The organism is Martinezella miluonensis, assembly GCF_900094545.1.
GTDB classification, from domain to species: domain Bacteria; phylum Pseudomonadota; class Alphaproteobacteria; order Rhizobiales; family Rhizobiaceae; genus Rhizobium; species Rhizobium miluonense.
The window spans coordinates 1-57671 of the sequence record NZ_FMAH01000028.1; the positions used below are offsets into that span (position 1 = coordinate 1).

Consider the following 57671-nt stretch of genomic DNA (forward strand, 5'->3'; position numbering starts at 1 on the left):
AAGTTTCTGACGACGACGGCGGTATTGGCGCTGGCGGTTGGTGGTTTGGGCGTATCGGCTCGGGCTGCGGATGTGAAGGAAGTGCAGATGCTGCACTGGTGGACATCGGGCGGCGAGGCAGCGGCGCTGAATGTCCTGAAGCAGGATCTGTCGAAGGAGGGCTATGCCTGGAAGGACGTTCCGGTGGCCGGCGGCGGCGGCGATGCGGCGATGACGGCGCTGAAGGCGATGGTGGCGGCCGGCAACTATCCGACCGCGTCGCAGATGCTCGGCTATACCGTGCTCGACTACGCCCAGGCCGGCGTCATGGGCGACCTGACGGAGACGGCGAAGAAGGAAGGCTGGGACAAGGCGGTGCCGCAGGCGCTGCAGAAGTTCTCGGTCTATAACGGCAAGTGGGTCGCCGTTCCGGTCAACGTCCACTCGGTCAACTGGCTGTGGATCAACAAGGCGGTCATGGACAAGATCGGCGGCAAGCAGCCGAAGACCTTTGACGATCTGATCGCGCTGCTCGACAAGGCCAAGGCGGCCGGCGTCGTGCCGCTGGCGCTTGGCGGCCAGAACTGGCAGGAAGCGACGATGTTCGATTCCATCGTCATGTCGACCGGCGGCCCGGAGTTCTACAAGAAGGCCTTCAACGATCTCGACGAAGCCTCTTTGAAGTCCGACACCATGAAGAAGTCCTTCGACAACCTGGCCAAGATCGTCAAGTATGTCGACCCGAACTTCTCCGGCCGCGACTGGAACCTGGCAACGGCGATGGTCATCAAGGGCGATGCGCTCGTCCAGGTCATGGGTGACTGGGCCAAGGGCGAGTTCGTCGCCGCCAAGAAGACCCCGGACAAGGACTATCTGTGCTACCGCTTCCCCGGCACCGAAGGCAGCGTGATCTACAACTCCGACATGTTCGGCATGTTCAACGTTCCGGCGGACCGCAAGGCGGCCCAGGGTGCGCTGGCGGCAGCGACGCTGTCGAAGAGCTTCCAGTCGGCCTTCAACGTCGTCAAGGGCTCGGTCCCGGCCCGCACCGACGTGCCGGATACCGCCTTCGACGCCTGCGGCAAGAAGGGCATGGCCGACCTCAAGGCCGCCAATGCCGACGGCAAGCTCGTCGGCTCGCTCGCCCAGGGCTATGGCGCCGCGCCGGCGATCGCCAATGCCTATAAGGACGTCGTGTCCAAGTTCGTCCACGGCCAGATCAAGACCTCCGACGAAGCCGTCAAGCAGCTCGTCCAGGCGATCGACGACGCGCGCTAAGCGCGGGCCTGTCCTCGGCCGTTCCTCCTCCCCGCCGATAAGCGGGGAGGATCATGACCAGCACCATGCCCCTTGAAGGCCCTTGAAGGGATGACCATCATGAGCACCGTCGTCACCACGGATCCCATTCTCACGCGTCCCGCCCGGCGCACCGCGATGCGCACGCGCCTGCAAAACGCGCTGCCGCAGATCGTCCTTGCCCCCAGCTTCCTGCTGACGATCATCTTCGTCTACGGCTTCATCATCTGGACCGGCTATCTGTCCTTTACCAATTCCAAAACCTTTCCCTCCTATGGGCTGACCGGCGCCCGTGCCTATCAGCGGCTTTGGAACTGGACGTTCGAGAGCGATCCGCCGTCGTCGTGGTACACCTCGATCACCAATATGGGCATCTTCGGCGTTCTCTATGTCGGCATCTGCCTGGCGCTCGGCCTGCTGCTGGCGATCCTGCTCGACCAGAAGATCCGCGGCGAGGGCGTGCTGCGGCCAATCTTCCTCTATCCGATGGCGCTGTCCTTCATCGTCACCGGCGTTGCCTGGAAGTGGTTCCTCGATCCGGGTCTCGGTCTGGAGCAGACATTGCATCAGCTTGGCTGGACCAGCTTCCACTTCGACTGGATCAAGAACAAGGATTTCGTCATCTACACCGTCGTCATCGCCGGCGTCTGGCAGGCCTCCGGCTTCGTCATGGCGATGTTCCTGGCCGGACTGCGCGGCATAGACAGCGAGATCATGAAGGCCGCCCAGATCGACGGCGCCTCGGCCGTCCAGCTCTATCGGCGGATCATCATCCCGCTTCTGCGGCCGATCTTCCTGTCGGCCTTCATCGTGCTTGCCCATATGGCCATCAAATCCTACGACCTCGTCGTGGCGCTGACCTCCGGCGGGCCCGGCGGCTCGGCATGGCTGCCGTCGAATTTCATGTACGAATACACCTTCAAGCGCAACGAGATGGCCGTCGGTTCGGCCAGCGCCATCATCATGCTGATGACCATCTCCGCCATCATCGTCCCCTACCTCTATTCCGAACTGAAGGAGAAGGCTCGATGAGCACCGCGGCCTACTCGACACCGACACGCACCCCAGGCAGCAAGACAAGCAGCCATACAAGCAGCAACAGAGGCCGCCTTATCAACCGGGCCGTCATCTACGGCCTGCTGGCGATCTTTGCGGTCATCTACCTGATGCCACTGTTCGTCATGATCGTCACCTCGCTGAAGACGATGGACGAGATCCAGAACGGCAACATGCTGGCGCTGCCGCAGGCGCCGACGCTCGAACCCTGGGCCAAGGCCTGGGGCGAAACCTGCGTCGGGCTCACCTGCAACGGCATCAAGGGATACTTCTGGAACTCGATCAAGATGGTCGTGCCGGCGGTCGTCATCTCGACCATCCTCGGCGCCCTCAACGGCTATGTGCTGACCAAGTGGCGCTTCCCCGGCCATACGCTCGTCTTCGGCATGATGCTGTTTGCCTGCTTCATTCCGTTCCAGTCGGTGCTGCTGCCGATGGCCACCATCCTTGGCAGCCTCGGCCGCTTCGGCACGCTGCTGCAGGACACGATCGGCGTCTCGCTCGGCTTCGGCAACTCGACCGTCAACCTGGTCATCGTCCACGTCATCTACGGTCTCGGCTTCACCACCCTGTTCTTCCGCAATTTCTACGAGGCGTTTCCGAACGAGCTGGTCAAGGCCGCGCAGATCGATGGCGCCAGCTTCTTCCAGATCTTCCGCCGCATCATGCTGCCGAACTCGCTGCCGATCATCGTCGTCACGGTGATCTACCAGTTCACCAACATCTGGAACGACTTCCTGTTTGCCTCCGCCTATGCCGGCACCGGCGATTCCATGCCGATGACGGTGGCGCTCAACAACGTCGTCAACACCTCGACCGGCGTGGTCGAATACAATGTCAACATGGCCGCCGCCATGATCGCCGCGCTGCCGACCCTCCTCGTCTACATCGTCGCCGGCCGCTATTTCGTCCGCGGTCTGATGGCTGGCGCAGTCAAAGGATAATCCCATGGCCTTCCTTCAAATATCCGGTCTGAGAAAGCGTTACGGCTCGCTGGAAATCCTCAAGGGCATCGACCTCGACCTCGAACAGGGCGGCTTCCTCGTGCTCGTCGGCCCATCCGGCTGCGGCAAGTCGACGCTGCTCAACACCATCGCCGGGCTGGAATCCATCACCGAGGGCGACATCCGGGTCGATGATCACTCCATCGCCGACCTGCACCCGTCGAAACGCGATATCGCCATGGTGTTCCAGAGCTATGCGCTCTATCCGAACATGACGGTTGCCGGCAACATCGCCTTCGGCATGGAAATGCGCGGCGTTCCGGCCGAGGAGCGCAAGGCGGCGATCGAGAAGGTCGCCAAGGTGCTGCAGATCGGCCATCTGCTCGACCGCAAGCCGAGCCAGCTCTCCGGCGGCCAGCGCCAGCGCGTCGCCATGGGCCGGGCCCTGGTGCGCGATCCCAAGCTGTTCCTGTTCGACGAGCCGCTGTCCAATCTCGACGCCAAGCTCAGGGTCGACATGCGCATCGAGATCAAGCGCCTGCACCAGTCGACCGGCAAGACCATCGTCTACGTCACCCACGACCAGATCGAGGCCATGACGCTGGCGACGAAGATTGCCGTCATGAAGGACGGCGTCGTGCAGCAGTTCGGCACGCCGGCCGAGATCTACAACAATCCCGCCAACATGTTCGTCGCCGACTTCATGGGCTCGCCGGCCATGAACCTGCTGTCGGGAACCATCGAGAGGGGCAGCAACGGCCTTCTCGTCTCTCTCGACCGGGCCGGCGGCGAGGCGATCAAGCTTCCCGTCGCCACGGACAAGCAGGCGCTCGAAGCCCATGCCGGCCGCCAGATCGTCTTCGGCATCCGCCCCGAGGCGCTCACCGATCCCGAAGGCGCCGACCGCAACGCCCGCACCCTGGCCGAGAACGACTGCCTGATCGAGGTCGTCGAACCGGCCGGCTCCGACACCTTCGCCGTCACCAAGCTCGGCGGCAAGGAGGTCGTCGCCCGCCTGCGCGCCGATGCCCGCATCAGCGCCGGACAGCACGCCCGCCTCGCCTTCAACCTCGACAAGGCCGTCTTCTTCGATCCACAAACACAAGCAAGGATCGCTTGAGTTCCGGAGTTGAGATGAACGACGCACCCGACATTGTCATCGTTGGTTCAGGAGTGGGCGGAGCGACGGTCGCAGCCGGCCTGGCTGCGACGGGCGCCCGGATCCTGATCTTCGAAGCCGGCGATCACATCGCCGATGATCCCGTGAACAGAGACCAGCGCGCCATCTTTCAACGCGGCCATTTTCGCCCGAAGGAGATTTGGTACGAGGCCAACGGCAAGGGCTTCAATCCCGGCAACTACTACAATGTCGGCGGAAATTCGAAATTCTATGGTGCGGTGCTCTCACGCTATCGCCGCGAGGATTTCGAAACCATCCATCACCAGGAGGGTATTTCTCCAGCCTGGCCATTTCCCTACGAAGTTCTCGAGCCGTGGTACGGCCGCGCTGAGCGCCTATACAACGTGCGCGGCACGCTGGGAGAGGATCCGACGGAGCCGCACCATTCGCTCCCGTACGAATATCCGCCCGTGCCGGATGAGCCGGCTATTGCCGAGGTGCGAGCCCGGTTGAAGAGGAGGGGACTGCATCCGTCTTCCTTGCCGCTGGGCATCGACCTCGACAAATGGCTGGCAAAAGCCCGGACGCCTTGGGATGCGCATCCAAATTCCCAGGACGGAAAGATGGATGCCGAGACAGCGGCCTTAGCTGTTGCTCTGCGGCACAGAAACGTAAGGCTCGAGACGAACGCGCGGGTGGTCAGGCTGGAAACCGGTCAAAGCGGCCGGATAGAGAAGGTCGTTTACCTGAAAGATGGGCAGACCCTCTCCGTCGCGCCCGGGATCGTCATACTTTCGGCCGGCGCAGTCCAGTCGTCGGCTCTTCTGCTGCGGTCGGCGAACGATCGCTACAAGAAGGGTCTTGCGAACTCGTCCGATCAGGTCGGCCGCAACTTCATGAACCACAATGCGTCGGCCGTCATCGGCATCTCGCCGACATTCCGCAACGACTCCGCCTACCAGAAGACGTTCGCGTTCAACGATTTCTATCTCTCGGACGGACAGGGCGGCCCGCCGCTTGGAAACGTCCAGCTTCTCGGCCGCGTCTCCGGCAAGATCCTCAAGGGTTCCTTGCCCCGCGTTCCGGAATGGCTTCTCAATCTCGTCACGGCGCACGCCATCGATTTTTACGCGATGAGCGAGGACATTCCCAACCCCGAGAGCCGCGTGACGGTCGATGGCGATCGCGTGATCCTGCAATGGCAGCGCACGAACTGGGCGGCACATCAGGCGCTGGTCGCAAAGCTGAAGGACATTCTGAAATCCATCGGCTTTCCGATTGTGCTCGCGAGAGCATTCGACAAGCGCACTCCTTCGCATCAGTGCGGAACCGTCCGCATTGGCAACGACCCCGCAGCCGCGCCGCTCGATGGCTTCTGCCGCACATATGATCATGAAAATCTGTTCGTCGTGGACGCAAGCTTCCTGCCGACATCGGCAGCGGTCAATCCAGCCCTGACGATTGCCAGCCAGGCATTGCGGGTCGCGGACCACATCGCGTCGAAGGACTTAATGCAGACGGGCCTCAATACCGCGGCCGATCCGTCAACGCATGGAATTCAATAGGATAACGACATGGTTTTCGATTACATCATAACGGGCGCCGGACCAGCGGGATGCGTACTTGCCAACCGCCTCAGCGAAGATCCGAACGTGAAGGTGCTTTTGCTCGAGGCGGGCGGCGGAGACTGGAACCCTTTGTTCCACATGCCCGCCGGCTTCGCAAAGATGACCAAGGGCGTCGCGAGTTGGGGTTGGCAGACTGTGCCGCAGAAGCACATGAAGGGAAGGGTGCTGCGTTACACGCAGGCCAAGGTCATCGGCGGCGGCTCTTCGATCAACGCCCAACTCTACACGCGTGGAAACTCTGCCGACTACGATATGTGGGCAAGCGAGGACGGATGCGAGGGCTGGGACTATCGCTCCATTCTGCCCTATTTCAAGCGGGCTGAGGACAATCAGCGCTTCGCGGACGACTATCATTCTTATGGCGGTCCGCTTGGCGTCTCAATGCCGGCCGCGCCGCTGCCAATCTGCGACGCCTATATCCGCGCCGGACAAGAGCTCGGCATTCCGTACAACCATGACTTCAACGGCCGTCAACAGGCGGGCGTCGGCTTCTACCAACTGACCCAGCGCGACCGTCGCCGCTCGTCGGCCTCGCTGGCATATCTCTCGCCCATCAAGGACCGAAAAAACCTGACGGTGCGCACCGGCGCTCGCGTCTCGCGCATCGTTCTTGAAGGCAAGCGCGCCGTCGGCGTCGAGATCGTTGGCAAGAACGGCGTCGAGATCGCTCGGGCAGAACGCGAAGTCCTGGTGACTTCTGGTGCGATCGGCTCGCCAAAGCTGCTGCTGCAATCCGGGATCGGGTCTGGCGACCATCTTCGTTCGGTGGGTGTAAACGTGCAGCATGATCTCCCCGGCGTTGGGGGAAACATGCAGGATCACCTCGACCTCTTCGTCATCGCTGAATGCACTGGTGATCATACCTATGACGGCGTTGCGAAACTCCATCGGACGCTCTGGGCCGGTATTCAATACATCCTGTTCAAGACCGGCCCGGTCGCATCATCGCTCTTCGAGACGGGGGGCTTCTGGTATGCCGATCCAAACGCGCGGTCTCCGGACATCCAATTCCATCTGGGCCTCGGATCAGGCATCGAGGCGGGTGTCGAACGGCTGAAGAACGCCGGAGTGACATTGAATTCGGCCTACTTGCATCCGCGGTCTCGTGGAACCGTGCGCCTGTCTTCGGCGGATCCCGCCACTGCTCCGCTGATCGATCCCAATTACTGGTCCGACCCCCACGATAGGGAGATGTCGCTGGAAGGGCTGAAGGTCGCGCGCGAGATCATGCAGCAGGCAGCTTTGAAGCCGTTCGTGCTTGCCGAGCGCTTGCCGGGTCCGAAGGTCATGACCGATGAGCAGCTTTTCGAATATGGGTGTGCGAACGCGAAGACGGACCATCATCCCGTCGGCACTTGCAAGATGGGTACCGGTCCCGAGGCCGTCGTCGGCCTCGATCTGAAGGTTCACGGTTTGGAGGGTCTGCGCGTCTGCGATTCCTCGGTGATGCCCCGGGTTCCGTCATGCAATACGAACGCGCCGACAATCATGGTCGGCGAGAAGGGTGCGGATCTGATCCGTGGCCTGCCGGCATTGCCGGCTGCTGTCTTCACACATGAGCGAAACGACGCCCGCCCGCGAGCGCGGGCAGAGATCCGCTGATAATATTATTTACCGGTCACACAAGGATCGGCTTGCATGGGAGTTATGGAAATGGCCGAAGTGAGGGTAGCAGTGCTGGGCGGCTCCGGCTGGATGGGCAAGGTTCACACCATGGCCTACCAGACCTTTCCGCACTTTCTTGGAGTGTCCGGCGGCACCGCGCGTGTTGTCGCGATCGTCGAGGCAAATCCGAAGGCGGCCGCGGATCTTGCCCGCAGGGCTCCGGGCGCAAAGATTCTCCAGAACTGGGAGCAAGCGGTCAACGACCCCGACATCGATCTGATCGACATCTGCCTGCCCGACAGCCTGCACTACGAGGTGGCAAAGGCCGCGCTGATCGCCGGCAAGCACGTCTATTGTGAAAAACCGCTTGCAAATACCGCGGTTGAAGCGCGCGAACTTGCTGATATCGCCCGGGAGAAGGGCGTCATCACCAGGGTCGGGCACGCATTCCCGCGCAATCCGGTTCACGACCTCGCAAAGGAGATCATCGAGGCGGGGGAGATCGGTGAAATCAAGATGTTCCGTGGCTGCCAGCATGTCGACATGTACGGCGATCCCATGGCTCCCTTCATGTGGCGGGCCGACGGCAAGCTTGCTCCGACGGGTATCGTCGGCGACACGGGCTCGCACCTCTTCAGCTTCATGGAGTTCCTGGTCGGCCGCGTCAGCTCATTGATCGCCGACAACCTGATCGTCACGACAAAACGGCCGATCGTGGAAGGGCTTGCCTATGGCGAGCAGGTCAAGCTGAAGGGAGACGAGACATGGGCGGAAATTACCAACCCCGACGCCACAAATCTTCTTTGCCGCTTCGAAAACGGTGCTGCTGGTATCGTCGATTTCAGCCGTGTCGCTACCGGTCGCAAATTCTTGCAGACCTATGAGGTTTACGGAACCAAGGGCAGCATCGCCTATACCTATGACGAGGTGAACCGGCTTCGTTTCTATACGAATGACGACCGCGCCGGGCGCGCCGGCTTTCGCGAGATCGATGTCGGCCCTGAAAACCCAACATTTCGGGCCTTCCTTCCGCTTCCAAATTTCGCGCTTGGCTACAATGAGAGCAAAATTATCGAGGCTGCGGAAGTTGTGAAATCGATCACCACGAACACCCCGATGTGGCCGACATTCGAAAACGGCCATCACATCTGCCAGATCGTCGACGCCTGCATGGAATCTTCGCGGTTGAGACGCTGGGTTGATATCCCGCTCGCCTGATCGACCCTTCCCAAGGACAAACGCCAATGACCATCGATGTTCCGCAACACATTCTTGACGCACTGACGGACGTCGACATGCCGAAACTTTCTCCGGAAGCGGCTCCCTCGGAGACGGTTCGGCTCGCGGGCCTCGACGTGCCGGTCTATCGGGCTGGCTGTGTCGTCGTCGGTTCCGGCGCAGCAGGATTGCGGGCCGCCGTCGAGATGAAGCGACGCCGCGATGACGTGGTCATCATGAGCCAGAGCGCGTGGGGAGGGACATCCGCCTGTTCGGGTTCGGACAAGCAGACGCTTCATACGGCAAACACAGCCGACCAGGGTGACAACTTCAAGGCAATGGCACGGGCGATCCGCGCCGGCGGGGCCATGGATGAGGATACGGCCTATGTTGAAGCGGTCGGTTCCGCCCGCATGATGGCGTCCCTGCAATTCCTTGGCCTGCCGCTGCCGCAGGATCCTCTGGGCGGAACGCTCCGATATCAGACCGACCATGATGAAGTCGGTCGCGCTACGAGCTGCGGGCCGCGCACGTCCCGTTTGATGGTCAAGGTCCTGGCGGAAGAGGCCATTCGCCTCGGCGTCCCCTTCTTCAATCACACCACTGCCGTGAAGATCCTGACGCAGGGTGAGGGCGAGCATCGCCGCGTCGTCGGTGTGCTCGTTATCCGCGCGAGCGATCGCAGCGATACCAACCAGTTCGGCTTGGCACTTTTCGCATGCGAAGTGCTGGTGCTTGCAGCCGGCGGACCGGGCGAGCTCTACCGTGACAGCGTCTATCCGAATGGTTGCTTCGGATCGCTTGGCCTGGCTTTGGAGGCTGGCGTCGAGCTCGTCAACCTTACGGAAAGCCAGTTCGGCATCGGCACACGCAGGGAAGGGTTTCCGTGGAACTTGTCCGGGACCTATGTGCAGGCGATCCCGCATATCTACTCGGTCGATGCCGATGGCACCGAGCATCACTTCCTGGCGCAGTACTATCGGACGACGCAGGAGATGGCCTCGAACGTCTTCCGCAAAGGCTATCAGTGGCCCTTCCACTCGACGCGGATGCTGGATTTCGGCTCGAGCCTGGTCGATCTCGCCATCTTCCGGGAGAGCGCGGCCGGCCGCCGCGTCTTCATGGACTTCAACCGCAATCCGCTGCCGGTGCCGGGCGACCTGCCGTTCGACCTTAACCGGCTTGACGATGACGTGAAGCGCTACCTCGGCAATGCCGGTGCAGGGCAGGAGATGCCGATCCAGCGATTGCGGCATATGAACCCGCTCGCGATCGAGCTCTACCGTCGCTACAAGGTCGATATTGCTGCGGAGCCGCTCGAATTTGCGGTCAACAACCAACACATGAACGGTGGCGTCATGGTCGACACATGGGGCCGCAGCAACCTCAAAGGCTGCTATGCGATCGGCGAGGCGGCAGGCACGCACGGGGTGACCCGTCCAGGCGGCGCGGCCCTCAATGCCGGCCAGGTCTTCGGCACGCGCGTCGCGGAACATATCGGCGCGAGTGGAAGGGCGAGTACCGCTCCAACTGCCGATATACTGGCTATCGCAGAGAAAGACGCCTTCGAGATCCTCGCTGTCTTGAGACCGGATAGCTCCCTGACGGTCAAGGCGATCCGGTCGCAAGTGCAGTCGCGCATGAGTGACAAGGCAGGCCTGATCTGCAACGCCGGCGGCGTCGGCGAAGCGCTTGCCGAGGCGAAGAAGCTCAACGTAGAAATACGGGAAAAGGGTATCGCTTTCGAACGTGCGGCGGAGGCGGGCAGGGCGTTGCAGTGGCAACAGATGGCGCTCGCGTCCGAGGCCGTCCTCGGTGCGCTGGACTACTTCATTCGCAACGGCGGCGGCAGCCGCGGCGCACGAGCGATTTGCGACCCCAGCGGCGAACTCCTTCCGGTCGCAAGTTCAGGCCCGCTTGAAGACTACCGTTTCCGCAAGGAGCGCGATGCGCATCGTGAGGAGCAGATCGTCGTCAGGTTGGATAACGGCGCCATGGCGATATCGACAAGGCCCAACCGGAAATTCGACGAGAGCGCCAAGTCATTTTTCGAACGCGACTGGCCTGCTTGGCTGACAGGCGGGATCTATCAGCTTGATGAGGGCTGAGGAGCTAGATGTGCATATCGATAAGATAACTTGCGGTTGAGAATTTGTACAAGTCGCCCGCGAGTTTTGCCGCGACACGAGCCAAAGCGTGACCTGCCAGCTCCTCCGCTTGCCATGTCTTAGGTCAGACCGGGGACACAAGTCATCAACCATGACGAGATCGTCGGCTAAAGCCGGCACTTTTACGCGCACCGCTGGCGCGCACAGCGCTTCAGCCTTAACTCGCTAACGATGTCGCAAGCGGCCGACACAATCGGCGATGGCGCTGCTGTCGTCCAACATGGCGTCGGTTTTGAAGCCGCTGACCGGCATTCCCCGTTGCATTCGCGCTCGACTACGCAGCCGCGACCGCAGGTAGCACGAACCCTGACGGGTGGGCGCGCTCGGAAGCCGAAAGAATCGCTATCACGTTGGAATCGCTTGGCAATTCTCTCAGCGACGTCAAGCTCGACAAGCGCGACAGGAATGTCACTTGCGCTCATGGAAACACCGCCACGAGACATGGCCGCCTCGGAAACACAAGAATGCTGCAATGCCGAAAAAGCGATCACTTTGGATCGCTGCAGCTTTTTTTGGCGGCGCGCCTTGACAAGCCACCGCGCTTACCGCTTCCTGTATGAATCCAATAAAACAGACGTATGTCCGGAATATTGGACAAAGCAAATGTTTCACAAGGGGAACGCCATGACGTCTTCTTTTCGCGTCGGCCTGATCGCTTTGGCCGCAGCTACAGTTCTTTCCAGCCCAGTTTTCGCCGCAGGAAGTAAGCTCGATGAGGTGCTTGCTCGCGGTCACCTCGTTATGGGGACGGGCAGCACAAATGCGCCTTGGCACTTCAAGAGCGCCGACGACAAACTTCAGGGTTTCGATGTCGATATGGGCCACATCATCGCCAAGGCCCTTTTTGGCGATCCTGACAAGATCGAGTATGTCAACCAATCGTCTGACGCACGTATTCCGAATATTACGACGGACAAGGTCGATATCACCTGCCAGTTCATGACCGTCACCGGTGAGCGCGCGCAACAGATTGCCTTTACAATCCCATATTATCGAGAAGGCGTTGGGCTCATGCTCAAGGCGGACGGCAAATATGCCGACTACGCGGCGCTGAAGGCCGCCGGGTCATCTGTCACGATCTCCGTCCTGCAGAACGTCTACGCTGAATCGATGGTCCATGCGGCCCTCCCGGGCGCTACCGTCGACCAGTATGACTCCGTCGATCTCATCTACCAGGCGCTGGAATCCGGTCGCGCGGATGCGGTTGCTACCGACCAGTCGTCGCTGGCTTGGTACATGACCCAGAATCCCGGGAAATATAAGGACGCCGGTTACGGCTGGAACCCGCAGACTTACGCCTGCGGCGTAAAGCGCGGTGACCAGGATTGGTTGAATTTCGTCAACACTGCTCTTCACGAGGCCATGACCGGCGTTGAATTCGATGCCTACGCCAAGTCGTTCAAGACCTGGTTTGGCAAGGATCTGACGCCTCCGCAAATCGGCTTCCCGGTCGAATATAAGTAACTGGCCCGAGGGAGCGGGGTCTTTCCCGCTCCCTCCTTTAAAGGGGCGGCCTGCCATGGGTTATACGCTGAATTTTGCTGCCGTCTGGCGCAACTTCGATTTCCTTCTTAGCGGCTTGATGTTGAGCCTCGGCCTCGCGGTGATCTCGATCTTGATCGGGACAATCCTCGGTCTGTTCGTCGCTTTTGCGCTGCTCTCCAAGAACCGTGCGGTGGTCGCGCCGGCACGAATCTACGTTACCGTAATTCGAAATCTTCCCATCCTCGTGCTCGTCTTGTTCGCGTTCTTCGCATTGCCGCAGATGGGCTTGCGGCTGGACAAGATTAAGAGCTTTGTCCTGGTGCTCTCGCTCTATTCGGGAGCCTACCTCGCCGAAGTCTTCCGCGCCGGACTTCTCTCGATACCAAAGGGGCTGACGGAAGCCGGACTGGCGATCGGCTTGACGTCGATGCAGATACGCACGTCGATCATCGCCCCCCTGATGATCCGCAACGTTCTCCCGTCGCTATCGTCGACAATCATTTCCCTGTTCAAGGATACATCCCTCGCTGCGACGATTGCCGTGCCCGAACTCACCTTTGCGGCGCGCAAGATCAACGTCGAAAGCTTCCGCGTCATCGAGACCTGGATGGTTACATCCGCCCTCTATGTCGTGACCTGTTTCCTCATTGCCGCCGTGATGCGCTTGGTCGAGCGGCGTCTGGCATTGCCGAGGTAAGCCGATGTCTCACACTTTTCTCGATCAACTTTGGATCGCCCGCTATGTCGTCCTGAATGGGATTGCGATGACGGTATCGATCTCGCTCCTCGCCATTCTTGCCGGCTCCGTCCTCGGCGTTTTCGTGGGACTTGCTCTGGTTTACGGGAACGGCGTGCTGCGTCTGATCGTCCGAGCCTACACAGACGTCATCCGTGGAACGCCGGTCTTGGTCCTCGTTCTTGCCAGCTACTATGTCTCGAGCGCGGTCGGCATCGAACTCGGTCCCTTTTCGGCAGGTGTTCTGGCGTTGGCAATCTTCTGCTCGTCGCATGTGGGCGAGATCGTGCGCGGCGCTCTACAGGCTATCCCGAAGGGGCAAACAGAGGCAGCAAAAGCCATCGGGCTGACATTCTCCCAGACGTTTACCTCCGTCCTCTGGCCCCAAGCGCTGCGCCAGTGCCTGCCAGCTTGGGTCAATACGGCGGCGGAAATGGTGAAGGCATCGACGCTGCTGTCGGTTATCGGGGTTGCCGAGCTGTTGCTTCGAACGCAGGAGATCATCTCCCGCAACTTCATGAGCCTGCAGTTCTATTTCCTGGCTGGCGCTCTCTATTTCATCGTTAACTTCGGTATCGAGCGCTTCGGCAAATTCGTCGAGCGCAAGACCACCCTACCATCTTGAGGAGGCCGCGCGATGGCCAAGACAATGCTTGAAATCAAGGGCCTGCGTAAAACCTACGGGCAGCACGAGGTTCTCAAAGGCGTGGACTGCTCAGTGGGGGAAGGCGAGGTCATTTCCATCATTGGCTCATCCGGTTCGGGCAAGACGACGATGCTTCGCTGCGTGAACATGCTGGAGGAATTCCAGGGGGGCACGATCAGCCTCGATGGCGAAGAGATTGGCTACCACGTCGAGGGATCGACGCGCAGGCGAAAGAGCGAGAAGGAGATTGCCCGTCAGCGCGCGCTGACAGGGATGGCCTTTCAGCAGTTCAATCTCTTTCCGCACATGACCGCAGCCCAGAACGTCATGCTTGGGCTGATCAAGGTCAAGAGGATGCCGAAAGCCGAAGCGCGTGGGATCGCCGAGCGATGGCTGGATCGCGTCGGTCTGTCGGCGCGCACCAATCATTATCCCGGCCAGCTTTCCGGTGGTCAGCAGCAACGTGTGGCAATTGCCCGCGCGATCGCGATGTCGCCGCGGCTCATGCTGTTCGATGAAGTGACCTCAGCTCTTGATCCCGAACTGGTTGGCGAAGTGCTGCAGGTCATCAAGGGTCTCGCGGCAGACGGCATGACCATGCTGCTGGTCACGCATGAAATGCGGTTTGCCTACGAAGTGTCTTCGCGAGTCATCTTCATGAACCAGGGCGTCATTTGCGAGCAGGGCGATCCAAAGGAGATGTTCCTGAAGCCGAAGACGGAACGGCTTGCGGAGTTCCTCAAAACATCCAGCTTCAACTAGAAGGAAAGACAACAGGATGACGATCAAGCGTTATGGGACCGGCGAAAAGGGTGCCGGCGGACAACCACTTCCTTTCGCACGGGCTGCCGAAGCCGGCGGCTGGCTGTATGTTTCCGGTCAGGTACCGATGGAAAAGGGCGAGATTGTCGGTGGTGGGATCGTTGGCCAGAGCCGCAAGGCTATCGAAAACCTGATTGCCATTCTCAAGGAGGCGGGCTACAGCCTTCAAGATGTTGTGCGCGTCGGCGTATGGCTTGACGATCCGCGCGACTTCTGGAGCTTCAACGGCGTGTATGCCGAGTATTTCGGCGCGAATCCTCCGGCACGCGCTTGTGTCCAATCACGCATGATGGTCGACTGCAAGGTCGAAGTCGACTGCGTGGCTTACCGCGCGGATCGCGCCTAATTTTGGAGAAGAGCATGGCTGAGGCTGGTGTCGACACGGTATCGCGGCGCACCCGAGGATTGGATCGTGCCTTTGAGATACTTGAATTTCTTCGGGTAAAACGTCAGCCCATGCGGCCGAACGAGATCGCTGCGGAAATCGGTGCGCCGCGATCCTCGGTCTACGAACTGGTCAATCTGCTTCTCAGCCACGGTATGCTCGACTACTACGGGGGCGATGGCAGGGTCTTTCTCGGCCGTCGGCTCTATTTCCTCGGAACAGCTTATGCCGAGCAGTTCGACTTGATGCGCGAATGCGAACGCATGCTGGGCCACCTGGCCGAGGAGACTCGGGAGACAGCCCAGATGTGCCTTCTGGAAGGCAACAAGTATACGGTCGCAATGATGCGCGAGGGCATCCGACCTTTTCGCATCTCTTCCAATGTCGGTGAACTCGTATCCATTCCGTGGACCGCTTCGGGACGGCTCCTCGTCTCGCACCTTTCCGATCAGGAAATTCTCGATTTCATCCCACCGGACGACTTCGTGCTCCCGGACGGCAGGCGTCTCGATCCATCAAATTTCATCAGCCAGGTTCGTGACGCCGCGCACGACGGATATTTCACCTTCAATAGTGAAGTGGAGAACTTTACACACTGTTTCGCCGTGCCAATCTACCAGGCCGACGGCGTGTGCATCGCAACGCTTTGCCTCGTCGCACCGCGGGAGGATGGTCTTCGCAACCGCAAAGCATATTTGGAGAGCCTTCTTTCCGCGGCAAAGGAGGTTTCCGAGAAGCTTGGATACCATCCGCTCGACAGAAAAGTCGCCTCCCACATCTAAGCCTGATTACCGCCAACCCATTCTTATCCTTCGCAAGTTGCGCCTTGCGGTAGCAAAGTTGGGAAGTCCGCTTTGCCGAGCTCTCGCGGGTAGGGGGCTCGATAGCCTATCAGTTGACCCATGATCAGCTTCGACCGTATCCTGGCGTCCGTCATCCATTGCCGCAACGTCACCGGGCTGACGGACTTCTATGAAACTTGTTTCCCCACGGCGCTCGTGGTGTCCCAGTGGGATCACCGCCGAACAGTGAAACCGCAATGGGCTGGGATATATGGCCCTAGTTGTGGTATCCTCCAAAATCGAGGGGCCACTGGTGACCGCAACCGGTCTGGTGCCTATCAACAACCTTGGAAACATTTTTGACGCATTAGGGCAAGCTGGGAGGAAACCGGGATGACCCATGATGCGCGCCTTACGCGCGAGCGCGACTTTCACAATGAACGCTTTGGTGCCTTAGAAGAACGCAAGCAGGACTCGTTCTATTTCGCCGTCAAGCCCGCTGTAGACGCCTATTGGCGGCTGGTGAAGGCGGCCTGTCCCGAAAAGGAAGTGCTCGAATATGGGTGCTCAAACGGCATGAGCAGCATTGGTCTTGCGCACTCTGCCAAGCGGATCACCGGTATTGATATTTCGGACGTCGCTATTCAACAGGCCGCGGATGCGGCCGTTCGCCACGGAATCAGCAACGTGACGTTCCAAGTCGACAATGCGGAGGAGATGAAGCTGCCGTCGGCGGGCTTTGACGTCGTCTTCGGCAGCGGCATCCTGCACCACCTCGTGCTGGAGAAATCGCTTCGCGAGATCCGGCGCGTGCTGCGACCGGGCGGCAAGGCTTTCTTTTTCGAGCCGCTCGGCCACAACCCTGTGATCAATCTCTATCGCAACTGGACGCCCGCGGCCCGCACGGTTGATGAGCACCCGCTCTTGAAATCCGACTTCGAGATCGTGCGCAAATATTTCTCGAAGTGCGATCTGGAATTTTTCGGGCTAACGACGCTCTTGTCCATCCCGTTTCGCGGGAGCCCGCTGGGCACCGCGGTCCGGGCCGCCGGCGCGCAGATCGACAATTTGCTGCTGAAGATACCAGGTGCCAGATGGCAGGCCTGGATCGTCGTCTTGGCTCTGGAGGCATGAGGGGCCTGCCGCGCTGCTGGAGCCCAACCTGCCGTCTATTGGGGCGCGGACGACCGGCGAGGGTCAATAGAACCCACCCAGCTACAAATAAACATCAGATAATAACAATTATGGAACTATCCCAAGCACCGTCACCCCACCAACCCTCATGACTTTCCGCTGTCATTCCAGATAGTTGGCGAGATTGTCCTATGGTGATGGCGGCGACCCGCTGGCTTTGGGCAACGCCAGCCGACGCGTCGGCGTAAAACGCGAACGCGGCAACTGGCGACCTGTTGGACTAATTGCCCGCGACTTGCAGCGATGGCAGCCTCTGAGACATGCCGGCCAAACCATCCGAACGGTCACAGAGAAAATCAGCGCTTGCGTACGAACTCCGTGCGCAGAACAAGACCCTTGATCGTGTCGTGACGGCAATCGATCTCTTCCGGATTGTCGGTCAACCGGACCGATCGGATCACGGTTCCCTGCTTAAGCGTCTGGCCGGCGCCCTTGACCTTGAGGTCCTTGATCAGAACGACAGAGTCGCCGTCTGCGAGGACATTGCCAGATGCATCGCGGGCCTCCGCAGCCTTGGCTTTCTCTGCCGCGATTTCGGATGCGGGCCGCCACTCGCCGGTTGCCTCGTCATAGATGTACTCGTCGTCTTGGTCGTTCATGTCAGTCATTTCTCGTTTCAAATCTCTTAGGCAGAATTCTTATTTTGAAGTGTTTCTGCCAAACACCTAAAGCGACATTTTCACGCCCAAATCAATTATTTTGTCGGCATTTTGGATTGAAGTGACGCGTGGAGATATTCGAAGCTGAATTTTCGGCCTCTATCTGAGGTCCGTTAAACCGCGAACGGCGTGACAATGCTTCTTGCTCATCCTAACATAAATTTTATCCCTGTCGGTCATAATCCGGGGCGACTTAAACCTGTCTGAGGGCATGATGGCCTTGGGTGATGCAGAATATATATTGCGCTTGGCGCAGTTGATTGAAGGTTCGGGGGCGCTCGTCGCCGTGTACGATCAGGATGATCGCCTGCGCTTTGCCAACCGTGCGTTTCGTATGGCATGGTTCATCGACGATAACGAGCATCCGCTGTGGTCTGAGCTCATGCGCCGCAACTATCATGCCATGCGCGGAACAATCATTAAAACCACGGATTTCGAGAGCTGGTTGCTGACAACGCAGGCAAGACGAGGGAAAAGTGGGTTTCGCGCGTTCGAGACCGATCTTCACGATGGCCGCTGGCTCTGGATGACGGAGACCACCGAGCACAGTGGCTGGATGCTCTGCGTCGCAAGCGACATTACCACGATCCGGTCCGATGAACGCACCCTGCGGCAAGATCGCGATTTTGCACTAAAGGCCTCGCAGACTGACGAATTGACAGGCGTTCCGAGCCGGAGGTTCGTCATGTCAAAGCTTGGTGAACTCGTTGGCGGTCAGGGCGATGCAGCAGAGCAGGTCGGATGTTTTGCGATACTCGACATCGATAATTTCAAGGCGATCAATGATCGCTTCGGCCATATCGTCGGCGATGCCGTCCTTAGAGATTTTGCAGCAACCCTACAGAAAATGGCCCGCAAGACCGATATTTTCGGGCGTGTGGGAGGAGAAGAATTCGTTCTCATTCTGCCGAAAACCACACCGGACCGGGCCGAGGCGATTGTTTATCGTATGCTGCTCGCCGTAAGACAATCGCGGCCCCTGCCCGACCAGGCCGACTTCTTTTACACATTTTCGGCCGGCATTGCCTCCGTACTGCGTGGCGACGACTGCAATGATCTCTATCGAAGAGCCGACCTCGCCCTCTATGCCGCGAAGTTGAAGGGACGCGATCAGGTCTGCCTCGATCCGACCGCACATTCGTTCGGCGCGGCAAGATTATCCTAGTCCAGACCGAGGCGAAGACATTTCCCTGGGGTGCGAGCTCTGGTCGAGCATTCGGCCGCTGGAGAGCGGCGAATACCGGATGTGAAACCATGGCGAGTAGATTTGAAAAATGCTTCCTCATCAACATGTTTCGGACATCCGATAGTCTGTCACATCCATGTCATGAAATGCGTTGACACCTCGTGCCTAATCGAAAGCGGGTACCACGATGGATTATTTCAGACGTTTCAATTTTCTGTTCGCAACGCCAACCTTTGACAGCGAGGATTTGGAGGGCGCCCGCTACAACCAGATCATCGAGGAGATCGAGCGCTCCGGCTTCGAGGTGGTGCGCGCGCGCAACATCGAAGATGCTGAGATCGCCGTGCAGACGGACGCGGCCATCGGCTGTATGCTGGTCGACTGGGGCAAGAAGGGCCTTGAGGGCAAGACGGCCTCGCTCATCAATTTGATGCGTCGGCGCGGTCTCGAATTCCCGATTATCCTGCTGATCCGCCGCAAGCGCTTCGAGGATGTGCCGGTCGAGGTGCTCGACTTCATCGACGGTTATGTCTTCCTTTCGGAAGAGACGCCCGCCTTCATCGCCAAGAGCCTTATCAGCCGGCTCAAGCAATATGCAGAGACGCTGAAGACGCCGTTTTTCGGCGCATTGGTCGATTATGCCGAAGAAGGCAACCAGCTCTGGACCTGCCCGGGGCACAATGGCGGCATTTTCTACAGCCGCAGCCCGATCGGCAGGGTATTCATGGAGCATCTGGGCGAAGCGGTGTTTCGCGACGATCTCGACAATTCCGTGCTCGATCTTGGCGACCTTTTGACCCACGAGGGGCCTGCGCTTGCTGCGCAGAAAGAGGCGGCCAAGATTTTCGGCGCCGAGAAGACCTATTTCGTCCTGAATGGCACCTCCACCTCCAACAAGGTCGCGCTCTCCGCGCTCGTCACCGACGGCGATCTCGTGCTGTTCGACCGCAACAACCACAAGGCCGCCCATCATGGCGCCTTGATGATCTCAGGCGGCATACCGGTTTATTTGCCGACCATCCGCAATCCTTATGGGCTGATCGGCCCCGTCGACTATGCCGCCTTTGACGAGGAGGCGCTACGGGAGCGCATCCGTACGCATCCGCTGGTGAAGGATCCGGAGGCCCATAAGAAGCCGCGTCCGTTCCGCGTCGCGGTTGTGGAGCAGTGCACCTATGACGGCACCATTCACAATGCTGAGATGATCCTCAAGCGCATTGGGCATCTGTGCGACTACATCCTCTTCGATGAGGCCTGGGCTGGCTTCATGAAATTTCATCCACTCTATGCCGGGCGCTTCGCCATGGGTCTTGCCGATCTTGGCCCGGATGCGCCGGGCATCATCGCCACGCAGTCCACCCATAAGCAGCTCGCCAGCTTCTCTCAGGCTTCCCAGATCCACATGAAGGATCGGCACATCACCGGCCAGAAGCGCCGCGTGGAGCACCGGCGCTTCAACGAGAGCTTCATGCAGCACGCATCGACCTCGCCCTTTTACCCGCTGTTTGCCTCGCTTGATGTGGGCGCGCAGATGATGAAGGGCCGCTCGGGCGAAGTGCTGTGGGACGACACGATCCGCCTCGGCATCGAGCTGCGCAAGAAGATTCGTGCTGTGCGCCGCGAGTTCGAAGAGAAGGAAAATCGTCCCGAACGCCGGTGGTTCTTCGAGCCTTTCGTGCCCGACCGGGTGGCGATTCCGGATGTGTCGAGCCCCGGCGCAGTGCATGACGTGCCATGGGAGAGCATCGCCACCGACCAACTTGCCACCAATCCCGCCTTCTGGCACCTGACGCCCGGGGCGGCATGGCACGGCTTTTCCGCGATGGAGCCGGGATTCGCGATGACGGATCCGAACAAGCTCACCCTGCTCACCCCCGGCTTCGACCGGGCGAGTGGAAAATACACAGAGCATGGCATTCCGGCGCCCGTGGTTGCGCAATACTTGCGTGAAAACCGCATCGTCGCGGAGAAGAACGACCTCAATTCGCTGCTGTTTCTCCTCACCCCCGGCGTCGAGGCCAGCAAGGCTGGTACCTTGATCAGCGGTCTCGTCGCCTTCAAGAAGCTCTATGACGACAATGCGCTGCTAGAGGAGGCAATACCGGAATTCTACCGTCGCCGGCCTAGCCGCTATGCCGGGGTCCGCCTGCGCGATCTGTGCACGGACATGCACAGTTTCTTCCGCCAGGCTGATGTCAGCGCGCTTCAGACAAAGCAGTTCTCCGCTGACCACCTGCCTCCGATCGCGCTCTCGCCCCATGACGCCGCGCGCTGCCTGGTGCGCAATGATGTCGAGTATCTGCCGATTGATCAGATCGCGGGCCGCATCGCGACAACACCCTTCGTGGTCTATCCTCCGGGCATCGCAACTATCGTGCCGGGCGAGCGTTTGACGGACCGGGCCAAGCCCATGATTGACTATCTCAAGATGTTTGAAACCTGCTTCAACACTTTCCCGGGCTTTGAAGTGGAGATTCAGGGACTCTATCGCGAGATCGATGAAACCGGCCGCATCCGGCTCTATACTTATGTCGTTGCGGAACAGGCCTAAGAATTCGGAATCGATCATGGAGCAAAACAAAACGATCGTCATTCGTCCGTCTCGCGAGACGGACGTCGATGCCATGCTGGCCATCTATCGCCGCCACATTCGCCGCGGCGTCGAGGACGGGGTGGACGATAACGACACGCCGCAACCGGACGATCTGCGGGAGCGGCGCAAGAATCTGAAGAACCGCAGGTTCCCTCATGTCGTCGCGCTCGAAGGCGAAAAGGTTGTGGGCTATGCCTATGTGGTATTGTTCCGCAAACGCCCGGCCTATCGCTACACCGTCAAGCACTCGATCTATGTGCATCACGACCATGTCGGCCAGGGTGTCGGGAGCCTGCTCATGCGCGGGTTGATCGATGCCTGTGCGGCAGCCGGCTTCCGGCAGATGATCGGCTATATCGACGCGGACAACGTTGCCTCCCTTGCCCTGCACGAGCGCTTCGGCTTTGTTCGCGTCGGTCTGTTGCCGGGGGTCGCCTATCGCTATGGTCATTGGGCCGACAGCGTCATGGTCCAGCGCTCGCTGGGTTCTGGTTCTACCGCTCCGCCCCCACCCCCGCCGCTCTCCACCCGCTGATGCGAACAAGCAACCCCCTCCCCGCCGCCCGTATCGCGGCGCGGCGCCTGTTCGAGGTTATGGATTTCAGCCAGGAAGCGCCGCGAGAGCCTCAAAAATGCGTGCGATCGCCTCCGCACCCGGATCGGCAATTCCTTCCAGCGACCGGGCGTCCAGATAGGACGAGCGGCCTGCATTGGCACGCGTCATGCTCGCAGTCGCATCCGCTCCAAGCAGTGCGGCCGCAGCAGCCGAGGCCATCCCCTCTCTCCACTTCCGAGGGCCGCGAGCGCCGGCGAAAGCGCGTCTATCATCGTCCGGTCCCCAAGCTTCGCTCCGCCATATTGCTGCATCGCTTCCAGGCCCTCGGAAAGGGCTGCAACCCAATCCCTGGACTTGACGATAAGCGTCTGCGCTCCGCGCCATCATGATGGCGAACAGCACCCCGCTTGAGCCGCCCATGGCTTTGCGCTTGAGGTCGCTGAGCGCGGAGAGCAAGGCGGAGCCATCGGCGAAGGGCAAGGTGTCGATGGCCGCCTGGACCGTTCTTGCCGCTCCGGCAAAGGTGCTGCCGGTGTCCCCGTCGCCGACCTTTGCATCGAGCGCATTGATTGCGCCTTCCATGCCGATGCAGGTTGCAATGATCATCTCGGCAATGGCTCGGACCCGATCATCCCTCGAAGCGTGAAAGGTTTCGTCTGCCTCGACCATAGGGGCAGCGATCGGCAGCACATCGTGAAGCCTTTCGAATTGCGGAAAATGGGAAGATGCCGTCGGCGATGTGAGAAAGATCTCGCGCTCCGGTGTCAATTCGAGAAGTGAAATGGAGAAGCCGGGCATTTCAAGCGCCGTCATCACGGCGGCCGGCCTCATTGCCCTCTCCCTGGCAGAGTCCGGCTACATGGCGGAGATCATCCGCGCGGGCCTCATGTCGGTGCCGGTGGGCCAGACAGACGCGGCCATGAGCATGGGACTGACGCGTGGTCAGGCATTGCGACGGATCGTGTTGCCGCAGAGCATCCGAGTGATCATCCCACCCACGGGCAATCAGTTCATCGGCATGCTGAAGGCGAGCTCACTCGTCTCGGTCATCGGCGGCAGCGATCTGCTCACCAGAGTTCAGCTTATCTACGGTCAGAATTTCAAAATCCTGCCGCTGCTGATCGTTGCGGTGCTCTGGTACCTGGTCTTGGTCACCGTGGCCAGCATCGGACAGCACTTCCTGGAGAAGCGCTTCAACGCCTCCCAGGTCAGACCGCAACAAACGCGAAAGACGGCGCAGCGTCTGCAAAGCGAGCAGACGACCGTTGCAGCCAATGGAGGCACGGCATGATGGGCGCGGCTACGACTGATACGATGCTCAAAATCGAAGGCGTCAACAAATGGCTCGGCGACAACCACGTTCTGCGCGGCGTCGACTTCATCGTCCGCACCGGCGAAATCGTGTGCGTCCTCGGACCGTCTGGATCGGGCAAGAGTACGCTGCTGCGCTGTATCAATCACCTCGACCCGGTCGATGGCGGCATTATCGAGGTGGCGGGCAAGCGCATCGGCTATGAGCTTCGCGGCGGCGTCCTCTATGAGCGGGACGAGCGGGCTGTCGCCAAGGCGCGCCAGCACATCGGGATGGTGTTCCAGCATTTCAACCTGTTCGGTCACATGACCGCGCTGGAAAATGTCATCTATGGTCCGGTGAAGATCCTGAAGCGACCGCGCAGAGAGAGTATCGACAAGGCGCGGGATCTGCTTGCGCTCGTCGGGATGACGGAGCGCGCCGAGGCTTACCCCAGCCAGCTTTCCGGCGGTCAACAGCAACGTGCCGCCATCGCCCGCGCACTGGCGATGGAGCCGCGGCTGATGATGTTCGATGAGCCCACCAGTGCACTGGATCCCGAGCTCGTCGGCGAGGTTCTCGCCACGATGCGAAAAGTTGCCGATGAGGGCATGACCATGCTCGTCGTGACGCACGAGATCGGCTTTGCCCGCGAGGTGGCCGACCGGGTTGTGTTCATGGACCAGGGACGAGTGGTCGAGGACGGTCCGGCGCGCGATGTGCTCGACAATCCCGCGCATGAACGCACCGCGACCTTCCTGCGCCGCGTCCGCTGAACCTGCAAACAAAACAACTTCATTCCAAACGCCGATCGTTCCAACGATCGATAGACAGGGAGTCTCTTGATGACTGATCAGCACTATAGGTTAACCAACGTGCGGCCTTGGGGTGCCGACCCTGTAGACATTGCCATTGAGGACGGGCGAATTACGGAGATCCGCCCCGCTGCCGCCTCGCCTGCCGCAGGCGATGTCGACGGCGGCGGTCTTCTCGCCTTGCCCGGCTTCATCAATACCCACTCTCACGTCGACAAGAGCTGGTGGGGGCAGCCCTGGGTCTCGTACACCTACTCCGACCATCCGACCGTGGAGGGCTGGATCGCCAACGAGCGTGCTCAGCGTAGCAAGTATGACATACCGAATGCGTTATCCACGGCCGCTGTGTTGCGCGAGTTCCTTCGACACGGAACGACGGCGACGCGCACGCATATCGACGTCGATCTCGACATCGGGCTGCGAGGCCTGGAGTGTGTAAAAGCTGCGCTGAATGAGGTTGGCGACGCCATTCAAGTGAAGACGGTCGCCTTCCCGCAGGATGGCGTTTTGCGTCGGCCGGGCGTGTTGAAGCTTCTCGATGAGGCCGCCCAGGCGGGCGTGGACTATATTGGCGGGCTCGATCCGGGCACGATCGACCGCGATGTCGAGGGGCAATTGGACGCACTCTTCGATATCGCCGTGACGCGTGGTGTCGGGCTCGATCTGCACCTGCACGACTTTGGCTCGCTGGGCGTCTACGAATTCCGGCAGGTCATGCGACGCACGATCGACGCTAAGCTGCAAGGGCGGGTGAACATCTCGCACGGCTTCGTGCTCGGCACGCTGCCACAGAACGTCCAGGCGGAGATTGTGGAGGGGCTCGCCGAGGCGGGCGTCTCCTGGACGACCGTTGCGATGGGCGGAACGGCGCCGCTTCCGTAGCAAGGGATGCGACAGCGTTCGGTGCCATTGGGGCTCGGCACCGATGGTATCCGCGATCTGTGGTCGCCGTTCGGTGACGGCGATCTGCTGCGCATCGCATTCCAGTTCGCCAGGCTGCACGGACTCCGGCACGACGACAAGCTGACTGCCGCGGTAGAACTGGCGACGCGCGGCGGTGCGCATTTCGTCGGGCGCAACGTGCACGACCTGGCGGCGGGCGCGCGCGCCGATATCGTTCTGCTGGATGCCGAGAACGTCCCCGACGCGCTCGTGCGCTGCCCGCCGCGGCGGCTCGTGATCTCCGGCGGCTGCGTGGTTGCACGCAATGGCGAAGTGCTGGTCTAAACGAAGACCAGGGCGACAGGCAGGCTGTACAGATGGGGCGGGCGTCAGAGCGATCATTCTGCTCCGGCGCTTTCAGGTGCCTTTCAGCTGCCTGCTGTATTGCACGCCTCGTGCGAATACTGACGCCCCCAACCAAGCGTTCGCACGCGGTGCCCCAATAGGGCTCCAGCTCTGCCTCAATTCAACGAGGCAGAGCCCCTCGCCCACAAACTTCCCGATCGATGAATTTTGGCTTTGGAACTAACGACACTCAGCCATCCCCATTCGTCAGGAACCTATGGCGAGTTCGCCGCCCTCTAAGAATGTGGCGCTCTCGGCATTTCGCTTCTGTGCCACAGGCGCTTCGCAGATGCTTAGGCCCTGCCCTGCAACAGCAAGCTCACACGACGGACGGATATGTTAGAGATTAGGTGCCCAAGATCCTGGTAGGGCACTTCATGCGCTCAGGCGTCTCTGCCTGTGCGTATGGCCCTTCGGCGCGAAGCCAGTCGCAGGCGCGCTCCCATCAATGGGTCACGATTTTGGAGCCCGACGCTTTGCCGGTTAGCCTTTAAGGCCGCTGGCCCGCCCCGATGCCGGGGCTGGTGGTGGCGAAAGACAATAAGCCGGGCTCTTCCCAGTATAATTCGCGCAAGCAGCAACTGTCGCCAGGAAGAAGTATTACCGAACGAGTTCTCGGATCTTATAGGCAACTTCGGTTCGGTTCGTCGCGTTCAGCTTCTTCATGATGTTGCGAATGTGCACTTTGACGGTGCTCTCGCAAAGATCCATCTCATAGGCGATGATCTTGTTTGCCTTGCCTCGCCGCAGCGCTTCAGCGACCACGACTTCGCGTGGTGTAAACAGGCTGTCGAGGCAGCAATTTCGACTGGCCACGGGAGCGATCGCTTCCTTGGCAGCCAACAGGCTGCTTGCCGGCACAAAGACGCCGCCTGCGCGCGCGAGCGCTACAGCTTCGGCGGCAACCTTTATTCCGACGCTCGTCGGGATGTAGCCGCGCGCGCCGCATTCCAACGCGTGCAGGAGTTGTGCGAGTTCATCACCATCGGCACCAACGATTACAGGGCTCGTCTGGAAGCGTTCGACCAAGGCGCAGATCTTGGCACTGACATCGGCGTCAGAAACCTTGCGTCCCCCGATCATGATGAGAACGGCAGATGGCAATACTTCCATATTGCGCATTTGCCATTCGTCCAGCGAGCCAACCGTCACGATATGCAGGGCGCTGTCGCACTCGGTCAAACTCTTCGATAGGCACTCGCGATCCAGTGCGCGGGAATCGATGAGCAGAACGTAGTCTTCCCATTCATCGATGCCGGGCGCGCCGGCCGCGATGAACGGCTTCAAGGCGTCGGATGTCCGAACTGAAATGATACGTGCGCCCGATTCTGCTGTGAATTTTTCACCTGTGAGTGATTGTCCAATCATGGCCGCTATCCCCAACTCTAAATTTCGCTTTTGTATTTTTTGCAACTTTTTCAGTATTTAGTCGATTTAGAGAGCATATCATCCGTTTGAGTCGAGTCTTTTCTTGGTTTTTCATCTCGGTCCCCTCTATTTTAGATTTATATGAACGTATTAATTGCTTATTTTTCTCTTCAGTGCATTAACATATGTTAACATTGAATTGAAATATTAAATATAAGCACAGTTTTAGTCTCTATTTATAATAGAGACTAAGTGCTACTCAAATGATGGTTGTGTCAAAATCGGACTCGTCGAAGTCGACGAGATCCGCCAGACGCGCGCGGTCGAGAAAGGCAACGATACCGTTGCGGAAGGACAGCAGACCGGCTTCACGCATGTCCCTGAGCACACGATTTATGTGCACTGTCGACAGACCGACGGCATCGCCAATATCTGCCTGCGTCAAAGGGCAATCGAAGTACTCGGAGTTAGCATAGTCTCTTGACATGCCAACACGCGTTCCGAGCTCAAGCAGCATGTAGCCTGTTCTTTCGAGCGCATCGCGCCGCCCGATGTTGGCAAGCCTCTCCGACATGCGCGCCTGATGCCGTACCAATTCGGCAATGACGATGCGATAGAAGTATGTCGGCGCGTCGACTTTCGGAAGCGCGGTGAAATCTGGGAAAGCCGTCACCGTTACATTGGTGATTGCCCGCACGGTCTCGCGTGAAAGCGCTGCCAGCGATGTCGAGATCATATCGCCGCGCAGCACGAATTCTGTGACGAAGCGTGTGCCGTTCGGCAGCGTCTTACTGCTCGCAGCCCAACCATTCAGAACGAAAAGAAGACGCGGCGTATCATGTCCGTAGCCGCAGATCTCACTCCCCGCAACGAAGGTTCTCGCTACGCCACCGAGACTTCGAACATACTCAATCGGAATCTGTGCCGCCATGCCGTCATCCCATCGACCGAAGACCATATCTCGAATGTTCCGTGGACCATCTGAAATATAGTCTTCGCGAGTTCAAACCTCTTAGTACCATAGAAAATCCGCAGTGTCTCCGATGTAAATCAATACCAGCTATTTCCAGAAGCTCCATCGCTCCCGTGCTGGCGCCTTGTATGCTTCATATGGGACAGTAATATTTCGAGGTGTTTACTTTATGCGTAATTCAAAATAGCGAAATATTTCGCGAGAAACATGTTATACCTGCAATGCAGGATATCGATCACTTTCGGTTAAGTGCCGACGCATATTGGAAACTCCGGCTCGGGCCTCCGCAATGGTAAGATGATGTCGAAGGACTTCAATCTCCTCCTTTTGGGCTGCCTTCAGCAGCAGCGCGATATGCTCGGGCGTTGGCGATGCCTCTTTTATGAAATAGGCCTCGCGCCCGACAGAATTGAAGAATCCTTCGACCTTCCGGTCCCAACCCAAACCGATATGCGGGATTCTCAGCGCATAGGCCGCGATGCAGGCGTGCAGCCGGTGAGCCAAAATCACATCCATTGACTGGATTGTCTCTATCAAATCAACCGGAAGTCGCGGCCGCCTGGAAACAGTCAGAGTGCCGGCACCAATAGCACGATGCTTGGCAACCGAACTGCGGATGCGCTCCGCAAAAGCCTGATCTTCGCGAGCTCCATTGCAGAACAAGACGACGCGTTGGCCGTCATCCAAAAGCAATGCGATCAAATCTCTATAGGGGGCAATACTCGAAAATGGGATGCCGGAGGCATTGGCACTGCCATGTCTCTGCAGGATCAATGGGTCGGTGACGCAGAGTCCTACGGTCAATCGGCCCTTGGATGGGGAGACTGGGTCCCTAGCGGTCGGCGAAGCCCGAAGCAACAGTCCGGGATCGCGCACGATTTTGGCGCTCGGCCCTTCGGGGAAGTGCTCAAACCAGGCGTCTTGCGCAAAGCCATCGCGCACGGAAAGATGGACAAGACGCGTCTGCTTCAATCGTGCAAAGAGATGGTATGCCGGCTCCGACCAATGGTTGCTGACGCCGACAGCGTAGATCGCAAGCGGGCGATCGTGCCGGGAGACGCAATCAAGCACTGTGCCGATCTTGAGCGGGAAATTCAGATCGTCGTCCTGAAACAAATTGCCGCCGCCGATCACGACAGCGTCCGCGGATGCAACCTTGTCTTCCCACTGCCCGCGAAGTTTGTTCAGGCGACGCTCGAGCCCGGCGCGGACAAGCCGTCGACGGATGCCTGCGGGGAGCCGATGGAGCAGCCCGAGCACGAGGCGCCTGCGCCCGCCGTGGCCTGCGCCAAAGGCCTGCCGCCCCGCGAGATCGATCGTCTCGACTTCGATCTCGCCCCTGCCATTCGTCAATGCAAGTTCGACGCATTCTGCGAGCAGTCCGTCGCCTAGGTTTTCACTATACTTCACATTGAAAACAAGGATCTTCATCGAAGTTCTCCAGCAGTACGCAAACTACCTCCGGATTTGGACAGTATATGCTGGGCCTCGGCGCCGAATGCGGAAATGCTCCCTGCGAGAATGTAAAATATCAGTCCAAGATCATACACCGTGCCGGAGGCGAAAGCAGAAATGAGAACGGTGATGATCCCGGCCTTGGCGGAGCGCACGACCGCGGCGGTCTCCCGCGACGGATACGGGAAGCGCCCGTCTGCCGTAAGCAGCCGGCCGACGAATAATGCAAAGAGCAGCGTGCCGAAGAGCCCGACATTGGACAAAAGCACAAGACCGAAGCTTGATGCGCGGGCGCTTCCAAGGCCAGCACCGAAGCCATTCGTGTCCAGGAAAGCCCGATAAGCCATGGCGTTCCACATGAAGCGCTCGCGCCCGGACTGACTATCGGCCTTTGAGAGCAGCATTTCGTCGAGAAACTCGTGCAGACTATGGGCGAGATCCGGCATGACTATGAGAACGAAGAAGATGGCAAGCGGCATGCTCGCCAGAATGGACACGATCAGAACCGGCCGTCCGGCACCGGGCTCGCGGCGGAAAGCCAGAAATGACTGCAGGCTGAGAATAGGCAGGATAGCGGCGAGCCCGATAAGCGCGGTCGCCGACGTCGATAGGATCAGCGCGACCAGAAGCAAGCCTGCAAAGGCACCTGTGATGGTTGAGCGGATACCGCTGAGCCACAGGCTGGTGATGATGGCAAAGAGGACGAGCGTGAAGTCGGCGAATGCCGAAGCCTCGGGAAAGGTTCCCGAAATGCGCTTCAATCCCCCCTTTTCGGCATTGGTCAAAAGGGCGTAATTGGCCGTCCGCACGAAACTCAACAGAGAGTCCGTGTGGGTGAAATGGGTAATTATGTCGGCAAGTGCGAAGCCGAGATCGACGCTCGAGACGATCAAGATCCCTTTGACAAAGGTCAAGGGCATGGTGTCACGCCGGAAGAAGGCAAAGGTAGCGATGAAGCAAATCAGGCCGCCGGCGGCATAGACCGATTGCGTAATATTATTTGAGGAGAAGCGCAGCGGCACCAGCGCAATCAAGCTGCGAGCGCCAACCATGCGCTCAACCGACATTGTCTGCGTCATGCCTTGAAACATTCGTGGGAAGAAAATCGCTGTAAAGATTCCGAAGGCGGTCAGAAGCAGCAGGAGGAACCCGGGACGCCAGGGGACCAGGGCGGCGAGAAATGGCCCCTCTCCATAGGCTGCGAACAGGCGAACGGCGAAGAACACCAGAAATAGGCTCGGCACGAGCACAGACGCGCCGCCGAGGCCAGGCACGCTGAAAGCGGCAGCCGCGCCAAACACGGTCGACAGGATCATGATGATAAACGACCAACGGACAGGCGTCGTCAACGTCACAACACCAACGATCAGTGTTACAAGCCCCATGGCATTCATTGTGAGGTAATCCAGCCGCTTTGCGTATTGCTACTGCAAGCTAGCACGTCGCCCATGCGGCTGTATTTCCGCCTTCCCTAAGCCTTTTGGAGGACGCATCGGCCGAAATGAGTCCTATACCATGGGTGTTACGGCGCTCATGTTGGTTTGCATGGATCACGTCTTACAAACCTGCCGCGCTCGATGCTTGACCAGCCGCCGCGCGATTCTTTACGCATCGGTTGCCACAGCACTCGTTGCGATCTGCGATACCAAGGTCGCATATGCCGGCGATACCGGCGATGCGCTTGATGTCGACAACATGACGTTGACCTTCCAGGATGCTTTTGACACGCTCAGCATCTCTGCCTGGGGACCTAGCACGCGCTGGATTGCCCATACGCCCTGGAATGGCGATTTCGGAGGTGCCCGCTTCTCTGATCCGAGCGGCGAGTTCCCCTTCGCAGTACAGGACGGGATGCTGCGCATTACCGCCGCGCGCGATAGCGAGGGTGTATGGCGCTCCGGCCTGATTGCTTCCGTTGACAGCGATGGGAATGGCTTCGCTCAGCAATATGGTTACTTCGAGATGCGCGCGCGGCTGCCTGATGGGCCGGGCGTGTGGCCGGCATTCTGGCTGATTGGCAAGGATCGCTCGAAGGCCACTGCCGAGATAGATGTGATCGAATATTATGGCGACAAGCCGGGTGCCTATTCCTCGACGGTGCATGTCTGGCACCGCGATGGCCGGCACGATTCAGACTATTCCCGCATCAAGGCATTCTCCACCGCGAACCCCGCCGACATGCATCGCTATGGCGTGAAGATCGATTCAGACTTCATACGCATGTATTTCGATGGAAGCCTCGTCTGGAAAACCAAAGTTTTGCCGGAGCATCGCCAGCCAATGTATATATTGATCGATCTCGGCATCGTCGACGGCATAACGAAGGTGGCTGCCGCCGACCCATCCTTCATGTTTGTCGACTATGTCAGAGCCTACCAGTTCCGGTAGGCCCTTCATCATCATTCTCCCCGGCAACTCATCTCGACCTCGCGCATACATATGCGTGGCAGATGCAACCACTCTCGTGCCGATCCGCATGGCGCCGCGTAATGCTTTCGGTCGAGTTGGGCTGGTCGCATGAAACCTCTCAGACGAAATGGCTACGCTGCAGTCTGACTTACGACTTTCGATGGTGAGAACAGTCATCCCAATGATCAACTGGTGCTTTTGCTCCAGCGTGAAATTCTGCGGTGGACGATGAAGCATCTCTCATCGCGTCATCGTCAGTCGCAGGACAACCAGGAGGGCGATAATGATTGACCGCGAGGCTCAAGCAAAAGTAGTTGGCCCGGCAAGCCTGCATTACGATCGCAATCTTTGCCTTCATGAAATGCTGCGCAACCAAGCTAGCGCGGCACCGGAGGCGACGGCCTTAGTCTTCGGCGACACTCACGTCACCTATCGCGATCTTGATCGCATATCCGACGCGCTCGCGCAGTATCTGATCAGCGCCGGCGTTCAAAAGGCCGATATCGTCGGCCTCTTCCTGCCGCGAAGCGTGAATGCCGTCATTTGCACCCTGGCCATCCTGAAAGCCGGCGGCGCCTATCTTCCCCTGGATCCTGCCTTTCCGGTCGAGCATCTCGATTTCGTCGTCGGAGAATGTGCCCCGAAGGTCGTTTTTGTCGACCCCGCTTATGGCGACAAGCTGGCGAGCGTACCGAGCATGAGTGGCCACGTCATCGAAGCAGATGCCATTATCGCCGAGATGGCGAGCCAGCCCGGGGCTATCGCGCCCGCCGTGGATATAACGGGCGGTGATCTCGCCTACGTCATGTATACCTCCGGCTCGACCGGGCGGCCCAAGGGCACGATGATCTGCCATCGCAGCATTGCCAGGGTCGTTCTCGACCAGACCTATATCGATTTCCGTCGGGATGATGTCGTGCTCCACACGGCCACCATCTCCTTCGACGCATCGACATTCGAAATCTGGGGTGCGCTTCTCAATGGTTGCACATTGGCGATCATGCCCGACGCCGATTTCTCCATTTCGCGTCTGACGGACTTCATGCAAGCAACGGATGTCAGCATCTCCTTCCTCACGACAGGACTGTTCAATCTCTTTGCCGATCATGCTCACATATCCCTGCCGAGGCTTCGGCACATCCTCTTTGGCGGCGAGGTCGGCTCGGCTGTTCACGCCCGACGCTTTCTGGAGCACCATCCTGGCTGCAGGCTCAGCAATGTCTACGGGCCGACCGAGACGACCGTCTTTGCCACCGCCTTCCCAGTCTTGCCCAGCTTTTCGGGCCCGGAGCTGCCGATCGGCAAGGCGATTGCTCATACAGGGATCGCGATACTGGACGAGGAATTGCGCATCCTTCCTGCGGGCATTGAGGGTCAATTGGCGATCTCGGGCGACGGCCTCGCCATAGGTTATTTCAAGCGGCCGGAGCTGACGGAGCAGAAATTCGTCACTGTCGAGACGAAAGACGGCAGGACACGCTTCTATCTGACGGGCGACGTGGCCTGCCTGAAACCGGACGGCACCGTTACTTTCAAGGGACGCCGCGACCGGCAAGTCAAGATCAACGGCAAGCGCATTGAGCTCGACGAAATCGAAGCCGCGCTCAGGCGCGATCCACGCCTCGCCGACGGCGTAGTGCTTTGCCACACGCAGGGTGAGAACCTGAAACGCATCGTTGCCTATCTATGCCCGAAAGAGAGCCATATGGGCGCAGGCGCCGATCTGGCACAAGGCGTCATGGCGACGTTGCGCGCAGCTCTTCCGGCCTACATGATCCCGAATGCCGCAGTCATCGTGGACGCCTTGCCGCTGACGCCGGCTGGCAAAGTCGATCGTTCGAAATTGCTACCCCCTGCGGTCGAAGCCCAGACAAGGCCAGCGGACACCAGGAGCCTGACCGAAGAGCTGCTGACGACCCTTTGGCAAGACGCATTGGCTCTCGAAAGCGTCGATCTCGACAGGAACTTCTTCGACCTCGGCGGCACCTCCCTGCAGCTATTGGAAATTCATGCCGGTCTTGAGGAGGCGCTCGGTCGCGCGATCGATGTGGTCGCGCTGCTGCGTTATCCGACAATTCGGGAACTGGCGCTTCATCTGGATGGGCGCACACCAAGCCCGACACGCATTGCCGCCACCGCTCAGCGCGCAGCACTTCAGAAGAAGGCGATTTCTCATATCCGCAGGAGCTCTCTATGAAACGGAATCACCAGGAGAATGGCAAACAGCGTGATTTCGAAGATAATGAGGACCTGAATGACCAAATTTCCGGGCAAGTCGCCATTGTCGGCATGTCCGGCCGCTTTCCCGGCGCTCCGTCTGTACCGGCGCTCTGGCAGCTTGTGCTTGAAGGAAAGAACGCCTTTTCGCTCTTTTCGCCGGATGAAATCGAAGACGCGTTCACCGACGAAGAGCGTGCGCAGCCCAACTATGTCGCTGCAAGGCCTCATCTCGATGGCGCTGACATGTTCGATGCCGAATTCTTCGGCATGTTTCCGCGCGAAGCTGCGATAACCGATCCGCAACATCGTATCTTCCTGGAAATATGCTGGGAGGCGCTTGAGGATGGCGGCTACGATCCGCAGCGCTATGCCGGTCTGATTGGGGTATTCGCCAGCTGCTCGATGCCGACCTATCTGATCAACAACGTCCTGCGCGACCGCGCGAAGGCCGAGGAGTTCACGTCGAACTACCAGATCGGCTGTTTCCACGAGCTCGTCGGCGCTCTCAATGATGCGCTGGCAACCCGCATCGCCTATAAATTCAATTTGCGCGGGCCTGCCTTTACCTTGCAGTCGGCATGCTCAAGCTCCCTGCTTGCCGTTTCGCAGGCGTGTCAGAATCTCCTCACATATAGCTGCGACATGGCTCTTGCGGGCGGCGTCTCGGTCACCATTCCGCAAAAAAGGGGCTACATCTACCAGGAAGGTGGCATGGCCTCGCCCGACGGCACCTGCCGCCCGTTCGACGCCAACGCTGCCGGAACCGTCTTTGCGAGCGGAGCAGGCGTCGTCCTCCTGAAGCGCCATGAGGATGCCCTGCGGGATGGCGACCACATCTATGCGGTCATTCGCGGCTACGGCATCAACAATGACGGCAGCGACAAGGTTGGCTTTACGGCGCCGAGCGTGGAGGGGCAAGCCGAGGCTATTGCCACGGCTCTCGCCAATGCCGGCGTCGAACCCTCAAGCATCGGCTATATCGAGTGTCACGGCACCGCGACGCCGCTCGGCGATCCCATAGAATTCAATGGATTGACGAGGGTCTTTGCGGATGAGGTACCGGGGTCGGCCAGCTGTGCGCTTGGCTCGGTCAAGGGCATCATCGGCCATACCGACGTGGCGGCCGGCGTTACGGGGCTTATCAAGACGGCGCTGGCGTTGCGTTGCGCCAAGATCCCGCCGATGCCCAACTATAGTCAGCCCAATCCGCGCATCGATCTCAAAAAAAGCCCCTTTTACATCCCGACAGCAGCCGGCGCATGGCCGCAGGGACCAGCACCGAGAAGAGCCGGCGTCAGCGCCTTTGGCGTCGGCGGCACAAACGTTCATATCGTTCTCGAAGAGCCCCTTCACCCGTCGACCACGTCGAAAGAGGTGGAGGGCCACTACATCCTCCCTCTTTCGGCGCGCAACAAGCCGGCCATCGCAGAGATGCGTGCAAATCTGAGCAATCATCTCGCCGAGAACCCGAAGCTTTCGATAGCGCAGCTGGCGCACACGCTGCAAACAGGGCGGCGCGAGTTCGGCCACCGGTTGGCTATTGCCGCCGAAAGCGTCGAGGAAGCGATCATCAAGCTGACGACGGACGGCTATCAATCCCTTGTCGCCGCCGACCAGCCGCCCGTCGCATTCATGTTTCCCGGCCAGGGTGCGCAATATGTCGGCATGGGCGCAGGGCTTTACCGCTCCGAGCCGGAGTTTACCCGCTGGATCGATCGTGGTTCCGAGCTTCTGAAAATGACGCTCGGGCTCGATCTGCGTGACTACATCTGCCATACCGGCCCCGTGACGCAGGCTATCGCCGATGAGCAGCGCGAAACACGGATCGCTCAACCCTGCCTTTATCTTGTCGAATATGCGCTTGCCCGATTGTGGCTCAGCCGCGGCGTCAAACCGTATGCCATGATCGGACATAGCGTTGGCGAGTTTGTAGCCGCCACGCTCGCCAACGTCATTTCGTTCGAAGACGGCCTACGTCTTGTGGCCAATCGCGGGCGGCTGATGCAGCATCAGCCGCAAGGAGCGATGGTATCCGTCCGCGCCGATGCCGGCACGACGGCTTCCTATCTACGAGGCGCCGTCGAGATCGCTGCGATCAATGCGCCGAAGCTCTGCGTCATTTCCGGCCCCTTTGGCGACATGGATAATGTATGCGCCGCACTTGCCGCCGCCGACATAGCCTTCAGCCGGCTGCATACGTCACACGCCTTTCATTCGGCGATGATGAAGGACGCCGCTCTCGCGCTGCGCGAGGAGACGGAGAAGGCGACATATGGTACCGCGACCCTGCCCTTCATCTCATGCGTCACAGGCGACTGGCAGACCACCGAGCTGGCGACATCGCCCGATTACTGGGCCATGCATTGCCGTGACGCCGTTCGCTTTGCCGACGGCCTGGTCGCGCTCTGCCGCGACCGCAAGCCGGTTCTTCTCGAAGTCGGACCGGGCCGCACGCTGTCGGTCTTTGCGGCGCAGACGATCGCAAGGGACGGTCTTTCCGCCGTCGTCCAATCCCTGCCCGAACATGATCGAGCCTCTGCGGCCGCCGAAACTCTGGCTGAAGCGCATGGCAAGCTATGGATGGCAGGCTGTCCGCTGAATTGGCCGGCCATTCCCTCGTTGGCGCAACAGCGGCTGGCTTTGCCCACCTATCCGTTCCAGCGGCAGCGCCATTGGATCGATGCCCCTCCATCCGCACGTCGTTCATCGACGCTGCGGGCGGACGCCGAACTGAACAATCCTCCCACAACCGGATCCTTTGTCTCTGACGTCAACATCACCGAGGAGAATCGAACGATGAATGTTGCATCACCAATTCCAGTCCCCAACCGCCTGCCGCGATTGGAAACCACTCTTCTGACGCTGCTGAGCGACATGTCTGGTGAAACGCTCGGGCCGGATGAGCGAGCAGCGACATTTCTGGAGCTTGGCTTCGACTCGCTTTTTGTCGGCCAGTTCGCGCAACGCATCGAGAAGGACTTCAAGGTCAAAATCTCTTTCCGGGAATTGCTGAGCGATGTTCCCTCCGTCGCCGATCTGGCGGCCCATCTCGATCGGCAAATGCCACCGGACGCAGCAGTAAAGGTGGCAGATCCGTTGCCATCAGCGCCCCCCGTCGCGGCCGTACCGATGCCGCCCATGCCGGTACAGATGCCGACTGTGTCACCGGCTCCGCAAGTCGCATCGATGCCGGCTGCGGTATCGGATCTCGCCACAGTGATGCAATCACAGATTCAGATGGCGCAGTCGCTGTTTGCTCAACAGCTGCTGATGCTGCAAGCCATGCAGGGGGGCACTCAGGCTCCCTTGGCCGCGAGTGCGGCGCCGGCAGCGCCGATTTTGCCCTCGCCGCAGCCTGCTGCGCCGAGCCAGCCACCTTCCAACGCCTCAGCCGAAAGCGATTTCGGCACCGAACGCATCAAGCTCTATCGCCCGAACGCCAAGAGCGTGACGTCGGAGATTTCCGCTGCCAAGCAGGATTTCATCGCCACTCTCACTAAGGCCTACGAAGCCAAGAACGCCAAATCCAAGACATTCACGCAGGAGCATCGCGGCCACCTCGCCGATCCCCGTTCCGCGTCGGGCTTTCGCGCCGATTGGAAGGAGATGGTGTTCCCGATCGTCTGCGACCATTCCAAGGGCGCCTATATCTGGGATATCGACGGCAACCAGTATGTCGACCTAGTCAATGGCTTCGGGCAGACGGCCTTCGGACATGCGCCGGACTTCGTGATCGACGCCGTCAAAGATCAGGCCGACCGCGGATTTGCCATCGGCCCGCAGACGCCGCTTGCCGGTGACGTTGCAAAGATGATTGCCGAGATGACCGGCCACGAGCGGGTCACTTTCTGCAATACCGGTTCCGAGGCTGTCATGGCTGCAATGCGGATTGCCCGTGCAGTCACCGGCCGCGATCGGGTCGTGGTCTTTGCCAATGACTATCACGGCCAATTCGACGAAGTTCTGGTCAAGGGTCGCAATCGCGCCGACAAGCCGATCGCTCTGCCGGTTGCCTCCGGCATCCCCATGGCCTCTGTGTCGAATATGACCGTCCTGCGCTACGGCGCACCGGAAAGCCTCGATTTCATCCGTGCCAATGCTGCCGATATAGCGGCTGTCATCATCGAGCCGATCCAAAGCCGCCATCCCGAATTGCAGCCACGCGAGTTCGTCCTGGAACTGCGCGATATCGCCACCAAATCCGAATTCGCACTGGTCTTCGATGAGGTTGTCACCGGCTTCCGCGTCGATCCGGGCGGCATGCAGGCGGTCTGGGGCATCAGGGGCGACATGGCGACCTATGGCAAGGTCGTCGGTGGCGGCATGCCGATCGGCGTGCTTGTCGGCAATCCGCGCTTCATGGATGCGCTCGATGGCGGCTACTGGGCTTATGGCGACAACTCCGTTCCCATGACGGCTCCGACATTCTTTGCCGGCACCTTCGTCCGTCATCCGCTGACGCTCGCCGCCGCCAACGCCGTGCTGCACCATATCAAGGGAGAAGGATCCGCCCTCTATAATCGTGTCGCCGAACGAACGGAGGCACTGGTGGCGGAGATCAGGGCCGATCTTGCCAGGCGCGGCATCGCCGATGTCGTTCATGGCTACAAGAGCTGGTTCGCCACGGATTTCTCCAGCCAGGATCCCCTCGGCGCGCTGTTCTATGCCCAGATGCGGCTGAATGGCGTTCATATACAGGACGGCTATCCCTGCTTTTTGACGACAGCCCATACCGAGGATGACTTCCGCTCCATCGCGAAAGCTTTCCATGACAGCCTGGACGCGATGCAGGCGGTTGGGATATTCGTGGCCAAGGAAGAGCCAAGCATAGCTGCAAAGCAGGCGCAGGCACCAGCGCCGGCGCCGGTCGCGCGGCTTCAATCCGCACCACTGACGGAAGCACAGACGGAAATATGGCTTGCCGCCCAAGCGGGTGACGAAGCCTCCTGCTCATTCAACGAGTCCTTTTCGCTGACGCTGGAGGGAAACCTGGATGAGAAAGCCATCCAGAAGGCCTTCGACGCGGTCATTGCGCGCCACGACGCGTTTCATATTCGCTTTGACCGCAGCGGCGAGCATTTCCAGTTCATTCCGGACTTCAAGCTCGACCTGCCGATCCTCGAAGGCGTCGATGAGAAAGGCCTCGCCGACATCGTCGACGATGAAGCACGTACACCCTTCGATCTGATCAACGGCCCCCTTGCCCGCGCCAGCGTCGTCAAGCTGGCGCCCGAGAAGCATGTGCTGGTCTTTACGGCCCATCACATCGTCTGCGACGGCTGGTCGATCAATACCTTCGTCGAAGAGCTGGCGACTGCCTACGAGGCCTATAAGGCAGGCAACCTTCCGGAATTTCAGCCGGCGCTCTCCTTTGCGACCTATTCGACGGATCTTTCTCCCAGGCCGGAGAAATGTCAGCCGACGGAGCAATTCTGGCTCGATCAGTTCAAGACGGTTCCCGATCTTCCCGACCTGCCGCTGGACCGCCCGCGCCCGGAATATCGCAGTTTCGCGGGTGGAAGCTGCACTGGCTTCATCGATGCCGATGTCTACAAGGCGCTGAAGAAAAAGGGGGCTAAATCGGGCGCCACGCTGTTCTCCACCCTGTTGGCGACACTCCAGGTGATGATATCGCGACTATCTGGCCAGGACGATATCGTCATCGCCATTCCGTCGGCTGGTCAAAGCCTGCTCGACGGCCAGATCCTCGTTGGTCACTGCGTCAACCTGCTGCCGCTGCGTCAGGCTGTATCGCAGACGGAGCCGTTTGCTGCCCATCTGAAGGCTACGCAGCAGCTTGTTTTCCAGGCCTTTGAGCACCAGGATTACACATACGGTACGCTCGTGCGCAAACTGAATGCCAAACGCGATCCGCGACGCCTGCCCCTGACAGAAATCCAGTTCAACCTCGAGCGCATGGCCGGCGGATCGTCCTTTGGTGACCTCAAGCCGACGATGGAGCCGAACGCAAAGGCCTTTTCCAACTTCGACCTGTTCTTCAACATGATCGAGGCGACCGATCACATCCGCATCGACGTCGACTACAACGCCGATGTCTTCGATCGCGTGACTGTGGAGCGGTGGATCGGCCACTTCTCGACGCTGGCAGCAACCTTGGCCAAGGACATGGATCGCAAGGTCGGCGAACTGTCCTTGCTCTCGGCGCAGGAGAAATCCTGGCTAGCCGACGATCTCAATCGCACGGCCATGCCCTATGATCACGATCAATTCGTCTTCTCGCTCTTCTCCAAGCGGGCGGCCGAGCATCCGAATGCGGTCGCCGCTCAACATGACGGCCAGTCGATCACTTACGGCGAGCTGGAAACGCGCTCGAACCAGCTCGCGCTCTACCTCCAGATGGCGCTTCCCGATCCCGGCCAGCGCATCGCAATACTGATCGAACGCTCACTGAACATGATCGTCGCCCTCCTCGCAGTCATGAAGGCAGGACATACCTATGTGCCGATGGATCCGGCTCATCCGGAACCGCGCCTGCGGCAGACGCTGGATATTGCCCGCATCGGCGGCCTGATCTGCGACAGCGATGACATGGCCCGGCTTGCGGCCGCGGATACCCCGGTTATCCGGCTCGACCAGGATGCCAAGGCGATCAGCTCGATGACCGGGCTTCCCCTGAAGACCCTGCCTGTTGATACGACAGCATCGGCCTATATCATCTTCACCTCCGGTTCGACCGGCATGCCGAAGGGCGTGGAGGTTTCGCATCGGTCCCTGACGAACTTCCTTCTCTCCATGGCCAGGGAACCCGGCTTTACTGCAAACGATACGCTCGTTGCGGTCACGACGATCTCCTTCGATATCGCCGGCCTGGAGCTTTATCTGCCGCTGATATCGGGCGGAAAGGTCGTCATTGCCAGCCGCAGCCAGGTCCAGGACGGCTTTGCGCTCGTAAAGCTCATCTGCGACCATGACACCACGGTGTTACAGGCAACGCCGACGCTTTGGCAGATGCTGGTCGAGGCCGGCCTGAAGGATCGGCGGACGCTGAAAATGCTCTGCGGCGGCGAACCCTTGCCTAAGGAACTGGCGCGTTCTCTGCTTACGATTGGCGGCGAACTTTGGAACATGTACGGTCCGACGGAAACGACGATCTGGTCGTCACTGCAGCGCATCACGGACGCCGATCAGCCGATCACGATCGGCCATCCGATAGCCAATACCCAGCTCTTCATCCTCGACCAAAGCGAAAATATCGCACCGGTCGGCGTCATCGGTGAGCTGCATATCGGTGGCGACGGACTTGCGGAAGGATACTTCGATCGTCTCGATCTCACCGAGAAAGCTTTCGTTCCGCATTGCTTTGCCATCGGCAGACCGATGCGTCTTTACAAGACCGGCGATATCGGGCGGCGGCTTGCGGATGGTTCCCTGCAGCTGCTTGGCCGGCGGGACCAGCAAGTCAAGCTGCGCGGTTTCCGCATCGAACTGGGCGACATAGAGGCCGTCATATCCAAGGCGGAAGGCGTGCGCCAATGTGCAACAGTCCTCGCCGAGAACGCCAAGGGCGATCGTTCGCTGGTCTGCTACATCGTGCCGAATGCAAGCGGCATCGATCTACCGGTAGCCAATATAGCGGCACACGCCAAAGCCAGTTTGCCGGCTCATATGGTGCCGAGCTTCTGGGTGATGGAAAGCGAGCTGCCGCAAACCGCCAACGGAAAGCTCGACCGCAAAGCCTTGCAGCAGCGTGGCGTACCGCAGCGTGAGGCTGCGCCAACCAAGGTCCAGCCAAAAACCGAGATGGAACAGCGATTGCTGGCGATCTGGCAGGATGTTCTGAACCTCAGCGACATCGGCGCCGACGATAATCTCTACGCGCTCGGTGCCGACTCGCTTGCCATATTCCGCATCGCCGCCCGTATGCGTGACAACGGCCTGCCGCTCGAGGCAAAGCACCTGCTGCGCCATCCGACGATTGCCGCGCTGGCGGCCTTTGCCGACAGTCAGGGAGGGGATCTGTCCGATCCCGTTCAGCTGCACATACCATCACTGCGAGATTTTCGTAACGGCGCACGCCGCGGCCTGGGGGCATCTTTATGAGTACGGTTGACAATAGTCCAAGCGGTCCGCTTGTCGAACCGCAGATCATCGGCGAATTTCCTTGCACGCAGACGCAGTTGCGCTGCTGGATCCTCGATCAACTCAACCCCGGCAATCCGGCGCTCAATGTCGCGGTCCGGTGGGAAATCCGTGGGAACTTCAAGGCCTCGACCCTCGAGGCCGCCTTCCGAAAAGTCATTCAACGCCACGAAATACTTCGAACCCGGTTTATCGAAAGAGGCGGCCAGCCGTTCCAGCAGGCTGTCAGCGACGTGAATTTCAAGATGTCGGTGATCGACCTTCGCGGCATGCCGCTGGAGCAGCGCCAGGCAAGAATCCTGTCGATCGGCGAGGAGACCGCGCAGGCACCGTTCGATCTCAGCACGCCTGGCCTATTCCGGGTGACCTTGCTGATGGCCGAAAACGAGCGCGGTTTCCTGCTGATCACGGCGCATCAGAGCTGCTTCGACGGCTGGTCCATCCGCGTTCTCGGACGGGAGGTCGGTGAAATCGCGGCTGCGATCGACGCCGGACGTGCACCCGTCGTGCCGGAACTGCCATTGCAATACGGCGATTACGCTCTGTGGCAACAGGAATATCTGCAAAGCTACGGTTTCGAGACGGAGAAGACCTTCTGGCGAGACATGCTGCAGGGCGCTCCTTATTTCGAAGTCAGCCCGGATCGGCCTCGCGGCCAGGTCAAAACCAATCGCGGCAACATTCTCTCCATCGTCCAACCGCCCGTCTTCACCGATCGCATGGACGCCGCGGCGCGGGCGCACCGCGTTTCGCAATATAGTTTCGGCGCAGCCGTCCTCAGTGCGGCTCTCCATCGGCTGACTGAGGCCCAGACCGTTCTGTTCGGCTCGCAGATTGCCGGCCGCGAACACAGCGACCTCGAAGACATGATCGGCGTATTCATCAACAATATGGTGCTGCGCTTCGATTTTCGCTCCGATCTCAGCTTCGACGAACACATTCGCTCCGTCAGCACGACGATCGAAGGCGCATTGAACCATCAGCGCATGCCGTTCAACAAGCTTGTCGAACTCGTCAACCCAGTGCGCGATCCGGCCCGCAATCCGCTGATTTCGGTCAATTTCAATCTGCAGAAGGCATTTCTCGAAGATCGCTCCTACGGCGGCTTCGAGCTGATCAGCTCGCCCTCGCAATCCCCCGGCGTCATCTACGATCTCAGTTTCATCATGATCGGCCGGCCGACCGGCTGGCGCATGTCGATCGAATACAATGCCGACTTGTTCGACGCCAGCACGATCGAAAGCCTCCTGCAGCTATGGAGGAATGCCTATGAAATTGCTCTCGATCGCCCTGAGGCGCCGCTTTCTTCGCTCGTTGCGCCGAACCGACACCTGGCGGCTTCCGCCGAGGCTGCGCCAATGGACGGCGCCCTCACAAAAAAATCGCCGCCGGATACGCGAATGGAGGCGCTTGCTGAGCTGTGGAAAGAGATCCTACAGGTTCCGCAAATACGCCCGGATGATGATTTCTTCGCGCTCGGCGGCCACTCGCTTCTCGCGCTCCGATTACTATCGGAAACACGCGCAAGATTCGATGCCGCACCGACATTACAACTTCTATTCAGGCAGCCGACGTTTGCGGGCTTTGCAGCGGCGATCTTCAATACCGAAGAGATCGGGGGGCCACGAGAAAAGGTCGTAAACCCGTGGGAATTGATCACCTGCAAGCATGGCGTGGGTACAGGGGCGGTCTACACGCTGAACCACCCCTTTCTGTACTATCGCCTCGCCAATGAGCTGCCGGACTCTGTCTCGGTCTACAATGTCAATATGTTCCATGCCGATTTGAAAGGTGGTCTGGACCGCCTGAAACTCGAGGATATCGCCGGCCTTGCGATCGACGCCATGCAGATCGATAAGGCAGCTGGGCGTGTCGCTGTCGTCGGGCTCTGCGTCAACGGTGTTCTTGCGATGGAAGTCGCCCGGCAGATGCGTGAAAGAGGCATCGATGTCGGCGTCACGGCGATCATCGATGCATGGGCTCCAGGCTATTTCGCGTCCTTGCCGAAACGGGAGCAGGCACGATGGAACCGGGAGCGGCGGCGCAAGCGCCTCGCCTACTATACCAGAAAACTTCTGTCCCGGCGCATTCGGCTGATCGACTATCTCAAGCAGTTCAAGGTCTCCCAGTCGCTTCTGAGCATGTTCGGCGTTAAGGCGGGTCAATACTCAGCCGAAGAGGAGGCAAACGGGGCCGTTACGAAAGTGCTGATGGCCGCGGCACGCCATTACAAACCACTGCAAATAAAGGATTCCAGTGTCGTGCTGCTGCGAAGCAGCGCCAACCACCCTCGCGCTCGCCAATTGCGGTTTGGATGGGGCGATGCGATTGCTGGCGAGTGCTTGGTGGTCGACATCGATGGCTGGCATGAGGATTCGCTGACCAGCAGCGGTATCCGCGGCCTCGCGTCGTCTCTCTCCGGAAAACTCGTCGACAGCTAGGGCTCACCAATGAGCCTGAATGAAGTCAAAGGGGCAGCGGCTATGAACAAAACCAAGCCATTGAGGGTCGGCGTTCTTATCGCGCGCGCGCGCGCGCTCGAAAACTGGGAGCTTATGATCCTGGATCGCATTATCGCGGCGCCTTGGCTGGAGCTGGCTGCTGTATTCACCCATTCGCATGCGTTTGGGGAAGGCAAAGTTTCGAAGCTGTTATCCTGGGGCGCGCGATTGGAGGCCAGTGCTTTGGCCCGCCAACCGGCCTACTGTCCAAAACATTTCGATAGCCGGCACCATTTTATCGATATTTACGATGCCGACAGCCACAAGACATGCACCGCCGACAATATCACCGCGGCATCGTTGCGCCGCCTGAAGCTCGACCTTGTCATCCGCATGATCCCAAAGAGCATGGCTGACGATGCGATCGCCGCTTTGCCTTTCGGGGAATGGGCCTTCAATCTCTCCGATCAGCGATCTGCCGATATGGCTTGGTTCGGCTATGCCGAGGTTCTTGCGCGTGCTTCCACGGCAGACTTGGTTCTTTATGCGAAGTGCGGCAGCGAAGCCGACAGGCTGGAGATCGCGCGGGCGGCGTTCAATATCAAACCCAGTGCGGCAAGATTGAGTGCATTCGTGCGGGAGCGAAGCGTGACACTGCTGCTGCGTGAATTGGCGCGCTTGGCCGACAACAGGCGGTTCACTCCGTCCGCCTTCGTCGATCCAGTCGGCGCGCATGCGCCGTCGCTCGGCAACCTCCTTCGTTACGGAAGCATCGTCGCTGGCTCAATCTCACGCAAGGCGTTCAGGTCGGTGACAACGAAACTCCGCGCCAGTCCCGCGATTTGGACGCTCTATACAGGGCGCGGTCACATCGGCGATTTCGATCCCAGCAGCGCGGTCGAAATTCCACCTGCCGGCAACAGCATCAAGGCCGATCCGTTCCTGTTCCAACATCAGGGTCAATGCTATCTGTTCTACGAGGCCTATTCCCGCAGCGACCGCAAGGCTCACATCGCGGTCGGTCGTTTTGACGGCAACGCGCTCATACAGGTCGGGGTCGCATTGGAACGTCCCTATCATCTTTCCTATCCGTTCATATTTCGCGATGGCGATGAGATCTTCATGATACCGGAAACGCACCACGCCCGGCGCCTGGAGGTCTGGCGCTGCTGCGAGTTTCCCCTGAAATGGGAGCTTCATGCCACGGCCTTCGAGGGCCAGTCGCCCGCCGACAGTGTTTTGATCCGTCACGGCGGCAAATGGTGGCTATTCACCAACCTGTCGGATTTCCATGCCTATGAAGATCACTGCAGCGAGCTCTATCTATTTGAGGTCGATGGCCCAGCCCTCAAGGACATAAAGCCTCACAAGCGGAATCCCGTCGTTATCGGCAGTACAGACGCTCGCGGTGCGGGGCGCATCTTCGAGCATGAGGGCAGGCTCCTACGCCCCTCGCAGAACAATACGCATGGCATCTATGGCTACGGGCTCAATATCATGGAGATCGAGAAGCTCACGGTGGACGATTATCGCGAGCGCCGCATCCGGACGATAACGCCGAGTTTCAAGGCGGGTCTCCACGGCTGCCACCATTTCGATGCGACCGATGGGCGTTACATTCTCGATGCGAGATTGACCAACTGACCTATATCCTCGTCGCGGTAGCGCAGGCATACGCGGCGCCCTCCGGTTGAGGCGACGACAGCGCCGGCGAAGTTGATTGGCGTTTCAAGCTCCAGAACGGCCCAGTTTGCGGGTGCGCCTGCATCCCCTTCAAGCCGCTCCAATCGCGATTCACTCGACCTGTCGAAGGTGACATCGAAACTGTCCAGCGGCAGCGACAAGCCTGCACCGTGGGCCTTGATGAACGCTTCCTTGCGTGTCCAGCACCGATAGAAGCCATCCATGTAGCTATCTGCTGGCAAAGATCGAAGTGTCTGATATTCCCGGAGGGAAAAGAACCATTTTGCAATGTCTTCCTTCAGGAAACGAATTTCCTCGATATCGATGCCGAGTTCGTAGCGATCCGAAACGGCAAGGACTGCCAGATCTGCGCTATGGCTGAGATTGAAGTGGATGGGGTAAGCGCCGTAAGCCTGTACGGAAGGCTTTCCGTTGTCGCCATAATCAAAACCTATCGATCGTGGTGAAATTCCGAGATAGCGCCCCAAAATGATCCGCATTCCGGTTCTTGCGGCGACAAAGCGTTGCCTGTCCCGATCACGGACGAAGCGAATTGTCCGAATGCATTCGTCAAGCGATAGTAACGCGGCAGACATACCAAGGTCGGGCGGCGGCGTGTCCAGCTTCCAACTCCAGACGTCGATGGTGTCAGGCCCGATGCTTTCCATGCTAAACCGTCGCGTAATAGAGGTGGTCGTTTATCGATCTTGCTTGCCGCGACATTCGCCTGGCCATGTAGGCGACCAGCGCCACGGGATAATTCTCCCCAAGACTGATCCGGCAACTGCGCTTCAGGATATCGATAGTTTGTGCGCAGAGATCCGGCGTGTACTCGATCTTCCGCTCCGTCCAGAGGAAGGGGTTCATCGCCGGATGGCCAGTGCGTTGCTGTAGAACCGGTTGCCAGTTGGTGTAGACATGGCGGCTGGAATCGAAAAGCCGATAGACACCGCGCTTGTTTTCCTCGGCAAATCTCTTGGCCTCCTCCGATGTTTCGAAGATGACATGGAGGCCGGCGGCGTTGTTGACATCGTTGTGAGGGCCGACAATGAGGTTCGCGTTTTTGGCGAAGATTTCGCTCATCACATCATAGCGCTCGCGCATGCGGGCGATCATGGGATCAAGCCTCTTCAGCTGCACATTCAGCATGGCGCCCTGAATCTGGCTCGCTTTGAAATTCACTCCCAGCAGAGGCGGTTCGTTGGCATTGTCGAGGTGCCCACGAAACATCGAGCCGATGTCGTGATACATCCGGGCGCGTGCAAACAGCCGCGCATCGTTGGTCACGACAGCGCCGCCCTCCCCGCAATTTATGTTCTTGAATTGGTTGAAGCTGAATGCGCCGGCATCGCCGATCGCGCCAACCCGCTTGGTCTTGTAGCGCAACCCGACGGACTGACAGGCATCTTCGATGACCACGAGATTGTTCTCGCGGGCAATCCGCATGATGCTGTCCATGTCGCACACCACGTTCGACATATGGACTGGAATGATCGCCCTCGTCTGCGGTGTGATTTTGCGCAGGATATCCTGCGGATCCATGGTGAGCGTGTGGTCGATGTCGACCAGAACCGGCACGGCACCGGCTGCCAACGGAGCTGCAGCGGTTGCGATCCAGGTATAGGCCGGCACCAGCACTTCATCGCCGGGGCCGATACCGGCAGCGACCAGCGCGGAAATCAGAGCTCCGGTCCCGCTGCTTATGGTGAGCGCATGCCGAACGCCGAATTTGGTACAGAAATCGGCTTCGAAACGTCCCAGAGGGCCACCGGTCTCGTCGCTGTATCGCGCCAATTTGCCAGAGACAAACACCGGCGCGAGCGCCAACCACTCCCGTAACCCTACCTTGGCCATAATTTTCGTTCCCCCGGAAAATAGGCATTTGCTGAAGAGCCTATCGTGTGATTACCGCATTTTCAGCATGGACTTCCGACTAAAAAGACCAACGGAACTGGCCGGATTACCTATCCGAAATCGGTAGACATCACCCCTGCCTATACCAATCGAACAATTATCCGCGCGCGCGCGATGCTGGTAGAAAATGGGAAAGTGGTGGGAAAACGATCATGATGAGCCGTGACTTGAGATCCATGCCGCATGGCATTGAAATATACGCCGATATTGCCATTGTCGGCGGCGGTCCGGCCGGAATTGCGATCGCGCGCGAGCTTGCCGACACGCGGATCCGTGTTCTCGTCATCGAAAGCGGCGGCAGCGACTACGAGGCCGAAATTCAAACGCTAAATTCTGTCGAAAGCATCGGCCAGCCTTCCGTCTCGCCGAATGCCGTACCTGAAGGACGGGGTTATAGCGGCAGGCTGGCATGGCTGAACGATGTTCCGGCATTTGAGTTGCGAAACCGCATGCTTGGCGGCAGCAGCCATACCTGGATCGGTAAATGTGCCGCCTTCGATGATGTGGATTTCCGCAGTCGGCCCTGGTTGCCGCTTTCCGGCTGGCCGATTGAGCGTAGTCAATTGCTGCCTGCCCTTGATCGCGCCGCCAAACTGCTCAACCTCGGACCCAATCGTTACGATGAAAGCCTCTTTGCGCTGCTGCACTCGACCCCGGACGATCTCGGCCTGGATAGGCGGCTGCTACGGCCATTCTTCTGGCAGTTCAGTCACATGCGTAGTCAGCGCGCCGTGCCGACACGATTTGGCCGCCTCGCACTCGATATTACCGCCACGAACATAGATTTTCTGACGCATGCGACGGTGACCCGGATCAACATCGACAGCCATGGCCGCAGCGTGACGTCCCTCGACCTCAAGAGTGCGGCAGGCCGGGGTGCAAGCGTACATGCGAATACGATCGTTCTTTGTGGCGGCGGTATCGAAAATGCACGCCTCCTGCTTGCGTCAAACTCTGTGCTGCCTGCGGGTATCGGCAACGGATACGACGTCGTCGGCCGCTATCTCTGCGACCATCCACGAACGTCGCTCTGCCGTTTCACCGGACGCGATATCGACCCTATTGCGCAACACTTCAACTTCTATGGCCTAAGCCACGACGGACGAACGCAATTTTATCTCCGGGGTCTGTCTTTGAGCCCGGAAATCCAGGCGCAAGAAGGCCTGACGAATTGCGCCGCCTATCCCGTTCAGATCTACGCTCAGGACGACCCCTGGATGGCGCTCTGGCGCCTGACGAAGGGAGCGAGCAAGACGTTCAAGGGAGATCTGCTGGCGGTGGCGAAATCGGCGGATATGGTGACCTCGGGGCTCTACAATCGTCTGGTGCGGAAGCGCGGCTTGCCGCACCGCTCGACCGAATTGCGCTTCGACGTCATGGCCGAACAGCAGCTCAATGCCGAAAGCCGCATTACGCTCACGGAGCGGCGTGACAAGTTCGGTCAACCGTTACCGCGCATCAACTGGAAGATCGGCACATGCGAGATAGGCAGTGTGAAACGGTTGGCGCTGGTGATCTCCGACGAATTCGCTCGCGTCGGCCTGGCGAAGCCGAAGCTTCCGGACTGGATCGCCGGAGGCGAGAGTGACGCGCCCGTGTTCATGGATATGGCTCACCCTTCCTGCACCACACGCATGGGAACCGATCCGCGGACAAGTGTCGTCGATATCAATGCTATGGTTCATGGCACCGAGGGCTTGTTCATTGCGGGCAGCTCCGTGTTTCCGACACCCGGCCATGCCAATCCGACCTTGATGCTGCTTGCCCTGTCGATCCGGCTCGCCGACCACCTCAAGCAGCGACATGCGGCCACGCAGTCGCACAGGCCGCATGTGAGCGAACCGGACCTATCCCTCCAGCAAGGCTAGCCAAGACGGAAATAGAAACCGGCGCTCTCGCTGCGGCCGAGCTCAGGGTGAGTATCGATCGCGCGCGACAGCGCGGGAATGGACCAGCGATCGACCTGCCTGTAGCCGAGCCCTGCGATGTCGCCGACGAAATCCGCCTCGTTACGCATGTGGTAAGGGACAAAGGATTTGCCGATGCGTTCGAGCGTGACAATGGTGCTGCCCTTGCGCAACGCGACCTTGTTGAGGATCAGGTGATGCGGCAGGGACGGCATTTGCATCAGGAGGCTGGACAGCGGCGTGTCGAGATATTGCATCAGTCCCGATCCGAGGAACAATGGCATCTCGCCCGCGTCTTCGACGCGGTTGACAAAATGCAAGCTCGTCAGCCTCTCCTTTTCGGCAAGGTTTCGGCCGGCGCGAATAATGGCCGGCAGATCGTACACCGTCCAACGAAATGAGCCTTCCAGCGGCAGCAATGGGCGAAAGGCGCGATACTTCGTGCCCATATGGCCCCCTGCATCGACAAGGCCATCGATCTCGCCCAGCAGGCTGCGAAGCCAGAACAGCACCGGATAGTCCCACGGTGCCACTTCACACATTTTGGCATAGGCCACGGGCGCGATCTCGTCGTGGTCGTAACCGGCCAGCCTCTGCCTGCGGGCCGCAACCATCGCGGCTTCAAAGGTGGTATACGCGCCCGTAAACCGCCGTGGAAAGGGCGACAGATAGTTCAGCCGCCCTCTGGCAAGGCGGAGTGGCGCAAGCCCGTAGGCGGCCGCCTGTGCGGTTCCCTTAAGGATTGTGTACGCATAGCCTGCCCACCATAAGTGGGACCATAATGAATTCGTCATCTTGCCTACCCCCAATCAGCACCTATTCGATCGCCGCGATTATCATCTGATCTACGGGATCGTCGCCGTCCCTCCACCCACCTTCTTCAGAACAAGAAGCGTGCAGACATAGATGGCGCCGCCCGAGACCACCTGCAGCAGCACCGTCAACACGCGCTGCATGCTGAGCGATCCGGCGAAATAGCCGAGCGCGGTGACTGCTGCCGCCATCAGCGCGACTGCTATCGCAACATAGCCGCTCTTGCGCATGATCTCTGCCCAGCCAAGACCCCCATAGCATTTCTGCAGACGCATCGACGTTAGGAAGGCGACCAGGGAGGCTACGCATTGCCCCCACGCCGCAGCGACGACGCCGAAAGGTGCGAGCGCCAGGACAAGCGCGACGGAAACCACGGCATTGAACAGCAGAGCGGGCGGCATGCGCCTGATATTGCCTGACAAGGATAGCAGCGCTTCCGTAACATAACCCGGCATCAACAGAACCTGCTTCACCGACAGGATCGCCACGAGAATCGCCGCCGGTGCCCATTTCTCGCCGAGCACGATGTCGATCAGATCGGACGATATCAGCGAAAGGCCGAGATAGACCGGCGTGGAGATCGCCATGAGAACCATCATGAAAACGGTCGCGGACGGGCCGATATCCCGAGCCTGCCTTCCATCCGAGCCGATCCCCAGCGCCGAGCGGCGAAACAGTGTCCAGGCAAGCATGCGCGCCGGCTCGCCGATAAGTTCTGAAAATGCCGCCACGATGCGCTCGGCCACCCGAAAATAGCCCGCCTCCGTAAGCCCGAGAAAGCTGCCGATCGCGAGCGTTCCGGAATAGGAGCGCAGGAAGAGGATCAGCCGGTTCGACAGGATGTGACCTGAAAACCCGAGAACCTCGCGTGCAAAGGGCCAGGTCAAATGCAGTCTTGGACACCAACCGAGCACGGCTGCCGAACCGGCAAGGCAGACCAATTGCGAAACGAGCCGGCCGGCGGCAAGGGAAAAGACATTCCACCCGAGCCAAAGCCCGAGCATCGTCACGCACAGGCCCGCAATCTCGCTCGCTATCCGGATAATGGACTGCTTGCGCAGCAGGCCGCGAGCAATCAATAGCCCCTCATAGACCGCATAAAGCGACGCCGGCAAAAACCAGCAACTGAAAAGAGCCAGGAGAAGCGCTTCGTGCGGCCGGTGGAAAAGAAACCAGGCGATGGCGGCGCTGAACGCCCCGATGATCGTCACAAGCACGCCGGCAAGGATCGAGATCGTGCCGATCTGGTCGAGTTCCCGGTCGGTACACTCGGCCTTCATGACAAACTCGCCCCACCCGCCTTCCGCGATCACGACAAGCATGACCACGATAGCGGAGCTGAACGCGTAGAGGCCGAATTCTGCCGATTCCAACGCGCGCGCAGCAACAAGGAAGATCAGAAGCTGCACGGCCTGCGAAACGATTTTCGAGACGAGCGTCGATGCTCCGTCGCCGATTACCGCCGGCGTACGGGAGCGAAGCCAATGTTTCAGACTGGCCCAACCAACACCTTTAGGGCGAGGCGATAGGCTATCCATCAACCCACCACCATGGAAGGTAGATGTAAGTGAAAACTCGTTCTCACGCTCCTTGGTTGATAATTTCCGCCGACGTGCAGCATGTAACTGCGCAATTGTTTCCAGTCTTGCTCCTGATAAAAGGCACAGCGCTCCCATTCAGGACACGATTCCGCGTAATGAAATATTGTCTGTGGACGGGGCAAGTCGGAGCTAGACGTTTTTGTTTCACAGAAGTTATTGTTCCGAACACCAGAGTCGGATCTAAATTCTTGGCGGTGAAAAAAGGGCTTGCCGGCAATTGCCATGCAAAACCAAGCAGAGCAGCTTATGAATGACGATAAGCATGATCCCAACGCCTCGAAGCAGCAAGGCGGATCGCGCCAGAAATATCTGCTTCGCTGGATTTTGGTGATCTTCTGCCTTGCCGTGTGGATCGCCATGGCCGCGCTTCTCATTTGGTGAGACGTTCTTTTTCGTTGCGCGCGAACAGCACGACGCCGACGGTTTTTACCAGAATTGCAAAGTCGGCGCGCAGTGAGCGACTATGGAAATAATCGAGGTCGAACTGAACGCGCTCCTCATAGGTGGTCTCGGCTCGACGATTGACCTGCCAGAGGCCGGTGATGCCCGGCCGAAGCCCTAGATAGCAATAGAGGTTTGGTCCATAGCGCTCGAGCTCCGCAGTGACGACGGGACGAGGTCCGACCAGGCTCATGTCGCCGCGCTGAACGTTGAGCAATTGCGGCAACTCGTCTGCGCTGGTCATCCGCAGGTACTTTCCGAGCCAATGCACGCGCGGATCGCTCTTGAGCTTCTGCGTCGACAACCATTCCTGTCTTCGCGTCTCATCACATGCCAACAGTTCCGCGAGCTGCCGGTCGGCATCCTTGCGCATCGTGCGGAATTTCAGGCATTCAAACGGGCGTCCGTAACGGCCAATGCGCGAATGGCGGTAAATGATGGGGCGACCGTCGACCAGAAGCAACGCGATCGCAATTACCAGCAGCGCCGGTGCCAGGAACACCAGTCCCAGCCCGGAAAGAACAAGGTCGACAATCCGTTTGGAGCGGTCCAGCCGTTCTGCCCGCTTCACCTCGCCGCGAGATCGCTCGCGGTGAGCAACGCTGTCAAAAGTCGATAACATCTCTTTGACCCCTCACCACATCGATGCCTCTTTCAAAGCTGCCAGCTACCCTCATCCTTGACAATTGACCCTGCGGGCATTGGCCTAGTCCCATTGGCGTAGGGCGCGGGCGCAAGGCTAACCACAAGCCTCAACCGGTTTCGTCGGTCAGCCGACGAGCAGTTGGAAAGTCACCATTTGCCGCCGTCTTCGGGCCTGTCGTGTCGGCGTTTGCGCGTTCAAGAACGCGGTCGTAGAGAGAGAGCAATGCGTCTCGCCAGGACGTCGGCGTGTGAGCCATCTCGTGTGACCGACGAATGCAATTCAGGCTCATCACGCGAAGCAGCATGTCATCGCCGGCAAGCTGGCGTACTCCGCTGGCGAGCATCTCAACTCTGCCGCTTTGAAAGGTCAGTCCACACCCGAGCGAAGCGAGTTCGTCGCCGAGAAGCGCCGTATCGGGCAAGATCACGGGTATGCCGCTTGTCACGGCCTCAAGCGCTGCCAATCCGAAAGGCTCCGGGACCCGGGATGAAACGATGAGCGCGCGCGCATCGCGAAGGATACCCCGCATCTCGTCCTTGGACTTCCAGCCATGGATGATAACTTCGGGAAAATCCTTTTCCAGACGAGCCCGGCCAGCGCCATCGCCTACGACCTGAAGCCTAACGCCGGCAAGCCGTGCCGCGATCGCAGCATCCTCAAATCCCTTTTCCGGCTCCAGCCGTCCGACAAAGAAGAAGTCGCGGTTCTTCCATGAGTCCGAGGGATGATCGAGGAAAGGTTCAACCGGGTTGCGAATTGTTTCTATGTTGCTCGTCCGGATCTGTCCGCGCGCGAAATAATCGCGCATGCGTTGATGTACGATGACGATATTGGCGGCTACCTGCTGGATCGGAAAATAATGCTCCCTCACCAGATGACGGGCCGATCTCCAGATTTTCTCGTGATAGCCGCGCTTGTCGCAGTTTGTGGTCAAGCAACTGATCGACATCGGCGTCAGAGGGCAGACCTGATTTTTGCGATAATTGGCAAATCCGCCATTTGGACAGGAGAGAAAATAGTCATGGGCGTGCAGAACGACACGCTCGCGAACGGGCCATAGAGCGCGGAAAATCGAAGGAGAGAGGATCTTCGACCAACCGTGGATGTGATAGATGGTACCCTCCGTATCGGCACGCGAAATCAGGCCGTTGAGGTCGGCATAGGCGCGAGGATTGTAAAGACCGCTGGCAAATGCGCTGAAACGTGACTGCTGTGTCAACGGCAGCGCGTCGAGATTGATTGTCTCGGACGCCGGCGGATCGGAGCCGACGATATCGCCGGCAAAATATGTCACGGCAATCCCCGCATCCTGCAGCAAGCCGGCGGACAGGATCGCTAGGTTCGACGCTCCGCCTATCCTGGAGGAACGGTCATTTATGACGACGACGCGATCTAGGCCGGATGAGCGTGCCACCGGACTATTCCAATGCTTCGATGTTCTGCGGTGCCAGCCTGCCCTTGAGCAGATCGCGAAACGCGATGGCATTGCCTCTAAGGCGACCTTTGCGATCAACCCAGGGCTCCGGCCGCCAGACTTTGACAAGATTGGCTATGAGATTGCGGCCGATCTGCATCGTTGCCTGCGGCACGCTCATGGTGCGTTTGCGCATGAGATAGAGCGGGTTTGCGATCTGCGAATAGCCGAGACGGACGCCGCTCGACCGGCCGCTTTTCGTGCCTAGGTGAACGCCTTCGAGCTGCCTGGCGCTGACAAGCTGGCCATACTGGGCAACGAGCCTGCTGAAATCGACATCCTCAAGCCAGCCGTAGAAGGGCAGGTTTTCGTCGAACCGCAGACAGGCGGCTTTGACGATGGCCATGCGGATAGCCATGTTGCAACCATAGCCATTGTAGACTGGCCGGATTTGCATCGCGGCGCCTGATCGCCGCCGATGCTCGCCGTCGACCAGGCGCAGGCCGTCGCGAACGGAAATGCCCGGGCCGGTGATACCGTCGGCAAGGACCGTGCCGGTGCACATGGCGACATCGGGCTGGAGCTGGAACAGCCGCTCCGTTTCCTCGATATAGGTTGATGTCATCAGAAAATCGTCATCCAGGAAAAGGACGACATCCGCGTCCTGGATGCTGTCGAGGATCCGATTTCGCTGACGGCACAGCCCGCGCTCGCAAATGATCACCCGAACCGGAAAGTCAAGATTCCGCAGGCAAGTTGGATCGATGTCTTCGGGCGAGGAAAGACAGACGACAATCTCGTCAGGCTTACGGGTCTGACTGGCGATGTGCGGAAGGATGGACGACAGGATGTCGCGTCGCCCGGCACTTGCTATGCCGACAGCAATCTTGAGCGGACGAGCCCTGGTATGGCTCGTGAGGCGTCTTGCGGATGCGCGCACCTGGCGCTCCTGTGGCCTGCGGCGCAAAAGCCGCGTCTGGTGGCCTTGACGCCTCTCGGAGCTGCGGTTGGCAATGATGCCGAGGATGTTGATCGTCGTCGTACCGAAGCTTGCCAGCGCGTCCGACAGCCTCTCGACGGTCATCTTGTTCGTCTGTCCGACGACGACGACGATGCCCTCCAGGTAGCTGCAGATGACGCGCGTATCGGCAGAATCCTCGAAAGCCGACATGTCAACGATGACGACCTTGTATTGCCGCCTCAGCAGATCGATCTCGGCCTTGAGCGCGGGCAGATGTCCATAGCGTTGAAAGGCTGCGACGGATTTCTCTGTCTCATCAACGGTGACGACCGGAACGCTGCCTTGTGCGTGCACGATCTCCGCCCCTGGCTCCTGATCGACCTTTGCGACAAGCGGTCCGCTCTCATGGGCGACGGCATAGCGACGCGGCACATCGTTTATGTTCAGCGCCTCCATGCCGAACTCCGTCCCCGACTCGGTTACGACACAGCTCAGCCTGGCATTGAGGAAGTCCGCATCGACCAATACGACCGAGGCGCCCTCGTGCTGGTAGAGCTGTGCAAGATTGGTCGCGATCGTGGTCTTGCCTTCGCCGGTGCCGACCGAGGTTATGCCAACCACCATGGGTGCGTTGGGTGGAAAGGCAGAATCGATAGAGTGCTTGACGCCGCGCAGAGCTTCGGAGAACTGCGAATAGGGCGTATCGAGCACCGATCTTAGCGGCAGCATGGTTCGTCGCCAGCCGGCATTGCCGACCACCATGCTTGCCGGCAGGAAGGACGGGCTGGTATAAACGGGGACATGTCCCAATGAAGTGATCCCCAATTCCCGCCGCAGCTTTTCATTGGAACTGACGCGACGATCCAGGCCATCTCGCAAAAGCGCCGCCATGACACCCGCCGCCAGGCCGAGCATAACCGCAAACGGCAGGACGAAGGAGGATTTCGGCCAGGTCTTTGCCAGCGGCACGGCTGCTGCCGTCACGACACGAACGTTGCCAAGCGGAAACGATTCCTTCTGCAGCGCGCCAATCAGCTGCTGCAAAATGCTCTCATACATCCGGCGATATGTGGTCGCCCGGCTTTCCATCTCCGATAGCTCCACCCGTGCCAGATTCTTGTCCGTTCCGGCCTCCTTCAAGGAGGACAGTTCATCGCTGAGGAGCTTCTCGCGCGCTTTGGCGATGTCGAGATTAGTCTTGTAGAGCGCTTGGATGCGCTCGAACTCCTTACGCATGTCTCCCTTTATGCGATCGATTTCCTGCTGCGCAGCAACGATGGCGGGATTGTCGGCATCGTATCGGCCGGCGAGATTGTTCAACTTGATGGTTGCGGCGCCGAGATCTTCCTGCAGCTTCTGTATCCGCGGATTGCTCATCGTCTCGTCGACATCGCCTTCGACCTTGCCGCCGGCCATAAGCTGGTCGAGGGTCGCAAGCTTGGCTGTTTCCGCCGCAGTTTGGGCTCCTGCTGCAACGGCCTGACTGCTGATCTCGGACAGCTGCTGCTGATCGAGAGACGAGGTCGCACTGACCTCCATGATGCCGTTCCTGGCACGAAATTCTTCGACGCTCATGGCCGCTTCGCGTGCCTGCCGGCCGACTTCGATCAGACGCGTCTCCAGCCATTTGGCACCGCTTTGTGCCGCCGAGGCGCGTTCCGACAGACCTGTGCTGATATAGGCCTCCGCGATCGCGTTCGCCGTCCGGGCTGCCTTTTCCGGATCAGTCGAACGATATCCGATCTCCAGAATGTAGGACTGGCCAACACGATTGACCTCGACCCGGGACAGGAACGACGCCATCGTGCGGCGCATCAGGTCGTCTTCGGTATCTTCGGTCTTAGCGCTTCCATCATCGCCATGATCGAAAAAAC

At 59.4% G+C, this 57671-nt stretch carries 42 protein-coding genes (1 of these 42 running past the window's edge); 29 read left to right on the forward strand and 13 right to left on the reverse strand.

What is annotated here, in order from left to right; genetic code table 11:
* The 15 genes from GA0061102_RS20700 to GA0061102_RS20770 form a co-directional block, all read left to right on the forward strand.
* Positions 1-1257: ABC transporter substrate-binding protein (locus GA0061102_RS20700; protein WP_245298086.1), on the forward strand; the 1257-nt coding region annotated here is incomplete at its 5' end.
* 99 nt (positions 1258-1356) lie between these two features.
* A complete protein-coding gene (locus tag GA0061102_RS20705; protein ID WP_092846308.1) occupies positions 1357-2307 on the forward strand; it encodes a carbohydrate ABC transporter permease in 951 nt (316 codons plus the stop codon).
* The gene (locus tag GA0061102_RS20710) at positions 2304-3275 is read left to right on the forward strand and encodes a carbohydrate ABC transporter permease (RefSeq protein WP_092846284.1); all 972 of its coding nucleotides are present in this window, start codon (positions 2304-2306) and stop codon (positions 3273-3275) included. The genes GA0061102_RS20705 and GA0061102_RS20710 overlap by 4 nt, the downstream gene beginning before the upstream one ends.
* A gap of 4 nt (positions 3276-3279) precedes the next feature.
* Positions 3280-4395 carry an ABC transporter ATP-binding protein gene (locus tag GA0061102_RS20715; RefSeq protein ID WP_092846286.1) on the forward strand — a complete coding sequence of 372 codons (1116 nt, stop codon included), beginning with the start codon at positions 3280-3282 and terminating at the stop codon, positions 4393-4395.
* A 14-nt stretch (positions 4396-4409) separates the two neighbouring features.
* Entirely contained in the window at positions 4410-5960 is a 1551-nt protein-coding gene (locus GA0061102_RS20720) for an FAD-dependent oxidoreductase (RefSeq protein ID WP_092852748.1), read from the forward strand.
* A gap of 9 nt (positions 5961-5969) precedes the next feature.
* A complete protein-coding gene (locus tag GA0061102_RS20725) occupies positions 5970-7625 on the forward strand; it encodes a GMC family oxidoreductase (protein ID WP_092852750.1) in 1656 nt (551 codons plus the stop codon).
* A gap of 51 nt (positions 7626-7676) precedes the next feature.
* Positions 7677-8846: a Gfo/Idh/MocA family protein gene (locus tag GA0061102_RS20730; protein WP_092852752.1), complete on the forward strand. Its 1170-nt coding sequence runs from the start codon at positions 7677-7679 to the stop codon at positions 8844-8846.
* Between the two features lie 26 nt (positions 8847-8872).
* A complete protein-coding gene (locus GA0061102_RS20735) occupies positions 8873-10954 on the forward strand; it encodes an FAD-dependent oxidoreductase (protein WP_092852754.1) in 2082 nt (693 codons plus the stop codon).
* Between the two features lie 684 nt (positions 10955-11638).
* A complete protein-coding gene (locus GA0061102_RS20740; protein WP_092852864.1) occupies positions 11639-12478 on the forward strand; it encodes a transporter substrate-binding protein in 840 nt (279 codons plus the stop codon).
* Positions 12479-12533: 55 nt separating this feature from the next.
* Complete coding sequence (locus GA0061102_RS20745) at positions 12534-13196, forward strand: amino acid ABC transporter permease (RefSeq protein WP_092852756.1); 663 nt, start codon at positions 12534-12536, stop codon at positions 13194-13196.
* 4 nt (positions 13197-13200) lie between these two features.
* Positions 13201-13860, forward strand: coding sequence for an amino acid ABC transporter permease (locus GA0061102_RS20750; protein ID WP_092852758.1), 660 nt, complete (start codon positions 13201-13203; stop codon positions 13858-13860).
* Positions 13861-13872: 12 nt separating this feature from the next.
* Entirely contained in the window at positions 13873-14643 is a 771-nt protein-coding gene (locus GA0061102_RS20755) for an amino acid ABC transporter ATP-binding protein (RefSeq protein WP_092852760.1), read from the forward strand.
* Between the two features lie 16 nt (positions 14644-14659).
* Positions 14660-15049: a RidA family protein gene (locus GA0061102_RS20760; protein ID WP_092852762.1), complete on the forward strand. Its 390-nt coding sequence runs from the start codon at positions 14660-14662 to the stop codon at positions 15047-15049.
* Between the two features lie 14 nt (positions 15050-15063).
* Positions 15064-15870: an IclR family transcriptional regulator gene (locus GA0061102_RS20765; protein WP_092852764.1), complete on the forward strand. Its 807-nt coding sequence runs from the start codon at positions 15064-15066 to the stop codon at positions 15868-15870.
* 393 nt (positions 15871-16263) lie between these two features.
* Positions 16264-17004 carry a class I SAM-dependent methyltransferase gene (locus tag GA0061102_RS20770; protein ID WP_092852765.1) on the forward strand — a complete coding sequence of 247 codons (741 nt, stop codon included), beginning with the start codon at positions 16264-16266 and terminating at the stop codon, positions 17002-17004.
* 356 nt (positions 17005-17360) lie between these two features.
* On the opposite strand, the gene GA0061102_RS20775 is transcribed toward GA0061102_RS20770, so the two are convergent.
* The gene (locus GA0061102_RS20775) at positions 17361-17663 is read right to left on the reverse strand and encodes an alkylphosphonate utilization protein (RefSeq protein ID WP_092852866.1); all 303 of its coding nucleotides are present in this window, start codon (positions 17661-17663) and stop codon (positions 17361-17363) included.
* A gap of 274 nt (positions 17664-17937) precedes the next feature.
* On the opposite strand from GA0061102_RS20775, the gene GA0061102_RS20780 reads away from it, so the two are divergent.
* From GA0061102_RS20780 to GA0061102_RS20790, 3 genes are all read left to right on the forward strand, one after another.
* Positions 17938-18888: a sensor domain-containing diguanylate cyclase gene (locus GA0061102_RS20780; protein WP_425348551.1), complete on the forward strand. Its 951-nt coding sequence runs from the start codon at positions 17938-17940 to the stop codon at positions 18886-18888.
* A 208-nt stretch (positions 18889-19096) separates the two neighbouring features.
* Positions 19097-21460 (forward strand): Orn/Lys/Arg family decarboxylase, encoded by a 2364-nt coding sequence (locus GA0061102_RS20785; RefSeq protein ID WP_092852767.1) that lies wholly within the window; start codon positions 19097-19099, stop codon positions 21458-21460.
* Positions 21461-21476: 16 nt separating this feature from the next.
* A complete protein-coding gene (locus GA0061102_RS20790) occupies positions 21477-22037 on the forward strand; it encodes a GNAT family N-acetyltransferase (protein WP_092852769.1) in 561 nt (186 codons plus the stop codon).
* Between the two features lie 66 nt (positions 22038-22103).
* Here the strand turns inward: GA0061102_RS20790 and GA0061102_RS20795 are convergent, their stop codons facing one another.
* Complete coding sequence (locus GA0061102_RS20795) at positions 22104-22889, reverse strand: DAK2 domain-containing protein (protein ID WP_092852771.1); 786 nt, start codon at positions 22887-22889, stop codon at positions 22104-22106.
* On the opposite strand from GA0061102_RS20795, the gene GA0061102_RS20800 reads away from it, so the two are divergent.
* The 4 genes from GA0061102_RS20800 to GA0061102_RS33315 all read left to right on the forward strand — a co-directional run bounded on the left by GA0061102_RS20800 (position 22840) and on the right by GA0061102_RS33315 (position 25391).
* Positions 22840-23349, forward strand: coding sequence for an amino acid ABC transporter permease (locus tag GA0061102_RS20800; protein ID WP_092852773.1), 510 nt, complete (start codon positions 22840-22842; stop codon positions 23347-23349). The genes GA0061102_RS20795 and GA0061102_RS20800 overlap by 50 nt on opposite strands.
* Positions 23346-24125: an amino acid ABC transporter ATP-binding protein gene (locus GA0061102_RS20805; protein WP_425348550.1), complete on the forward strand. Its 780-nt coding sequence runs from the start codon at positions 23346-23348 to the stop codon at positions 24123-24125. Before GA0061102_RS20800 ends, GA0061102_RS20805 begins: the two co-directional genes overlap by 4 nt.
* Positions 24126-24194: 69 nt before the next feature.
* Complete coding sequence (locus tag GA0061102_RS20810; protein WP_208858677.1) at positions 24195-25046, forward strand: amidohydrolase family protein; 852 nt, start codon at positions 24195-24197, stop codon at positions 25044-25046.
* Between the two features lie 6 nt (positions 25047-25052).
* Positions 25053-25391 carry an amidohydrolase family protein gene (locus GA0061102_RS33315; RefSeq protein ID WP_208858678.1) on the forward strand — a complete coding sequence of 113 codons (339 nt, stop codon included), beginning with the start codon at positions 25053-25055 and terminating at the stop codon, positions 25389-25391.
* Positions 25392-26051: 660 nt separating this feature from the next.
* Here the strand turns inward: GA0061102_RS33315 and GA0061102_RS20815 are convergent.
* From GA0061102_RS20815 to GA0061102_RS20830, 4 genes are all read right to left on the reverse strand, one after another.
* On the reverse strand, positions 26052-26819 hold the full coding sequence (locus GA0061102_RS20815) for a helix-turn-helix transcriptional regulator (protein ID WP_092852775.1): 768 nt from the start codon (positions 26817-26819) through the stop codon (positions 26052-26054).
* 259 nt (positions 26820-27078) lie between these two features.
* Positions 27079-27750, reverse strand: a complete 672-nt coding sequence (locus GA0061102_RS20820; protein ID WP_159432188.1) for a Crp/Fnr family transcriptional regulator — start codon at positions 27748-27750, stop codon at positions 27079-27081.
* A gap of 252 nt (positions 27751-28002) precedes the next feature.
* Positions 28003-29223 carry a polysaccharide pyruvyl transferase family protein gene (locus GA0061102_RS20825; RefSeq protein ID WP_092852779.1) on the reverse strand — a complete coding sequence of 407 codons (1221 nt, stop codon included), beginning with the start codon at positions 29221-29223 and terminating at the stop codon, positions 28003-28005.
* Positions 29220-30632, reverse strand: a complete 1413-nt coding sequence (locus GA0061102_RS20830) for a hypothetical protein (protein ID WP_208858679.1) — start codon at positions 30630-30632, stop codon at positions 29220-29222. Before GA0061102_RS20830 ends, GA0061102_RS20825 begins: the two co-directional genes overlap by 4 nt.
* 196 nt (positions 30633-30828) lie before the next feature.
* Between GA0061102_RS20830 and GA0061102_RS20835 the strand changes: the two genes are divergently transcribed.
* From GA0061102_RS20835 to GA0061102_RS20855, 5 genes are all read left to right on the forward strand, one after another.
* Complete coding sequence (locus GA0061102_RS20835) at positions 30829-31635, forward strand: glycoside hydrolase family 16 protein (RefSeq protein WP_092852781.1); 807 nt, start codon at positions 30829-30831, stop codon at positions 31633-31635.
* A gap of 304 nt (positions 31636-31939) precedes the next feature.
* On the forward strand, positions 31940-33853 hold the full coding sequence (locus tag GA0061102_RS20840) for a non-ribosomal peptide synthetase (RefSeq protein ID WP_092852783.1): 1914 nt from the start codon (positions 31940-31942) through the stop codon (positions 33851-33853).
* On the forward strand, positions 33850-41937 hold the full coding sequence (locus tag GA0061102_RS20845; protein ID WP_092852785.1) for a hybrid non-ribosomal peptide synthetase/type I polyketide synthase: 8088 nt from the start codon (positions 33850-33852) through the stop codon (positions 41935-41937). Before GA0061102_RS20840 ends, GA0061102_RS20845 begins: the two co-directional genes overlap by 4 nt.
* Positions 41934-44417 carry a condensation domain-containing protein gene (locus GA0061102_RS20850; RefSeq protein ID WP_092852787.1) on the forward strand — a complete coding sequence of 828 codons (2484 nt, stop codon included), beginning with the start codon at positions 41934-41936 and terminating at the stop codon, positions 44415-44417. The genes GA0061102_RS20845 and GA0061102_RS20850 overlap by 4 nt, the downstream gene beginning before the upstream one ends.
* Positions 44418-44459: 42 nt before the next feature.
* Positions 44460-46061, forward strand: coding sequence for a glucosamine inositolphosphorylceramide transferase family protein (locus tag GA0061102_RS20855; RefSeq protein WP_092852872.1), 1602 nt, complete (start codon positions 44460-44462; stop codon positions 46059-46061).
* Here the strand turns inward: GA0061102_RS20855 and GA0061102_RS20860 are convergent.
* Positions 46031-46768 (reverse strand): 4'-phosphopantetheinyl transferase family protein, encoded by a 738-nt coding sequence (locus tag GA0061102_RS20860; RefSeq protein WP_092852789.1) that lies wholly within the window; start codon positions 46766-46768, stop codon positions 46031-46033. The genes GA0061102_RS20855 and GA0061102_RS20860 overlap by 31 nt on opposite strands.
* A gap of 1 nt (position 46769) precedes the next feature.
* Complete coding sequence (locus tag GA0061102_RS20865; protein ID WP_092852791.1) at positions 46770-47954, reverse strand: DegT/DnrJ/EryC1/StrS family aminotransferase; 1185 nt, start codon at positions 47952-47954, stop codon at positions 46770-46772.
* Between the two features lie 212 nt (positions 47955-48166).
* On the opposite strand from GA0061102_RS20865, the gene GA0061102_RS20870 reads away from it, so the two are divergent.
* The gene (locus tag GA0061102_RS20870; protein ID WP_092852793.1) at positions 48167-49882 is read left to right on the forward strand and encodes a GMC oxidoreductase; all 1716 of its coding nucleotides are present in this window, start codon (positions 48167-48169) and stop codon (positions 49880-49882) included.
* Here GA0061102_RS20870 and GA0061102_RS20875 read toward each other — a convergent pair.
* Entirely contained in the window at positions 49879-50715 is an 837-nt protein-coding gene (locus GA0061102_RS20875; protein WP_092852795.1) for a methyltransferase, TIGR04325 family, read from the reverse strand. The genes GA0061102_RS20870 and GA0061102_RS20875 overlap by 4 nt on opposite strands.
* 51 nt (positions 50716-50766) lie before the next feature.
* Complete coding sequence (locus GA0061102_RS20880; protein ID WP_245298088.1) at positions 50767-52272, reverse strand: oligosaccharide flippase family protein; 1506 nt, start codon at positions 52270-52272, stop codon at positions 50767-50769.
* 270 nt (positions 52273-52542) lie between these two features.
* Between GA0061102_RS20880 and GA0061102_RS32965 the strand changes: the two genes are divergently transcribed.
* A complete protein-coding gene (locus GA0061102_RS32965; RefSeq protein WP_159432189.1) occupies positions 52543-52716 on the forward strand; it encodes a hypothetical protein in 174 nt (57 codons plus the stop codon).
* On the opposite strand, the gene GA0061102_RS20885 is transcribed toward GA0061102_RS32965, so the two are convergent.
* The 3 genes from GA0061102_RS20885 to GA0061102_RS20900 form a co-directional block, all read right to left on the reverse strand.
* Complete coding sequence (locus tag GA0061102_RS20885; RefSeq protein WP_245298089.1) at positions 52706-53347, reverse strand: sugar transferase; 642 nt, start codon at positions 53345-53347, stop codon at positions 52706-52708. The two genes, GA0061102_RS32965 and GA0061102_RS20885, sit on opposite strands and share 11 nt — an antisense overlap.
* Positions 53348-53528: 181 nt before the next feature.
* Positions 53529-54836: a glycosyltransferase family 4 protein gene (locus tag GA0061102_RS20890; protein WP_092852801.1), complete on the reverse strand. Its 1308-nt coding sequence runs from the start codon at positions 54834-54836 to the stop codon at positions 53529-53531.
* Positions 54837-54840: 4 nt separating this feature from the next.
* On the reverse strand, positions 54841-57671 hold the 3' portion of the coding sequence (locus tag GA0061102_RS20900; RefSeq protein ID WP_245298090.1) for a nucleotide-binding protein. The gene runs 427 nt beyond the window's last position; 2831 of the gene's 3258 nt are visible here — the last part of the coding sequence; the start codon falls outside the window, past its right edge; its stop codon occupies positions 54841-54843.

Coding starts and splice junctions, on each gene's coding strand:
- GA0061102_RS20705 (WP_092846308.1), top strand. CDS start 1,357: ATGAGCACCGTCGTCACCACGGATCCCATTCTCACGCGTCCCGCCCGG.
- GA0061102_RS20710 (WP_092846284.1), top strand. CDS start 2,304: ATGAGCACCGCGGCCTACTCGACACCGACACGCACCCCAGGCAGCAAG.
- GA0061102_RS20715 (WP_092846286.1), top strand. CDS start 3,280: ATGGCCTTCCTTCAAATATCCGGTCTGAGAAAGCGTTACGGCTCGCTG.
- GA0061102_RS20720 (WP_092852748.1), top strand. CDS start 4,410: ATGAACGACGCACCCGACATTGTCATCGTTGGTTCAGGAGTGGGCGGA.
- GA0061102_RS20725 (WP_092852750.1), top strand. CDS start 5,970: ATGGTTTTCGATTACATCATAACGGGCGCCGGACCAGCGGGATGCGTA.
- GA0061102_RS20730 (WP_092852752.1), top strand. CDS start 7,677: ATGGCCGAAGTGAGGGTAGCAGTGCTGGGCGGCTCCGGCTGGATGGGC.
- GA0061102_RS20735 (WP_092852754.1), top strand. CDS start 8,873: ATGACCATCGATGTTCCGCAACACATTCTTGACGCACTGACGGACGTC.
- GA0061102_RS20740 (WP_092852864.1), top strand. CDS start 11,639: ATGACGTCTTCTTTTCGCGTCGGCCTGATCGCTTTGGCCGCAGCTACA.
- GA0061102_RS20745 (WP_092852756.1), top strand. CDS start 12,534: ATGGGTTATACGCTGAATTTTGCTGCCGTCTGGCGCAACTTCGATTTC.
- GA0061102_RS20750 (WP_092852758.1), top strand. CDS start 13,201: ATGTCTCACACTTTTCTCGATCAACTTTGGATCGCCCGCTATGTCGTC.
- GA0061102_RS20755 (WP_092852760.1), top strand. CDS start 13,873: ATGGCCAAGACAATGCTTGAAATCAAGGGCCTGCGTAAAACCTACGGG.
- GA0061102_RS20760 (WP_092852762.1), top strand. CDS start 14,660: ATGACGATCAAGCGTTATGGGACCGGCGAAAAGGGTGCCGGCGGACAA.
- GA0061102_RS20765 (WP_092852764.1), top strand. CDS start 15,064: ATGGCTGAGGCTGGTGTCGACACGGTATCGCGGCGCACCCGAGGATTG.
- GA0061102_RS20770 (WP_092852765.1), top strand. CDS start 16,264: ATGACCCATGATGCGCGCCTTACGCGCGAGCGCGACTTTCACAATGAA.
- GA0061102_RS20775 (WP_092852866.1), bottom strand. CDS start 17,663: ATGAACGACCAAGACGACGAGTACATCTATGACGAGGCAACCGGCGAG.
- GA0061102_RS20780 (WP_425348551.1), top strand. CDS start 17,938: ATGGCCTTGGGTGATGCAGAATATATATTGCGCTTGGCGCAGTTGATT.
- GA0061102_RS20785 (WP_092852767.1), top strand. CDS start 19,097: ATGGATTATTTCAGACGTTTCAATTTTCTGTTCGCAACGCCAACCTTT.
- GA0061102_RS20790 (WP_092852769.1), top strand. CDS start 21,477: ATGGAGCAAAACAAAACGATCGTCATTCGTCCGTCTCGCGAGACGGAC.
- GA0061102_RS20800 (WP_092852773.1), top strand. CDS start 22,840: ATGGAGAAGCCGGGCATTTCAAGCGCCGTCATCACGGCGGCCGGCCTC.
- GA0061102_RS20795 (WP_092852771.1), bottom strand. CDS start 22,889: ATGAGGCCGGCCGCCGTGATGACGGCGCTTGAAATGCCCGGCTTCTCC.
- GA0061102_RS20805 (WP_425348550.1), top strand. CDS start 23,346: ATGATGGGCGCGGCTACGACTGATACGATGCTCAAAATCGAAGGCGTC.
- GA0061102_RS20810 (WP_208858677.1), top strand. CDS start 24,195: ATGACTGATCAGCACTATAGGTTAACCAACGTGCGGCCTTGGGGTGCC.
- GA0061102_RS33315 (WP_208858678.1), top strand. CDS start 25,053: ATGCGACAGCGTTCGGTGCCATTGGGGCTCGGCACCGATGGTATCCGC.
- GA0061102_RS20815 (WP_092852775.1), bottom strand. CDS start 26,819: ATGATTGGACAATCACTCACAGGTGAAAAATTCACAGCAGAATCGGGC.
- GA0061102_RS20820 (WP_159432188.1), bottom strand. CDS start 27,750: ATGGCGGCACAGATTCCGATTGAGTATGTTCGAAGTCTCGGTGGCGTA.
- GA0061102_RS20825 (WP_092852779.1), bottom strand. CDS start 29,223: ATGAAGATCCTTGTTTTCAATGTGAAGTATAGTGAAAACCTAGGCGAC.
- GA0061102_RS20830 (WP_208858679.1), bottom strand. CDS start 30,632: ATGGGGCTTGTAACACTGATCGTTGGTGTTGTGACGTTGACGACGCCT.
- GA0061102_RS20840 (WP_092852783.1), top strand. CDS start 31,940: ATGATTGACCGCGAGGCTCAAGCAAAAGTAGTTGGCCCGGCAAGCCTG.
- GA0061102_RS20845 (WP_092852785.1), top strand. CDS start 33,850: ATGAAACGGAATCACCAGGAGAATGGCAAACAGCGTGATTTCGAAGAT.
- GA0061102_RS20850 (WP_092852787.1), top strand. CDS start 41,934: ATGAGTACGGTTGACAATAGTCCAAGCGGTCCGCTTGTCGAACCGCAG.
- GA0061102_RS20855 (WP_092852872.1), top strand. CDS start 44,460: ATGAACAAAACCAAGCCATTGAGGGTCGGCGTTCTTATCGCGCGCGCG.
- GA0061102_RS20860 (WP_092852789.1), bottom strand. CDS start 46,768: ATGGAAAGCATCGGGCCTGACACCATCGACGTCTGGAGTTGGAAGCTG.
- GA0061102_RS20865 (WP_092852791.1), bottom strand. CDS start 47,954: ATGGCCAAGGTAGGGTTACGGGAGTGGTTGGCGCTCGCGCCGGTGTTT.
- GA0061102_RS20870 (WP_092852793.1), top strand. CDS start 48,167: ATGATGAGCCGTGACTTGAGATCCATGCCGCATGGCATTGAAATATAC.
- GA0061102_RS20875 (WP_092852795.1), bottom strand. CDS start 50,715: ATGACGAATTCATTATGGTCCCACTTATGGTGGGCAGGCTATGCGTAC.
- GA0061102_RS20880 (WP_245298088.1), bottom strand. CDS start 52,272: ATGGATAGCCTATCGCCTCGCCCTAAAGGTGTTGGTTGGGCCAGTCTG.